Annotated in this window: 52 protein-coding genes and 1 other RNA gene (1 of these 53 only partly in view); 30 read left to right on the forward strand and 23 right to left on the reverse strand. The window is 64.0% G+C overall.

The features are described 5' to 3' along the window. Positions 1-185: 185 nt before the first annotated feature. The 3 genes from EOA13_RS13015 to EOA13_RS13025 form a co-directional block, all read right to left on the reverse strand. Positions 186-2,030 (reverse strand): aminopeptidase P family protein, encoded by a 1,845-nt coding sequence (locus EOA13_RS13015; protein WP_127293025.1) that lies wholly within the window; start codon positions 2,028-2,030, stop codon positions 186-188. Positions 2,031-2,176: 146 nt separating this feature from the next. Then, complete coding sequence (locus tag EOA13_RS13020; RefSeq protein ID WP_127293027.1) at positions 2,177-3,049, reverse strand: 50S ribosomal protein L11 methyltransferase; 873 nt, start codon at positions 3,047-3,049, stop codon at positions 2,177-2,179. Positions 3,050-3,059: 10 nt separating this feature from the next. After that, positions 3,060-3,638 carry an SCO family protein gene (locus EOA13_RS13025; protein WP_027034922.1) on the reverse strand — a complete coding sequence of 193 codons (579 nt, stop codon included), beginning with the start codon at positions 3,636-3,638 and terminating at the stop codon, positions 3,060-3,062. A 229-nt stretch (positions 3,639-3,867) separates the two neighbouring features. Here EOA13_RS13025 and EOA13_RS13030 point away from each other — a divergent pair, with 229 nt between their 5' ends. The 3 genes from EOA13_RS13030 to EOA13_RS13040 all read left to right on the forward strand — a co-directional run bounded on the left by EOA13_RS13030 (position 3,868) and on the right by EOA13_RS13040 (position 5,553). After that, positions 3,868-4,359 (forward strand): CreA family protein, encoded by a 492-nt coding sequence (locus EOA13_RS13030; RefSeq protein ID WP_023813125.1) that lies wholly within the window; start codon positions 3,868-3,870, stop codon positions 4,357-4,359. A 68-nt stretch (positions 4,360-4,427) separates the two neighbouring features. Then, positions 4,428-5,069 carry a DapH/DapD/GlmU-related protein gene (locus tag EOA13_RS13035; RefSeq protein ID WP_127293029.1) on the forward strand — a complete coding sequence of 214 codons (642 nt, stop codon included), beginning with the start codon at positions 4,428-4,430 and terminating at the stop codon, positions 5,067-5,069. A gap of 190 nt (positions 5,070-5,259) precedes the next feature. Then, positions 5,260-5,553 carry a hypothetical protein gene (locus EOA13_RS13040; RefSeq protein ID WP_127293031.1) on the forward strand — a complete coding sequence of 98 codons (294 nt, stop codon included), beginning with the start codon at positions 5,260-5,262 and terminating at the stop codon, positions 5,551-5,553. A 105-nt stretch (positions 5,554-5,658) separates the two neighbouring features. On the opposite strand, the gene EOA13_RS13045 is transcribed toward EOA13_RS13040, so the two are convergent. Further along, positions 5,659-6,816, reverse strand: coding sequence for a hypothetical protein (locus EOA13_RS13045; RefSeq protein WP_245490367.1), 1,158 nt, complete (start codon positions 6,814-6,816; stop codon positions 5,659-5,661). Positions 6,817-7,166: 350 nt separating this feature from the next. Between EOA13_RS13045 and EOA13_RS13050 the strand changes: the two genes are divergently transcribed. Then, a complete protein-coding gene (locus EOA13_RS13050) occupies positions 7,167-7,592 on the forward strand; it encodes a low affinity iron permease family protein (RefSeq protein ID WP_127293035.1) in 426 nt (141 codons plus the stop codon). Positions 7,593-7,595: 3 nt separating this feature from the next. Here EOA13_RS13050 and EOA13_RS13055 read toward each other — a convergent pair whose 3' ends face one another. Next, positions 7,596-8,462, reverse strand: coding sequence for an SDR family NAD(P)-dependent oxidoreductase (locus EOA13_RS13055; RefSeq protein WP_127293037.1), 867 nt, complete (start codon positions 8,460-8,462; stop codon positions 7,596-7,598). 187 nt (positions 8,463-8,649) lie between these two features. Here EOA13_RS13055 and EOA13_RS13060 point away from each other — a divergent pair, with 187 nt between their 5' ends. Then, positions 8,650-8,931, forward strand: coding sequence for a hypothetical protein (locus tag EOA13_RS13060; RefSeq protein WP_127293039.1), 282 nt, complete (start codon positions 8,650-8,652; stop codon positions 8,929-8,931). Positions 8,932-8,984: 53 nt separating this feature from the next. Here the strand turns inward: EOA13_RS13060 and EOA13_RS13065 are convergent, their stop codons facing one another. Then, complete coding sequence (locus EOA13_RS13065) at positions 8,985-9,560, reverse strand: TMEM175 family protein (RefSeq protein WP_127293041.1); 576 nt, start codon at positions 9,558-9,560, stop codon at positions 8,985-8,987. A gap of 239 nt (positions 9,561-9,799) precedes the next feature. Here EOA13_RS13065 and EOA13_RS13070 point away from each other — a divergent pair, with 239 nt between their 5' ends. Continuing rightward, complete coding sequence (locus tag EOA13_RS13070) at positions 9,800-10,201, forward strand: SH3 domain-containing protein (protein ID WP_023813119.1); 402 nt, start codon at positions 9,800-9,802, stop codon at positions 10,199-10,201. Between the two features lie 184 nt (positions 10,202-10,385). Beyond that, positions 10,386-11,597, forward strand: a complete 1,212-nt coding sequence (locus EOA13_RS13075; RefSeq protein WP_127293043.1) for an MFS transporter — start codon at positions 10,386-10,388, stop codon at positions 11,595-11,597. 33 nt (positions 11,598-11,630) lie between these two features. On the opposite strand, the gene EOA13_RS13080 is transcribed toward EOA13_RS13075, so the two are convergent. Together EOA13_RS13080 and EOA13_RS13085 are read right to left on the reverse strand one after the other, a co-directional pair. Next, the gene (locus EOA13_RS13080) at positions 11,631-13,091 is read right to left on the reverse strand and encodes an MATE family efflux transporter (protein WP_245490368.1); all 1,461 of its coding nucleotides are present in this window, start codon (positions 13,089-13,091) and stop codon (positions 11,631-11,633) included. Positions 13,092-13,273: 182 nt separating this feature from the next. Further along, complete coding sequence (locus EOA13_RS13085; RefSeq protein ID WP_127293047.1) at positions 13,274-14,752, reverse strand: esterase-like activity of phytase family protein; 1,479 nt, start codon at positions 14,750-14,752, stop codon at positions 13,274-13,276. Between the two features lie 236 nt (positions 14,753-14,988). Between EOA13_RS13085 and EOA13_RS13090 the strand changes: the two genes are divergently transcribed. From EOA13_RS13090 to EOA13_RS13100, 3 genes are all read left to right on the forward strand, one after another. Next, positions 14,989-17,400, forward strand: coding sequence for an FAD-dependent oxidoreductase (locus EOA13_RS13090; RefSeq protein ID WP_127293049.1), 2,412 nt, complete (start codon positions 14,989-14,991; stop codon positions 17,398-17,400). 12 nt (positions 17,401-17,412) lie between these two features. Further along, entirely contained in the window at positions 17,413-18,966 is a 1,554-nt protein-coding gene (locus tag EOA13_RS13095) for a trimethylamine methyltransferase family protein (protein ID WP_127293051.1), read from the forward strand. A gap of 119 nt (positions 18,967-19,085) precedes the next feature. Continuing rightward, the gene (locus EOA13_RS13100; RefSeq protein WP_127293053.1) at positions 19,086-19,400 is read left to right on the forward strand and encodes a hypothetical protein; all 315 of its coding nucleotides are present in this window, start codon (positions 19,086-19,088) and stop codon (positions 19,398-19,400) included. 47 nt (positions 19,401-19,447) lie between these two features. On the opposite strand, the gene EOA13_RS13105 is transcribed toward EOA13_RS13100, so the two are convergent. Beyond that, a complete protein-coding gene (locus EOA13_RS13105) occupies positions 19,448-20,473 on the reverse strand; it encodes a LacI family DNA-binding transcriptional regulator (protein ID WP_127293055.1) in 1,026 nt (341 codons plus the stop codon). Positions 20,474-20,670: 197 nt separating this feature from the next. Between EOA13_RS13105 and EOA13_RS13110 the strand changes: the two genes are divergently transcribed. The 5 genes from EOA13_RS13110 (at position 20,671) to EOA13_RS13130 (ending at position 25,657) form a co-directional block, all read left to right on the forward strand. Then, entirely contained in the window at positions 20,671-21,702 is a 1,032-nt protein-coding gene (locus EOA13_RS13110) for a Gfo/Idh/MocA family oxidoreductase (RefSeq protein WP_127293057.1), read from the forward strand. Then, positions 21,699-22,607 carry a sugar phosphate isomerase/epimerase gene (locus EOA13_RS13115; RefSeq protein WP_127293059.1) on the forward strand — a complete coding sequence of 303 codons (909 nt, stop codon included), beginning with the start codon at positions 21,699-21,701 and terminating at the stop codon, positions 22,605-22,607. Before EOA13_RS13110 ends, EOA13_RS13115 begins: the two co-directional genes overlap by 4 nt. Positions 22,608-22,710: 103 nt before the next feature. Beyond that, on the forward strand, positions 22,711-23,724 hold the full coding sequence (locus tag EOA13_RS13120) for a substrate-binding domain-containing protein (RefSeq protein ID WP_127293061.1): 1,014 nt from the start codon (positions 22,711-22,713) through the stop codon (positions 23,722-23,724). A gap of 89 nt (positions 23,725-23,813) precedes the next feature. Continuing rightward, entirely contained in the window at positions 23,814-24,611 is a 798-nt protein-coding gene (locus EOA13_RS13125) for an ATP-binding cassette domain-containing protein (RefSeq protein WP_013530993.1), read from the forward strand. Beyond that, a complete protein-coding gene (locus EOA13_RS13130; RefSeq protein ID WP_127293063.1) occupies positions 24,608-25,657 on the forward strand; it encodes an ABC transporter permease in 1,050 nt (349 codons plus the stop codon). Before EOA13_RS13125 ends, EOA13_RS13130 begins: the two co-directional genes overlap by 4 nt. 273 nt (positions 25,658-25,930) lie before the next feature. Here the strand turns inward: EOA13_RS13130 and EOA13_RS13135 are convergent, their stop codons facing one another. Then, on the reverse strand, positions 25,931-28,600 hold the full coding sequence (locus EOA13_RS13135; protein WP_127293065.1) for a UvrD-helicase domain-containing protein: 2,670 nt from the start codon (positions 28,598-28,600) through the stop codon (positions 25,931-25,933). 252 nt (positions 28,601-28,852) lie between these two features. Between EOA13_RS13135 and EOA13_RS13140 the strand changes: the two genes are divergently transcribed. Next, positions 28,853-31,168 carry a glucose/quinate/shikimate family membrane-bound PQQ-dependent dehydrogenase gene (locus EOA13_RS13140; protein ID WP_127293067.1) on the forward strand — a complete coding sequence of 772 codons (2,316 nt, stop codon included), beginning with the start codon at positions 28,853-28,855 and terminating at the stop codon, positions 31,166-31,168. A gap of 138 nt (positions 31,169-31,306) precedes the next feature. Here the strand turns inward: EOA13_RS13140 and EOA13_RS13145 are convergent, their stop codons facing one another. Further along, on the reverse strand, positions 31,307-31,741 hold the full coding sequence (locus EOA13_RS13145; protein WP_127293069.1) for a hypothetical protein: 435 nt from the start codon (positions 31,739-31,741) through the stop codon (positions 31,307-31,309). 453 nt (positions 31,742-32,194) lie between these two features. Here EOA13_RS13145 and EOA13_RS13155 point away from each other — a divergent pair, with 453 nt between their 5' ends. Next, positions 32,195-33,082: a dienelactone hydrolase family protein gene (locus EOA13_RS13155; protein WP_127293071.1), complete on the forward strand. Its 888-nt coding sequence runs from the start codon at positions 32,195-32,197 to the stop codon at positions 33,080-33,082. Between the two features lie 9 nt (positions 33,083-33,091). Here the strand turns inward: EOA13_RS13155 and EOA13_RS13160 are convergent, their stop codons facing one another. Further along, complete coding sequence (locus EOA13_RS13160; protein WP_127293073.1) at positions 33,092-34,000, reverse strand: DMT family transporter; 909 nt, start codon at positions 33,998-34,000, stop codon at positions 33,092-33,094. 89 nt (positions 34,001-34,089) lie between these two features. On the opposite strand from EOA13_RS13160, the gene EOA13_RS13165 reads away from it, so the two are divergent. Beyond that, positions 34,090-34,569, forward strand: a complete 480-nt coding sequence (locus tag EOA13_RS13165; RefSeq protein WP_127293075.1) for an Lrp/AsnC family transcriptional regulator — start codon at positions 34,090-34,092, stop codon at positions 34,567-34,569. Positions 34,570-34,585: 16 nt separating this feature from the next. Here EOA13_RS13165 and EOA13_RS13170 read toward each other — a convergent pair whose 3' ends face one another. Together EOA13_RS13170 and EOA13_RS13175 are read right to left on the reverse strand one after the other, a co-directional pair. Beyond that, positions 34,586-34,783 carry a hypothetical protein gene (locus EOA13_RS13170; RefSeq protein ID WP_013531006.1) on the reverse strand — a complete coding sequence of 66 codons (198 nt, stop codon included), beginning with the start codon at positions 34,781-34,783 and terminating at the stop codon, positions 34,586-34,588. 221 nt (positions 34,784-35,004) lie between these two features. Next, a complete protein-coding gene (locus EOA13_RS13175; protein ID WP_127293077.1) occupies positions 35,005-35,484 on the reverse strand; it encodes a thioesterase family protein in 480 nt (159 codons plus the stop codon). A gap of 102 nt (positions 35,485-35,586) precedes the next feature. Between EOA13_RS13175 and EOA13_RS13180 the strand changes: the two genes are divergently transcribed. Continuing rightward, positions 35,587-37,086: an FAD-linked oxidase C-terminal domain-containing protein gene (locus EOA13_RS13180; RefSeq protein WP_245490369.1), complete on the forward strand. Its 1,500-nt coding sequence runs from the start codon at positions 35,587-35,589 to the stop codon at positions 37,084-37,086. Positions 37,087-37,119: 33 nt separating this feature from the next. Next, a complete protein-coding gene (locus EOA13_RS13185) occupies positions 37,120-37,641 on the forward strand; it encodes a hypothetical protein (protein ID WP_127293079.1) in 522 nt (173 codons plus the stop codon). Positions 37,642-37,671: 30 nt separating this feature from the next. On the opposite strand, the gene EOA13_RS13190 is transcribed toward EOA13_RS13185, so the two are convergent. Further along, positions 37,672-38,658: a Dyp-type peroxidase gene (locus tag EOA13_RS13190; RefSeq protein ID WP_127293080.1), complete on the reverse strand. Its 987-nt coding sequence runs from the start codon at positions 38,656-38,658 to the stop codon at positions 37,672-37,674. 131 nt (positions 38,659-38,789) lie between these two features. Here EOA13_RS13190 and EOA13_RS13195 point away from each other — a divergent pair, with 131 nt between their 5' ends. Further along, entirely contained in the window at positions 38,790-42,722 is a 3,933-nt protein-coding gene (locus EOA13_RS13195) for an AsmA family protein (protein ID WP_127293082.1), read from the forward strand. A gap of 13 nt (positions 42,723-42,735) precedes the next feature. Here EOA13_RS13195 and EOA13_RS13200 read toward each other — a convergent pair whose 3' ends face one another. Beyond that, on the reverse strand, positions 42,736-43,173 hold the full coding sequence (locus tag EOA13_RS13200) for a helix-turn-helix domain-containing protein (RefSeq protein WP_127293084.1): 438 nt from the start codon (positions 43,171-43,173) through the stop codon (positions 42,736-42,738). A 156-nt stretch (positions 43,174-43,329) separates the two neighbouring features. Between EOA13_RS13200 and EOA13_RS13205 the strand changes: the two genes are divergently transcribed. Next, positions 43,330-45,132: a chloride channel protein gene (locus EOA13_RS13205; RefSeq protein ID WP_127293086.1), complete on the forward strand. Its 1,803-nt coding sequence runs from the start codon at positions 43,330-43,332 to the stop codon at positions 45,130-45,132. Here the strand turns inward: EOA13_RS13205 and EOA13_RS13210 are convergent. The 4 genes from EOA13_RS13210 to EOA13_RS13225 all read right to left on the reverse strand — a co-directional run bounded on the left by EOA13_RS13210 (position 45,129) and on the right by EOA13_RS13225 (position 46,910). Continuing rightward, the gene (locus tag EOA13_RS13210) at positions 45,129-45,353 is read right to left on the reverse strand and encodes a ribbon-helix-helix domain-containing protein (protein WP_127293088.1); all 225 of its coding nucleotides are present in this window, start codon (positions 45,351-45,353) and stop codon (positions 45,129-45,131) included. The genes EOA13_RS13205 and EOA13_RS13210 overlap by 4 nt on opposite strands. Then, the gene (locus EOA13_RS13215) at positions 45,350-45,547 is read right to left on the reverse strand and encodes a DUF4169 family protein (RefSeq protein ID WP_127293090.1); all 198 of its coding nucleotides are present in this window, start codon (positions 45,545-45,547) and stop codon (positions 45,350-45,352) included. The genes EOA13_RS13210 and EOA13_RS13215 overlap by 4 nt, the downstream gene beginning before the upstream one ends. 15 nt (positions 45,548-45,562) lie before the next feature. Further along, the gene (locus tag EOA13_RS13220; protein WP_127293092.1) at positions 45,563-46,102 is read right to left on the reverse strand and encodes an SspB family protein; all 540 of its coding nucleotides are present in this window, start codon (positions 46,100-46,102) and stop codon (positions 45,563-45,565) included. Positions 46,103-46,220: 118 nt separating this feature from the next. Beyond that, on the reverse strand, positions 46,221-46,910 hold the full coding sequence (locus tag EOA13_RS13225; protein ID WP_013531017.1) for a TetR/AcrR family transcriptional regulator: 690 nt from the start codon (positions 46,908-46,910) through the stop codon (positions 46,221-46,223). Between the two features lie 187 nt (positions 46,911-47,097). On the opposite strand from EOA13_RS13225, the gene EOA13_RS13230 reads away from it, so the two are divergent. Continuing rightward, positions 47,098-48,303 (forward strand): multidrug effflux MFS transporter, encoded by a 1,206-nt coding sequence (locus tag EOA13_RS13230; protein WP_127293094.1) that lies wholly within the window; start codon positions 47,098-47,100, stop codon positions 48,301-48,303. A 44-nt stretch (positions 48,304-48,347) separates the two neighbouring features. Here EOA13_RS13230 and EOA13_RS13235 read toward each other — a convergent pair whose 3' ends face one another. Both EOA13_RS13235 and ssrA read right to left on the reverse strand, forming a co-directional pair. After that, positions 48,348-48,902 (reverse strand): AAA family ATPase, encoded by a 555-nt coding sequence (locus EOA13_RS13235; protein ID WP_127293096.1) that lies wholly within the window; start codon positions 48,900-48,902, stop codon positions 48,348-48,350. 84 nt (positions 48,903-48,986) lie between these two features. Continuing rightward, positions 48,987-49,346: a transfer-messenger RNA gene (gene ssrA / locus EOA13_RS13240) on the reverse strand. 170 nt (positions 49,347-49,516) lie between these two features. Here ssrA and EOA13_RS13245 point away from each other — a divergent pair. The 6 genes from EOA13_RS13245 (at position 49,517) to EOA13_RS13275 (ending at position 54,182) form a co-directional block, all read left to right on the forward strand. After that, positions 49,517-49,828, forward strand: a complete 312-nt coding sequence (locus EOA13_RS13245) for a DUF2853 family protein (RefSeq protein ID WP_023813086.1) — start codon at positions 49,517-49,519, stop codon at positions 49,826-49,828. A gap of 155 nt (positions 49,829-49,983) precedes the next feature. Continuing rightward, complete coding sequence (locus EOA13_RS13250; RefSeq protein WP_127293098.1) at positions 49,984-50,778, forward strand: thymidylate synthase; 795 nt, start codon at positions 49,984-49,986, stop codon at positions 50,776-50,778. 364 nt (positions 50,779-51,142) lie between these two features. Beyond that, entirely contained in the window at positions 51,143-51,937 is a 795-nt protein-coding gene (gene modA, locus EOA13_RS13260) for a molybdate ABC transporter substrate-binding protein (protein WP_127293100.1), read from the forward strand. Between the two features lie 15 nt (positions 51,938-51,952). Further along, positions 51,953-52,657, forward strand: a complete 705-nt coding sequence (gene modB / locus EOA13_RS13265; RefSeq protein ID WP_127293102.1) for a molybdate ABC transporter permease subunit — start codon at positions 51,953-51,955, stop codon at positions 52,655-52,657. Continuing rightward, complete coding sequence (modC, locus tag EOA13_RS13270) at positions 52,654-53,766, forward strand: molybdenum ABC transporter ATP-binding protein (protein WP_127293104.1); 1,113 nt, start codon at positions 52,654-52,656, stop codon at positions 53,764-53,766. Before modB ends, modC begins: the two co-directional genes overlap by 4 nt. Positions 53,767-53,840: 74 nt before the next feature. Then, entirely contained in the window at positions 53,841-54,182 is a 342-nt protein-coding gene (locus EOA13_RS13275) for a winged helix-turn-helix domain-containing protein (RefSeq protein WP_127293106.1), read from the forward strand. Between the two features lie 36 nt (positions 54,183-54,218). On the opposite strand, the gene cobF is transcribed toward EOA13_RS13275, so the two are convergent. After that, a complete protein-coding gene (gene cobF, locus EOA13_RS13280; RefSeq protein ID WP_127293108.1) occupies positions 54,219-55,019 on the reverse strand; it encodes a precorrin-6A synthase (deacetylating) in 801 nt (266 codons plus the stop codon). A 185-nt stretch (positions 55,020-55,204) separates the two neighbouring features. On the opposite strand from cobF, the gene EOA13_RS13285 reads away from it, so the two are divergent. After that, on the forward strand, positions 55,205-56,172 hold the 5' portion of the coding sequence (locus tag EOA13_RS13285; protein WP_127293110.1) for a DUF4424 domain-containing protein. 34 nt of this gene lie beyond the right edge of the window; 968 of the gene's 1,002 nt are visible here — the first part of the coding sequence; the start codon lies at positions 55,205-55,207; the stop codon falls past the right edge of the window.

Raw genomic sequence — 56,172 nt, forward strand, 5'->3', positions numbered from 1 at the left:
AACGCTGCCGCGTGCCTTTAATTCTTCTTGGCGCCGAAAAGACAGGCGATTCTCCTGGGTCAGCGCCAACGGAAGTCTCCCTCCCCCTTGTGGGGAGGGGTTAGGGGTGGGGGTCCGTGCCGGGCAGCCATCTCAAGAATTCCATACGCGATAGTCCTGCCGTAAACGGGAGAAAGAAGCTCACCTCAAATCTTCGCGTCGTGCGGTAGCGGTGCCGTCGCCTTCTCCAGCCAGGCCAGCGTTTCGCCGTCGAGCATCGGGCCGATCTCGGCCAGCACGCGCGCATGGTACGTGTCCAGCCAGTGCAGCTCGTCGCGCGTCAGGAGGTCCGACTGCACCAGCCTGACGTCGATCGGCGCCAGCGTCAGCGTCTCGAAGCCGTGCATGGCGATATCGCCGCCCTCGATCTCTTGCGCCGGCGTCACCAGGATCAGGTTCTCGATGCGGATGCCGTAGGCACCTTCCTTGTAGTAGCCCGGCTCGTTGGACAGCATCATGCCTTCGAGCAGCTTTTCGGTGCCGGTGCGGGCGATACGCTGCGGCCCTTCATGCACGGCCAGATACGAGCCGACGCCATGGCCGGTGCCGTGGGCGAAGTCGCAACCGTGCTTCCACAGCGCCATGCGCGCGACGGCATCGATTTCCGAACCGCGCGTGCCGGCGGGAAAGCGCAAGGTGGAAATGCCGATCATGCCTTTCAGCACCAGGGTAAAGCGTTCGCGCATCTCCTGCGTCGGCTGGCCGATCGGCACGGTGCGGGTGATGTCGGTGGTGCCGTCCTGATACTGCGCGCCGGAGTCGAGCAGGAACAGCTCGCCGGCCTGCAGCTTGCGGCTGGTGGCGCGAGATACGCGATAATGCATGATGGCGCCGTTCGGGCCGGCGCCCGAAATGGTGTCGAAGGAGACATCGCGCAACGGCATTTGGGTCTCTTCGCCGGTCTGCCGGCGCGACTCCTCCAGCCGGGTGACCACCGATATCTCGTCGAGCGAGCCGGGTTTTTGCCGCTCCAGCCAGCACAGAAGCTTCGCCACGGCCGCACCGTCACGGCGATGCGCGGCGCGCGAGCCGTTGATCTCGGCCTGGTTCTTGGTGGCGCGCGGGATGCGGGCGGGGTCTGCTGCGGCGATCACGGTGCCGCCATTGGCCTCGACCAGCATGCGCAGCCTGTCGGCCGCCAGCACTGGGTCAAGCGCGATTTTCGCGCCACTCTTGGCAAGTGATGTGATCGCCGCTTCGAATTCGCCGGACCCATGCGGCTCGGCGAGCTGGGTGAGGTAGGCCGCGACCTGGCGCGAGAATTTGCGCTTATCCATGAACAGCTGGTGCGACCCGTCGGCGGCGAGGATGGCGAAGCCGAGTGCCAGCGGCGTGTGCGGCACGTCACCGCCACGGATGTTGAAGGCCCACGCAATGGAGGAGGGGTCGGTCAGCACGGCATGGGTGGCGCCGTCCTTGCCGATCGCCGTCGCCAGCCGCGCCAGCTTGTCCTTGGCGAGTTCGCCGGCAAAACCGATCGGGTGGAGTTCGACGGGGGCCACCGGCGCGTCGGGCTGATCCTTCCAGATGATGTCGATCGGGTTCTCGTCGAGCGGCACCAACACGGCGCCCGACTTGTCGGCCGAGGCCTGCAGCGCCTTGATCTCGCTGATCGTGTGCAGCCACGGATCGAAGCCGAGCCGTGCGCCCTTGCCGAGATTGTCTTTCAGCCAGACAGCCGGCGGATTGTCGACCAGGCTTTCGATCGAAAAGACGTCGAGATCGACCTCGCTGCGCACTTGCAGCGTGTAGCGTCCGTCGACAAAGACGAAGGCGCGGTCGCGCAGGACGATGGCGACACCGGCCGAGCCGCTGAATCCGGTCAGCCATTTCAGCCGCGCCGAACGGTCGGCGACATATTCGCCCTGATGCTCGTCGGCACGCGGCACGATGAAGCCGTCCAGCCCGTTGGCTTCAAGCCATTGGCGCAGCAACGCCACACGCGGTTTACCGACGGTCGGGTCGCCGGCGGAATCGAAGGTCTGGAACATTGTGGGCCTCCTGCGGTCAGCGCAACCGTAGCGTACGGTCGCGGAAATCGGAATCGATTTCCGGCTGCGCGCAACCTGCTACAGCATCGCTTGACTGACAATCAGCGGAACTTGGTCCAAGCTCGGTCGTTGCCGGCCCGCATGCCTCAATGCTTCAGGTGGATCGTCACCCAGCCTTCGCGGTGCAAGGTGCGCACGTGGCGAAAATTCTGGCCGACATAGGCCGAGATGACGGCGTCGCGCTGGCGCTCGAGGATGCCTGACAGCACGATAGAGCCGCCAAGTGCGATATGATCGGCCATTTGCGGCGCCAGCCGCATCAGCGGCCGCGCCAATATGTTGGCGACGATCAGATCGAAGGGCGCGCGCTTGCCGAAGATCGGATGGTGAAAGCCTGGTGCTGTTGCTGTTTCCACCAGTGCCTTGACGTGGTTGAGCCGCGCATTGGCGGCAGCCACCCGCACCGCCACCGGATCGATGTCGGTGGCCAGCACAGGAATATGCGCCAGCTTGGCGATGGCGATCGCCAGCACCGCACTGCCGGTGCCGAGGTCGAGCGCATTGCGCGGATGCTCGCGCCGAACCACTCTTTCCAGCATTTCCAGGCAGCCGGCTGTGGTGCCGTGGTGACCGGTGCCGAAGGCGAGGCCGGCCTCGATCTCGATGGCGAGTTCGCCGCTGTGGCGTTTCCTGCGGTCATGCGCGCCGTGGACGAAGAAACGGCCGGCACGCACCGGCTTCAGCTCTTCCAGCGAATGCGCCACCCAGTCGATGTCGGGCAGGGCCTCGCGCTCGACCAGCTTCGACAGGGAAAGGCGAGCAAGGATGTCCTTCAAGCGGGTCTCGACCGCATCGACGTCGCCATCGGCATAGAGCGACACTTCGTGGATGTCCTTGTCCTCGTCGACCTCCAGGACGGCGATCGGCAGCCCTTCTTCCTCGAAGGCTGCCTCGAGCGCCGCGAAAATGCTGACGGACTCGGTCTTTCCGGTGGTGAAGTAAAGGCGCGTCTGGGTCATGAAATGGTAATCAGCCTTTCGCCGCCAGCCGCTTCAGCTTGGCGATGGCCGTATCGGCGCTTTCGCCGTAGGCGATGGTGCCGGCGAAGTCGCCCTTGGCGTTGAGCAGCAGCACCGAGGCGGTGTGGTCCATCGTGTAGTCGCCGTCGCCGGTGTCGACCTTCTTCCAATAGATGCCGAACGACTTGGCCATGGCATGGACCTTGTCCGGAGCGCCCGTGATGCCGACGATACGGTCGGAGAAATTGCTGACATAGGCGTTCATCACTTCCGGCGTGTCGCGCTCGGGATCGACCGAGACGAAATAGGCGTGCAGGTTCTTGCCGTCGTCGCCGAGCGTCTTCAGCCAGCCGGCCAGTTCGAACAGCGTGGTCGGGCAGACCTCGGGGCAATGGGTGAAGCCGAAGAAGACGACGCTGGGCTGCCCCCTGAAGGCGGCCTCGGTGATCGGCGCGCCTTTCTGGTCGACCAGGCTAAAGGCGGCCCCGAACGGCTCGCCGCCATAATGGCCGCGGTACCAGTCGAAAGTCAGCCAGCCGATGCCGGCAGCCATCAGGACGAGAATGCCGACCAGGATAGAACGCATCATCATCAAAAGTCCGTCTGCAGAAATCGCCGCGCCGGCTCAATGCCGCGCCTGTGCGACAGTCTTAGCGGTTCGGCCTCGCACAGGCAAAGTGCCGCGTTGCCGCAACCGCAGTGGTGTTGACCCTATCTGCTTGCAAAGCCGGGCTGCTCGCCCCACCTGTGACCGGCAACTCGAACCGCAGGAGGCTAGTTTGCGACGACTGATTGGGCGACGACTGATTGGGCACGGACTGATTGGGCGGAAACTGATCGGCGGCGCCTTGGCCGCCTGCGTTGTCCTTGGCGCCGGTGCCGCGGTCGCCGAGGAAGTCGGCAAGGTCGGCGTCGACTGGCTTGGCAACGACATCATCGTCGAGGCGATCAAGGATCCGAAAGTGGAGGGCGTGACCTGCCATGTCTCCTATTTCGATCGCGGCATCATCGATCGCCTGCACAAGGGCAACTGGTTCGAGGATCCGTCCGATTCCTCGATCTCATGCCGCCAGACCGGTCCGATCACCATCGGTGACATCGACATGAGCGAGGGCGGCGAGGAAGTGTTCAAGCAAGGCATCAGCCTGATCTGGAAGAAGCAGGTGGTGAACCGCATCTACGACAAGCCCAATGAGACGCTGATCTATCTCTCGCATTCGCGCCAGGTGCAGAACGGCTCGGCCAAAATGTCGGTCACCACCGTGCCGCTCTACGGCCAGAACGTGGTGTGGAGCAAAGGCAAGCCGTAACAGGCTGCCGACCTTCGGACGATTGGTCCCGCTTGCGGGACCAATCGCTCGGGGGTAAAGCCGCCGGCATGGACCGTTCCGAAAATCTCGTCCCGAAAGACCCCGAGCCGCGCATTCATCCGACCGCGGAGTTGAAGGCGTGCAAGCTCGGCCGCTATGCCTCGATCGGCGAGCGAGTGGTGCTGCGCGAGGTGAATGTCGGCGACTTCTCCTATTTCGAACGCCATTGCGAAGCGATCTACACGACGATCGGCAAATTCTGCTCGATCGCTGCCAACAGTCGCATCAATGCGCTGGAGCATCCCATAGAGCGGCTGACCCAGCACAAGCTCAGCTACCGGCCGAACGAGTATTTTCGCTGGCTGGGCGTCGATGCCGCCTTCCGCGAGCGGCGGCAGGCGAAAGCCGTAACCATCGGCCATGACGTCTGGATCGGCCACGGCGCGGTGATCATGCCAGGGGTCACCATCGGCAATGGCGCGGTGGTTGGCGCCAACGCAGTGGTGACGCGTGATGTGCCGCCCTACGCGATCGTCACCGGGGTGCCGGCGAAGGCGCTTCGGCCACGCTTCGCTCCGGATATCGCGGAGCGGATCAAAGCTCTCGCCTGGTGGGACTGGCCGGTCGAAAAGCTGGCCAGAGCGGTTCCCGACATGCAGGCAATGCCGATCGAAGCGTTCCTCGATCGCTGGGAAAACGACGCCGTCTGACCAGCTCAAGACGTCGACGGTAACCAATTTTCTTAACGTAAAATATTAAAGTTAAGAAATGGAAAACGGATTGTATCCGTGAAATGAAACACTCCAAGGTTGCAAGAGTTTCGGCAAAATGCACTACTCGGCTCGGGGGTAAGTCGTAAGAAGTCGAAGAAAACACTACTAGCAACAATGGAGAGAAGTCATGAAGAAGTTCGCACTTGTACTCACGGCTGCTATGGTTTCGTTCTCGACTGTCGGCGCCTATGCCGGCGGCTGGGGAGGTAGCTCGGGTAGCCTGATCAATGTGTCGCCGTCCATCGGTGTCGGCCAGGTGACCGCGCTCAATGGCATCCTGAGTGGCAATAACATCCTGAGCGGCAATGTCGTCCAGGGTATTCTGAACGGCAACAAGACCAACGTCCTTACCGGCGTTCTCAGCGGTATCGGCGTCAATATCCTTGGCGGCAACAGCTACAAGCTCGGCAGCCGTCACTGAGCAGGAAAGTCACGGGCATCCTATGTCACGTGTCGTGGGCAGGAGGGTCTTCAACACCCTCCTGCCTCCGCTTGTGGGTCTGCCCAGTCAAAGCGCGGGAATGAGCTAGATCTTCGCCCGCAGGCCCACAAATGCATCGACCGTGTGTTCGCGCTCATCGATCACGGTCTTGAAGGTCTCGGAAACGTCAACGCGAACGACAATGGCCATCGATTTGGTCGCGTTGTACGTCGCTTCGGCATAGACGCCTTTGCGGCGCTCCTGGTTCTCGTAGAGCAGGTTGTCCTTGAGCTCATAGAAGATGCCGGACGCGATGCCGAGGTTCTCGCGCACCTTCATGCCGAGTTCCAGCTCCGCGCGCTGCAGCCATGACGCTAGCGGATCGTCGGTTTCGGACGTTTCGTAGCGGCCGAAATAGGTGCCGCGCAGCTCGAAGCCATGCGGCAGCGGCTTGCCGAAGGTGACTTGCCAGGTCGGACGCCAGCGCTGGTAGATGTCGTCGGCGCCGCGCAGGAACTGCGCACCCAGCGCCACGCCCAGCGTCGAACCATCAGTGGCCTTGTAGGCCGCCTCGGCGCGCAGCGTATAAGCGTTGAACGACAGGAACAGCGGCGGGTAACCAATTTCCTGGACGCTGGCGAACAGCGCGGACGCGGACGCGCCGAAGGCAAGCTGGCCAACTGTCCGGGTGACCCGAGCCGCCAACTGGAACAGATTGCGGTCGGCATGCAGCTTCGCCGGCAGGATGAGATCTTCCTGGAAATGCGTCGCGCCGAGCTTTTCGTAGCTGTCGGCCGCCTCGAGAATCAGCGAGGTGGCATTGCCGAGGTCGATGCCGAGTTGTGTCTGGGCGCCGAAGACCTGCTTGAACTCGCGCGTACCCAGCGTCAGCGGGCCGATATCCAGATTGTCGCCGGTGCTGGAGACGCGATAGCTCAGCGATCCCCTCAGTTCGAGACCCGGGCCGAGCCGGCGGAAGGCCTCGGCCGATAGCGACAATCCGCGGTCGTCCTCGATCGAAATCTTGTCGAAATGCGTTACCTGGAAGTCCGCGCTGAATTTCGCGTTGGCGTCGTTGTCGCCCCATTGCTGCTGCAGCGAACCGCGCAACAGTGTGTACCAGTCCTTGACCGCATGGTCGCTGTCCAGCGCGTTGTTGGTCCAATGCCGTTCGAGACTGCCGGTGATTGTCGGATCCGTCGCTATTTCGGCAGCCGGTGCTGTTGGTGGTTCTGCCCTGGCGCTCACGGTCGCACAGGCCATCAGCAGGCCTAGGCCGGCGCTGCCAAGCAATCTGCGGGAAAGTGGAGCGGCCGTCCGTCTTTCTGCCGGTCGGCGCTTTCGGGAAACCATGCTCCGCGCTCTCCGGACTGAAACCCCTTCCGCCATGCGGGGGTGGCGCAGCGGAAGGGGCTGGAGGTAAACCGCTGTGAAGCGGAAGGAACAGGCACTCTTGCCTGCAGGGTTACTGTGACATTGAACCCATAAGCTGTGTTTTCTGCCTTGTTCTCCTTATGCGTGCATTCGATTGCACTTACGTATTTGTTTGCGTCGGGAACCCGAAACGGTCGCTGGTTGTTTCTCATCGCGCCGCAGCGTCGAGGATTTGATAGATGGAAAAGCATTTCACTAAGGTCGCCAACTGGGTCGCCCGCATAGCCGGTCTGCCGCCGACATTTGCCGTCTGTTGCCTGATCGTCATCGTCTGGGCGGTGAGCGGTCCGTTCTTCGGCTTTTCGGACACCTGGCAACTCGTCATCAACACGGGCACGACCATCATTACCTTCCTGATGGTCTTCCTGATCCAGAACACTCAGAACCGCGACGGCGCGGCGATCCAGGCCAAGCTCGACGAACTGATCCGGGTCGGCAAGGGCCACAATCACTTCATCGGCATTGAACATCTGACCGAATCCGAAGTCGAGGAAATCCGCGCCAAATGCGAGCGTGCTGCAAAGCGGCATGACGAACAGATCGCCGACATGGCGGCGAAGAAGGTTGTGGCGAGGAAGCGCGGGTCGAAAAAGCAGGCGGCCTGAAAATCAGCCCTTCATGAACGCCGCGAAACTGTCCTTGTGGTCCGGATGCCAGCGCGACAGGGCTGGGCGGTTCTCGATGATGTCGCCGATCGTCCAGGCCATGCGCTTTTCATCCAGCGGGCGGGCCGCCTCATTGTCCGGGCACAGGATGTAGAAATCGCCTCTGGTCAGGGATTCCAGCATGAAATCCACAACCTGTTCGCCGGTCCAGGCGCCGGCGGGTTTTTCCGTCGCGCCCTCGGTCAGGCCGGTAAAGGTGAAGCCGGGGATCAGGAGGTGGGCAGCGACACGGGCGCCGGGTTCGTTGCGTAACGCATGCGCCAGGCCTTCGGTGAAGGTTTTCACCCCTGCCTTGGAGACATTGTAGGCAAGATTGCCGGGCGGCGTGGTGATGCCTTGCTTGGAGCCGGTGTTGACGATCAGACCCGGCCTGGCCGAGGCCAGCATGCGCGGCGCGAAGGCCTCCACGCCATGCACGACGCCCCAGAAATTGATGTCCAGCAGCCGTTTCCAGGCATCGCGGTTTTCCCATGGCTTCCCGGGATTGTCGCCGACGCCGGCATTGTTCATCAGCAGCGACACGCCGTCGAAGGCGCCGAACGCCCTCTCGGCGAGGCGGTCCACCTCATCCGCCTTCGAAACGTCGGCGGCGACGGCAAGCACGGCATCGTCGCCGGCGATCGCGGAAACGGCGCGCGAGGCGTCGTCAAGCCGCGCGCCGCCAATGTCGGCCAGCACGATCTTCATGCCCATCAGTGCAAGCCGCTTGGCGGCCGCCAGACCGATGCCGCTGGCGGCGCCGGTGATCACGGCGGCATTGCCTGGGGCAAGCGCGGGCAGGGCGGTCTGGATCTCGGCGTCGGTGATCATGGGCGATGGGTTCCTTGTTCGATGGCGCCGAACTTAGCGCCGGAACCGGTCGGTGCAAGCCTCTGCTCGCCTTGTCGGGTTGACCAGTTCGGTCGAGGCTGCGCATGTTGCCCTTTGCCTTCGCGAAAGAGATTTTGTCCTGGGGACAAAACAAACTTTGGCCCTGGGACAAACGGAGATTTCCTGATTGACGGACTGGGTTGCAATTCTGAAGGAACAGACCGCCATTGGCGACCAGATGGGCCGTGAGGTGCCGCAGATGCTGGCCAACCCCGACATCAGCGAAACGCAGGTGAAGACGCTCTTTTCCGCCCTGGAGAAACAAGCCGAGTTCGTCGAGAAGCTGCGCATGGCGCTGGAAAAGTTCGGCCATGATTTCTCGATCGTCAAGGCTGCGGAACGGCTGGAGGAGCGCTATGCCGACCTTGCCGCATCGGTGGCGGAAAAACTGAAAGCGATGCGCAAGTAGCGCAACTCTGGGAAAGACGTGCAACGCTTTGCCTTGAAAATGCGTGAAGACAGCTACTTTTCAATCACCCGCGCAAAGCGCGTATCCGGGACGAGCCATATCATCGCGACCAGCACATAGAGCGCGACGCCGATCCACTGGCTGACGAAGGTCAGCACGACGGCTGCGATGTAGACAGCCAGCGAGAGCTTCCCCTTGCGGTCAGTACCCAGCGCCTTGGCAAAGGCGGTATCATTGCCGTGAAGCCGATGCAGCGCGGCGGCGAGTATGGTGTAGGCGATGGCGCATAGCGCGAGGTCGGTGCCATAGACGGCGACCGGCACCGGCGCAAAGTGGTTCTCGCCCATGAAGGCTGTGGTCACCGGCATCAGCGACAGCCAGAACAGCAGATTGAGGTTGGCCCACAGCACGCGCCCGTCGACCCGCTGCACGGCGTGGAACATGTTGTGCAAATTGTTCCAGTAGATGCCGACATTGATGAAGGACAGCACGTAGCAGAAGAAGATCGGCCACAACGGCACCAGGGCGGAGAAATCCTCGCCATGCGGCACTTTCAACTCAAGCACCATGATGGTGATGATGATAGCCACGACGCCGTCGGTGAATGCCTCGACCCTGCCTTTGCCCATGGATCCCACCTTTGCCCACGATGAATTGTCGAAAGAGAGTAAACGCTAGCGGATGTTGGGGAGCCAATAAATGGCAACCGGGGAATTCCTCAACCATGTCCAAGGAAAATCCGGCATCAGTCCCGCTGGTCAGGACGATTACGGCCGCCCACCGTTGACTTTTCTTGGCTTGGCCGCTCCTCTTGCAGGGCAGTCTTGGCCGAAGCAGATGTACGGCGGGATTCGAATGGAGGGGACTGATGAGATTTCGTTTTCTGCTTGTGGTCGCGACCATTCTGGCCGCGGTCTTCGGGACGTCGGCCGCGGCCTTCGCCTACAGCGCCCACACCTCGACCAACCTCAACGTCCGTAGCGGGCCGGGAGCGGGATACGCCAGAGTGGGAACGCTGCCCGCCGGCTTCAGGGTCAATGTCACCGGCTGCCAGCCGGGCTGGTGTAGAATCCACGGCGGCGGCGTGAGCGGCTGGGCCAGCGCCGGTTATCTCGAACGCTCCCAAATCGTTCGCCCGCCGATCATCATCGTGCGCCCGCCGCATCGGCCGCACTGGCAGCACAGGCCGCACCGTCCTCCACACCATCGCCCGCCGCACAAGCCGCGCCCCGGCAAGTGCAAGATCGCGCCCGGCTTCCCCTGCAGGTGAGGCCGACCGGTTGAGCGATAGATGACGGATCGGAGCCGCTGGCCCCGATCCGAGCCTGTTCAGCCGGCGGATATCCCGCTCAAGCAATGTCCACGGTGCTGTCAGGAGCCTCCCTGTCGGCTGGAACGTCGTGGATGAAACCGCGTTAAATCCTCGATCCCCGAAATTGGTGACGAGGTTGGCAATGGCCATTCGCAATTTTGCGCATACGCACGAAGGAGCAGGTGGCGATGCTCTTGCAATCCCCACCGTCGCCGCGATGATTGCGGTGCTGTTTGCCGGCAGCACGGTGCTGACGCCGCTCTATATCGTGTACAAGCAGCAATTCGGCTTTTCACAAATCACCCTGACGCTGATCTACGCCGTGTATGTCGTCGGCAATCTGGCGGCATTGGTGATGTTCGGCGGGGTGTCCGATGTCGTCGGGCGCCGGCCCGCGAGCCTGGCGGCGATGCTTGTCGCCATCGTCAGTGCGCTTGTCTTCCTGTTTGCCGGAAACGTCGTCTCGCTCGACGTCGCCCGCATCCTGAGCGGGCTTGGCATCGGCGTCGGCGCGGGGACCGGAACCGCGTGGATTGCCGAGCTTCTTCCCGGCGCGGACAAGTCGCGTGCCAGTGTGATCGCCACCAGCACCAATTTCCTCGGCCTCGGCTTCGGCGCACTGATTTCGGGACTTCTGGCTGAATATGAGCCATGGCCGTTGCGGCTGATCTTCATCGTCTATCTGGCAGCACTTTTGGTGGTAACGATCCTGGTCTGGCGCACTCGCGAAACGGTGGCGAAGCCGGGCGGCCTGCGGCGGCTTTCCTTGCGGCCGCAACTTTCCGTCCCGGAGGAAATCCGTGCGCGCTTCGTCGCGCCGGCGGTGACCGGCTTCGGCGCGATGGCGCTGGTCGGGTTCTACGCCGCGTTGGCGCCGAGCATCCTGGCGCAGCAGCTGCATGTGACCAACCACGCCGTCGCCGGCGCGCTGTTCTTCGAACTGGCGATCGTCACCGCGATCAGCATTGTCGTTCTGATGCACATGAAGAGCAACAAAGCGATGCTGGCTGCGCTGGCATTGATGATCCCAAGCGTCTCGTTGGTGGTGGCGGCGCAGATACTGGCCTCGATGGCACTGATGGTTGCTGCGACGGCCTGTTGCGGCGTTGCGGCGGCGCTTGGTTACCGTGGTGGCCTGCAGGTGGTGAACGAGATCGCGCCGAAGGCTCGTCGCGCCGAAGTGGTGTCCAGCTTCTTCATCTGCTGCTTTGTCGGCAACGCCTTGCCCGTCATCGGCATTGGCATCGTTTCGACCTATGCCAGTCCCATCGCCGCCAGCCTGGCATTCGCCGGCGTGATCGTGGCGTTTGCGTTGGTGGCACTGGCTTTTGAGCTGAAACAACACGGGCGTTGAGCCCTGGAGCTGTCCAGCGGAACCGGGTTGGCTTCAGCCGTTCGGTGTTTCAGGCGAAAGATGCGCGCGTCCGCGCGGCACGCCAAGACCGGTGTCCGGCGGCTCGCCGGCGGCCGGCCTGTTCTCGATCATGTGCGTGGTGCGCCAGCGGCCGAAACGGTAGTAGGCTGCGGCCAGTATAAGCGAGCTGATTGAACCCGCCGGGAAACTCCACCACAGCGCTTCCTCGCCGATCACGCCACGCATGAAATAGGCGAAGCCGGTGCGCACGACCAGCACCGAAATGACCAGGATGATCAGCGGCGGCATCACGGCACCCGTGGCTCGTACGGTGGCAAACAGCACGATGGTTATGCCGAACAGAATGAACGACCATGAGGCGACATTGTTGATGTGGACGGCGATGTCGATCGCCGCGCTGTCGCTGCTCAGGAACAGGCTCAGCACCGAACGGTCGAAAACCGACAGCACGGCAACCAGCGCGCCGGTCAGGACCAGGTTGAAGCCGACGCCGGAGGCGGCGATGCGGCCGATCCGGTCCCAGCGCCCGGCGCCGACATTTTGTGCCGCCATCGAGGACACCGCAGCGCCGATGGCGAGCGCCGGCATCTGGATGTAGGTCCACAGTTGGGCGGCGATGCCGTAGGCGGCGGCGACCTGTGAGCCGTTGGAGTTGACCATGCCCATCACTGTCAATGCAGCCGCGGAGATGACAATCATCTGCAGACCCATCGGCACGCCCTTGAAGACGACGATGCGAAGCAAGGTGGGATCGGGCCGCAGCAGAGCGAGGTTGGCGCCGGCCAGCCGCAGCGGATGCTTGCGCACATAGAGCACGATCAGGATGGCGATCACGCTTACCGTCTGGCCGATCAGCGTCGACGTGGCGGAGCCTGCGATACCGAGCTCGGGAAACGGCCCGATGCCGCGGATGAGCAATGGGTTGAGCACGATGTCGAGGACGACGGCCAGCGCCATGAAGAAGAAGGGCGTGCGTGAATCGCCGGCACCGCGCAGCACGGTCATGACGAAGGACAGAAGGTTCATCATCGGCACGGCGACGAAGATGATGCGCAGATAGGACCGGGCCAGCGGCAAGGCATCGACCGGTGTGCCGAGCGTGTTGAGAATGGCGTCGACCCAGATCCAGCCGCATACCGCGAAGATAACCGAGACGAGGAAGAAGAACGTCGCGCTGGTGCCGACGATGCGGCGCGCCTCGGGCAGGTCGCGGGCACCGACCGACTGGGCCACCAGAATGGTGGCCGCCATGCCGATGCCAAACACAGTGCCGAGGATCAGGAACAGGACGAGGTTGGCGTTGGAGGTGGCGGTCAGCGCCGATTCGCCGAGGAAACGGCCGACCCAGACGGCGTTGATCGATCCGTTGAGCGACTGCAGCACGTTGGAGCCGAGCACCGGCAAGGCGAACAGCAGAAGCGTGCGCGGGATCGGGCCGCTGGTCAGGTCGCCGGTGCGCCGGCGCGCGGGCATTTTTTCGTCCATGGCGGGCAGCTCGGCAGATGGTGATTTGGGATCCAGTCCACGATGATATCGCAGGCGGGACCGAGATGCACCCTTGCGAACGCGCCGCACGGCTGAAAGCCGCTGCCCCCCGTTCATACCAGCCGCTGCCCCAGCGGACGCGCCAAGCGCGCCCGTCCGTGCAGTGGTCGTTACTTCTTGGCCAGACCCGGCAGCGTGACCTGATAGACCAGGAACATGGTGTCGACATTGGCGCCGTCTTCGGCCTTGTAGGGCGCGCCGACCTGAAAACCGTCCTGGGTGAGGAAGTCGTTGTCGTTGGCGACGAACAGGAAGTAGTCGTCGGGCAGCTTCGGATCCAGAACGCTGACCACTGACATCGCCTCCCACTTCTCGGACAGGTTATCCTGGTCGTTGGGCGCGCCATTGTGCAGGCCGAAGCGGCCGAGCTCGGCACTGTCGTTGATGTCGATGAATGGCGTCAGCTTGGCCGGTGTCACCGATGGGTCGACGACGCCCTTGGGGGCGACCGGCTTGTCAGCGGCGTCGAAGGCGCCGCCGGCGATGTCGGTCGCGGCCGAGACGTCGACGACGAAGATCTGGCGCACAAGCGAGGTGCCGCCCTTCAGCCCCTGGCCGTTGCCGCTGTCGCGCGCCAGCATCAGGAAGGTCTGATCCGACAGTGCCACGATCTCGCTCTGCGCGGCGACCTTGGTCTTGCCCTTGGCATCCTTGAACACCGGCAGCGGCACGACATACTCATGCGCCAGCTTGAGATGGCCGAGGTCGGATGCGTCGTAGACCAGGGCGCGGGTGTTCTGGCGCGTGGCGGGCGAATCGCCGCCGTCCTGCCGGGGCGCCGACTGCAGCACGGCGATCAGGAACTTGCCGTCTGGCGTCATTGCCATGCCTTCGAGGCCTTGGTTGTTCTGGCGGCCGGTTTCGGGGTCCTTCGGATCGGGCTCGGCGGCACCGGGTCCCGGATTGTCCGAGGCGAAGTTCGGCGTGCCCTGGCGCATCGGCACGAGGGCGGCCGGTGGCTGGGTTGCCGACAGCAGATGCCCGTCGGCGGAAAACCGATAGATGTTCGGGCCGTATTCGTCGGAGATGAACATCGAACCATCGGGCAGCCGCACGATCGCCTCGTTGTCGAGCGCCAGCTTGCCATTGTCGGCTTGCGGCAGGATCGGCATGTCGCCGCTTGCCGCGCGCACGCCGTTGAGCGGATCGAGGCCTGTGGCATCAGCCCCCTTGTCGTCGGTGAGAAGCATGGTGTCGGCGAGCGTTGCCTTGACGCCGGTCTGCCGCTGGCCGGCAGCAGGTGCCGCACCCGGTGCCACCGGGGTAAACTCGATGCCGATGGTGTTGAGGCGCGGCCGGTAGTCGGTGGTGCCGACGACATTGTAGCCGCGATCTGGCAGCAGCCAGAGCGAACCTTTGTAGCCGGCGGCCTCATGCGTCCAGCCTGATGTGTCGATCGACATGCCGGAGCCCGATCCAAACGTCTCGCCGAACTTGTCGCGCTGAGCGGCCGGGATGCGGCCGACGCCGACCAGCCCCTTATTGACCGGGCCGGCGACGGCCGTGGTGCTGTCGGCGAGGGCCGGCGTCAAGGCGGTGAACAAGGCCAGCGCGACGCCGAGCGACGCGGTTCGATACAGGTGTTTCATGGATAATCCTCTTTGTGGCGGATGTGCCGGAGCGGACGCGGGACGAAAACTGAAAGAGGTGCGACATCGATGATGCCGCGCCTCCCCGAAACGCGGTCTACGGCGCGAACATGATGCTTGCGTGACAGCACGCAGTACATGCCGGCGGTCGACGAAAAACGATGCGCGCGCGCACTAGACACTTATGTCCAGTGTATATATGCTTCAGCCTTCGGACTAACCGTGGAGGGGAAGCCTTGAAGTCGCACTACCGCGCAGTCGTCATCGGAGGTGGCGTGGTTGGAGCCTCGGTGCTCTATCACCTGACGCGGTTCGGCTGGAGGGATGTGGCGCTGATCGAGCGCGCCGAACTGACGGCCGGTTCGACCTGGCACGCGGCGGCAGGCTTCCATGCGCTTAACGCCGACCCCAACGTGGCGGCGCTGCAGGACTACACCATCAGTCTCTACCGCGAGATCGAGGCCGAATCCGGCCAGGATATCGGCCTGCATATGACCGGCGGCGTCAACATCGCCAGCGATCCCGCGCGGTGGGAGTGGCTGAAATCGGCCTGGGCGGTGTTCCAGTCGGTCGGCATCGAGACCGCTAGGTTGGTAACGCCCGATGAGATCAAGACGATCTGCCCGATCGTCGACGTCACCGGTGTGCTTGGCGGGCTGCATGATTCCAACGAAGGCCATCTCGACCCGTACGGCACGACGCATGCCTATGCGGGTGCTGCGAAGAAGCGCGGCGCCGACATCATCCTGCGCAACCGGGTGGTCGAGTTGAAGCCGCGCGCCGACGGTCGCTGGGATGTCGTCACGGAGCAGGGCACCATCATCGCCGAGCATGTCGTCAATGCCGGCGGGCTGTGGGCAAAGCAGCTCGGCCGCATGGCCGGCGTCGACCTGCCGGTGACGCCGATGGAGCACCATTATTTCATCACGGAGGACATTCCCGAGATCGCGGCGCTGGACAGGGAAATCGGCATCGCCGTCGATCTCGACGGCTTCTCCTACCTGCGGCAAGAGCGCAAGGGTGTGCTGCTTGGCGTCTACGAGCAGAATCCAAAGCACTGGAACATGGATGGTGCGCCATGGGACTACGGCATCGAACTGATCCCGGAAGACATCGACCGCATCAGCCCCGAACTCGCCAAGGCGCATGAGCGCTTTCCTTGCCTGGCGACGGCCGGCATCCGCAAATGGGTCAACGGTGCCTTCACCTTCACCCCGGACGGCAATCCGATTGTCGGGCCGGTGCGCGGGCTGAAGAATTACTGGGTCGCCTGCGGCGTCATGGCCGGTTTCAGCCAGGGCGGCGGCGTCGGCAAGTCGCTGGCCGAATGGATGATTTACGGCGAACCGCAGGCCGACATTTTTGGCATGGACATCGCCCGCTACGGCGCCTTCGCCGCCAACCGGGAATATCTCAAGCAGACGACACGCCAGTTCTATTCGCGCCGCTTCGTCATGACCTTTCCCAATGAGCGGCTGCCCGCCGGCCGGCCGCTGAAACGCCCCGGCGCCTATGACGGCATGACGGCCGCGGGATGCGAATGGACGGCGTCGTGGGGGCTGGAAATCCCGGCCTATTTCGCGCCGATGGGATTTGCCGAGAACACGACGCTGCGGCGCTCCAACGCCTTCGACATCGTCGGCGACGAGGCGCTGCAGGTGCGGCGCGCCGCCGGTCTCGTCGATATCTCGGCCTATTCGCGCTATGCGGTGGCGGGGCCAGGTGCGGAAGCCTGGCTCGACCGGCTGCTCGCCTGCAGGCTGCCGAAGCCGGGGCGGGCCGGCCTGGCGCCGATGCTCGGTCTTGACGGACGGCTGAAGGGCGACCTCACCGTCTTCAACTGGGGCGGCGGCAGCTATTGGCTGATGGGCTCCTACTATCTCCGGGAATTCCACATGCGCTGGTTCGAGAGCCATGCGGCTGAAGGCGTCGCCGTCGCCGACCTCTCCGACACGATGAGCGGCTTTCTGCTGACCGGGCCGAATGCGCGCAAGATCCTGGAGCGCACAACGCATCAGGATGTTTCCGGCGCGGCACTGCCATTTATGGCTTGTGGAGCATTCGACGTCGGCATGGTGCAGGCACGTGTGGCAAGGCTGTCGATCGCGGGCGAACTCGGCTTCGAAATCAGTTGCCCTGTGACCATGCATGCCACTCTGCGCGAAACGCTGCTGGCCGCCGGCGAGGATCTCGGCTTGGCCGAAATCGGCTATTACGCGCTCAATGCGCTGCGGCTGGAGAAGAGCTTTGGCATCTGGTCGCGCGAATTCACGCAAGGCTACACGCCGGGCCAGACCGGTCTCGACCGGTTCATCGCTTTCGGCAAGAGCGACTTCATCGGCCGCGAAGCGGCGTTGAAGGAGCGCGACGCCGGTGCCTCGCAGCGGATCGTGACGCTGGAGATCGACGCTATTGATGCCGATGCCAGCGGTTTCGAGCCAGTCTGGCATGACAGTCGGCGCGTCGGTTTCGTCACCTCGGGCGGATTTGGTTACACGATCGGCAAGAGCGTCGCACTGGCGTTGGTGGACGACGATTTTGCCGAGGAGGGGACGGCGCTTTCGGTGCACATTGTAGGCGTCGAGCGGCCGGCACGCGTCATCGCGGCCTCGCCCTACGATCCCGAGGGCAAGGCGATGCGGCAATGAGGAGAATACACCATGGTCGATGACGCGGCACGGGACAGCAGGCGCGAGCGCCGGCGTGGACGCACGGGCGAGGCCGGCAGCGAAAGCAGCCGCCGGCCCAATTACCATTCGCTGAAGAATCCATTCCTGCCGCAGCCGATCTTTTCGGAGGATCAGGTGGCCGCGATTCACGACACGGCGCTGCGGGTGCTGGAAGAGCTCGGCATCAAGGTGCTGCTGCCGCAGGCGCGTGAGCACTTCGCCAGCGCTGGCGCGCTGGTCGATCCGGACACCGGCATGGTGCGCATCGGTCGCGACATGGTGACGGCGGCACTGGCCTCGGCGCCGAAGTCGATCCACGCTCATGCCGGTTCCCGCGCCCGCGATCTGATGCTGGAGCTCGGCTCGATGACCTTCCTGGCCGGGAGCGGAGCACCGAACGTCACCGATCTCGAGCGCGGCCGGCGGCCGGGAACACTGGCGGATTTCGAGGATCTCATGCGGCTGGTGCAGCATTTCGACGTGCTGCATATGCTGGGGCCCTGCATCGAACCGCAGGATGTCGACAACCGGTTTCGCCACTATGCCGTCAACCGCGCGCAGCTGACGCTGTCGGACAAGTTTCCATTCGTCTTCGCGCGCGGTACGCCGCAGGTCGAGGACGGGTTCGAGATGCTGCGGCTGGCGCGCGGCCTGTCGCAGGACGAGTTTCTGGAAAACGCATATTGCTACACCGTCATCAACACCAACTCGCCGCGCCAGCTCGACATTCCGATGGCGCAAGGCATCATCGATTTCGCCCGCGCGGGCCAAATCTCCGTCATCACGCCGTTCTGCCTGGCGGGCGCCATGGCGCCGATCACGGTCGCCGGTGCGTTGACGCTGCAGCACGCCGAAGCGCTGGCCGGGCTGACGCTGGCGCAGATCGTGCGGCCCGGTGCGCCGGTCGTCTACGGCTCGTTCTCCTCCAATGTCGACATGAAATCCGGCGCGCCTGCCTTCGGCACGCCGGAGCATGTCAAGGCGACGCTGGGCGCCGGCCAGCTGGCGCGCTTCACCGGGCTGCCGTGGCGGTCCGGCGGCGGCAGCGCGGCCAACATCTCCGACGCGCAGGCCGCGCACGAAACGCAGTTCGCGCTGTGGGGCTCGGTGCTGGCGGGGGCGACGATGTGCATCCATGCCGCCGGCTGGCTGGAGGGGGGCTTAAGCGTTTCCTTCGAAAAGCTGGTCACCGACATCGAGGCTTTGCAGACAGTGGCCGAGCTCTGTGCCCCGACACCTGGCGACAGCGATTCCATCGGTTTCGAAGCGATCGCCGAGGTGCAGCCGGGCGGCCATTTCTTCTCGGCCGGCCACACCATGGTGCGCTACCGCACCGCCTTCTATGAACCGCTGGTGGCCGACTGGTCGAATTTCGGCAACTGGACGCAAAGCGGCTCGAAGACGGCAAGCGAGCGCGCCACCGGCGTCTGGAGGCGGGTGCTTGCCGATTTCACGCCACCGGCAACGGCTGCCGCCACCGCCGGCGTGCTGGATGAGTTTATCGCGCGGCGCACGGCAGAGGGCGGAGCGGCGCCGGTATCTTGAGGCTGGCTCCCGCTGATCGCCCTGGTTGTGGCGCGATCCGGAACCTACAGCGCCTCCCGCGCATTCAAGGTTGCGGCCGGTGCACTGCGCACCGATGTGCTGTTTGAGGGGAGGACGACATGGGTTTCGACCAGTATCACGAACCGCCTGAAGAGCTGTCGCAGGAGGTGCGGACCTTTGCCCGCATGATCACCTCGCTGATCGAGGAGGCGGAAGCGATCAGCTGGTACGAACAGCGCATGTCGGTGGAGAAGGACCCGCAGGCGCGCGCCATCATGAAGAACGCGCAGAGCGAAGAGTTCAAGCATTTCGGCATGGATCTCGAATTCCTGCTGCGCCAGAAGAAGGACTGGCGCGCGGAACTGAAGGAAATCCTGTTCACCACGGGCGACATCGTCAAGGCCGGGGAGCGAGGCGAGAAGAAGGTGGACTAAGCTCTACCCGGGCAATCCGCAGCCGATCTGGCTTAACTCACTCCATGTCAATCGCTGTCGCGCGCGACCAGCTCCAGTGGCCAGACCTCGCGGATGATCCGCGGCCCCTCCGGGCCGGCGAAGGCGGGAAGCGACGCCAGCAGCATTTCGGCGAGGCGTTGTCCCATTGGCTCCAGCGCCGGGCGGAAGGCGGTCAGCGCCGGGGAAAAATAGCGGCAGAGCGGCGTGTCGACGATGACGGTCACCGCCATGTCTTGACCCGGCCTGATGCCCATCTCGGCCAGCGCCTTGCAGCCGCCCAGCGCCATTGCATCATTGTTGAAAATGATGGCGGTCGGCGGGTCCTTGGAGCGCATCAGCTGAGGCGTCACCTCGTAGCCGCCGGCCTCGTTGATGAAGCCGGAGGCGATCAGCTCGGGGTCGATCTCGATGCCGTGCCGCTTCAGGGCCTTGCGGTAGCCGGCCAGGAACAAATAGCCGAAGTTGAGGTCGAGCGACGGACGGACGGCGGCGATGCGGCGGTGGCCGCGCGCCACCAGGCGGTCGACGGCGTCGGCGCCGGCCTTCTCGAAATCGAGGTCGAGGGAAGGATAGGACTTGGCCCCGGAGCGACTGCGGCCGAGCGTGGCGAAGGGAAAGCCGGCTTGCGTGAGATAGTCGATGCGCTCGTCCTCGCGCCGCGTCCAGGCCAGCAGCACCGCGTCGGCGCGGCGCGTTTCGACGACACGGCGCAGGCGCTCCTGCTGGTAGTCGCCCGGCGCCCCCATGACCACGGTCAGGTCGAGCCCGCTTTCGGCAAGCCTGGCCTGCAGCCCGATCAGGAATGGAATGAAGAACGGCTCGCCATATTGCTGGTCACCGGGATGCGGCTGCAGCATGAAGGCGATCGAATGGGTGGCGCCTTGCCTCAGGCTGCGGCCGGACTGGTTCGGCGAATAGTTGAGCGTCCTGGCCGCCTCGAGTACGCGCTGGCGTGTGTCGGCATTGACGTCGGCGCGGCCGTTCAGCGCTCGCGACACCGTGCCGATCGAAATGTTCAGGTGACGGGCAAGGTCGTGAATGCTGGATGCCAAGTGACTGTTCTCCCCCTTGCTTGGCTAGCACCGGTAGCCGCTCAGGCCAAGGCGACAGGACGATTTTCGCCAACGGCCAATTGACATTCTACGCCTTCGGGTGTGTTCTCGTAAACGTTTACGGAAAAACGTTTACGGTCCTGCCGTGGATGCCGTGACGATCGGTCTGGAGGGACCGAGCGGAGGAGGAGCGCTGGATGATCGATGTCGTCCTAGTCGGCTGCGGAGCGATGAGCAAGGCCTGGCTCGATGCCATCAGGCAGATCCACGGGCTCACCCTTGTCGGCCTCGTGGATCTCGATGCCGACAGGGCACGGGCGAGGGCGCGCGAATACGACCTCACCAATGCTGTCATCGGCAGCAATCTCGACGCCGTGCTCGATCAGACCAAACCGCAAGCGGTGTTCGACGTGGTGGTTCCAGCCGCCCGGCGCGAAGTCGCTTTTTCCGCTTTTGCCCACAATTGCCATCTGCTGACGGAAAAGCCGCTCGCCGACAGTCCGGAAAATGCGCGCGCCATCGTCGAGGCCGCTCGCCGCGCCGGGCGCATTCACGCCGTCGTGCAGAACCGCCGCTATGTTGCCAATGTCAGGCGCATCCGCAGGTTCCTGGACTCCGGCGCCATTGGTACGCCGACCAGCATCCACGCCGACTTCTTCGTCGCGCCGCATTTCGGCGGCTTTCGCGAGGAGATGGCGCATGTGCTGCTGCTCGACATGGCGATCCACACATTCGACGCCGCCCGCTACATGGTCGCCGGCGAGCCGGCCAATGTCTATTGCCAGGAATGGGAGCCGGCCAATTCCTGGTACCGGCAGGGATCGTCGGCCAGCGCCGTCTTCGATCTCGGCCGCGGCAAGGTCTTCACCTATGCCGGGAGCTGGTGCGCCGCCGGCTTCCGCACCAGTTGGGAAAGTACATGGCGCATCGTCGCCGAGCGCGGCAGCCTCATCTGGGACGATCATGACGACCTGAGGGCAGAAGCAGTGATGCCGGGCCGCGACGGAATGTTCGACAAAACCCAACCGATCGCGGTGCCGCCGCTCGATGCGTCCGATCGCGTCGGAGGCCATCTCGGCATTCTCCAGGATTTCGTTCGCGCCATCGAGACCGGCACCGAGCCGGAAACGCGCGGCGCCGACAACATCAAGAGCCTGGCCATGGTTTTTGGCGCCATCGAAAGCGCCGAGACCGGCCGCCGCGTGACAATCGCAGAGGACGCACAATGACGCCGAACCCGCTTCTCGACATCCGGATCGGCACCATGGTGCGGGCCAATCTCGACGACCCGGCGGCTTACGTCAAACAGATCCTGCCGCTCGGCTTCGAGAGCATCCAACCCTTCTTCTGGCAGACGCTTGGCGGCAAGGACCTGCCGCTTCTCGCCGGTCAGATCCGCGAGGCGATCGGCGATGCCGACGTCACCGTGTCCTCGCTCGGCGTGTTCGGCAATCCGCTGGAAGACGGCGAGGTCGATCGCGACGTGCTCAAGGCCTGGGAGACGGTGATCGACAACGCGCATCTGTTCGGCACCTCGATGGTCAGCGGCTTCACCGGCCGCCTGCGCGGCAAACCTCTGCCGGACAGCCTGCCGCGCTTCAAGGAGGTCTGGGGACCGCTGGCCAAGCGCGCCGCCGACAAGGGCGTGCGCATCGCGTTCGAGAACTGCGCCATGGACGGCAACTGGGCCGCCGGCGACTGGAACATTGCCCACAATCCGGACGCCTGGGAGCTGATGTTCAACGAAGTGCCCGACGACAATCTCGGACTGGAATGGGAGCCCTGCCACCAGCTCGTCTATCTGATCGACCCGATGCCGCAGATCCGCAAATGGGCGCCGCGCATCTTCCACGTCCACGGCAAGGACGCGACGGTGCGTTGGGACGTGATCCGCGAGCATGGCGTGTTCGGCCGGCTGCCCTTCGTGCAGATGCGCACGCCCGGTTTCGGCGACAGCGACTGGACGCGGGTGATCAGCGAATTGCGACTGGCCGGCTACAAGGGGGCCATCGATATCGAAGGCTGGCACGACCCGGTCTATCGCGGCGACCTCGAGATCACCGGCCAGGTGCGGGCGCTGGAATATCTCAAGCAATGCCGGGGAGGGGCCAGCTACCTGCCGAACCCGATGTGAGGATCGGCCGGCGGGAGGAGCCGGCCGGGATGTCTGCAGCGCGCATTGCCGAAGCGAATGTCGAAACCCCTCGCTTGCGAGGACAAAAAGGGAGGATAAGTGCATGAGCATGACGATGAGAAGGACAGTTCTGCGCTCGACCGTCGTGGCCGCCGCCACGGTGCTTGCCGCTGCGATCTCCACCTTGCCCGCGCAGGCGCTCGACGCCAAGTGGTGCAAGGATGTCCACATCCGCTTCTTCGTCGGCGGCGCCGAGGGCGACGCTTTCGGCACCATCGTCTACAATGGCGCCAAGCAGGCAGAGGCCGATCTCGGGCCGAAGGTCGACTACATCTTCTCCCAGTGGGACATCGAAAAGATGGTGCAGCAACTGCGCGAGGCCATTGCGGTCAAGCCCAACGGCATCGCCATGATGGGCCACCCCGGCGACGCGTCGATCATGCCGCTCGCCGAACAGGCGCACAAGGACGGCATCAAGATGATGTATCAGAACGTACCGGTGCCGAAGGTGACGGCGGCGTTCGGCGGCGGCTATGTCGGCGCCCAGCAGGAGCAACAGGGCCGCGCGCTCGGCGCCGAGGCATTCAAGCTGGGCAAGCTGAAGGCCGGCGACAAGGCGATCATGATCGGCCCGTTCGAGAATGAGGCCCGCGGCGCGCGCGAGCGCGGCACGGTGGCAGCGCTCAAGGAAGCCGGCGTCGAGGTCATCCAGCTGTCCTCACCGCCGAGCGGCGAATGGGCGTCCGATCCCAATCTGGCCATTCCGGTGATCACCGCGGCGCTGCTCAACAATCCCGACGTCAAGGCGGTCGGCTATCCCGGCGGGCAGATGCTCGGCAATGTCTCGACCTACATGCAGGCGGCCGGACGCAAGGCGGGCGAGATATTCAATTTCGGTTTCGACACCAGCCCGCAGATCGTCGAGGGTTTTAAGGGCGGCTGGGTGCAATTGACCGCCGACCAGCAGCCGTTCCTGCAGGGCTATCTGCCGATCCTCAGCCTCTGCCAGCAGGTGGTGCTGGGGCTGGCGCCGATGAATGCCGACACCGGCGCCGGCTTCGTCACGCCCGAAAATTACGAGATCGTCGCCGAGCTCGCCAAGCAGGCGCTGCGCTGACCTCCCAAGCCGCCGGCCGGGATCTCAGGCCCCGGCCGGCGGGACCGCTGGCGACGAAGCCGGCAAGTGACACTCAAGGCGAGGATCCGATGGCAGAACGCCTCATCGAACTGCGCGACATCAGCAAATCCTATGGCCAGGTCTATGCGCTGGGCGGGGTCAATCTCAGCGTCGACCGCGGCGAGGTCGTCGGCCTGCTCGGCGACAATGGCGCCGGCAAGTCGACGCTGATCAAGATCCTCTCGGGCGTCGTCAAGCCGACCAGCGGCGAAATCCTCGTGCGCGGCAAGCCGGTGACCGGATGGAGCGCCGCGCGTTCCCGCGAGGCCGGCATCGAGACGGTGTTCCAGGACCGGGCGCTGGCCGTGCAGCAGACCATCGTTCGCAACATCTTCATGGGCCGAGAGCTGACCGGCTTCATGGGCTTTCTCAGGGTCAACAAGGAAATAGAGGAGGCAAGCCGGCTGATGCGCGAGATCGGCTTCACCTCGAAAGTGTTCACGCCGCAGTCGATCGTCGGCCAGCTTTCGGGCGGCGAACGCCAGGGCGTGGCGATCGCCCGCGCCATCTACAAGCAGGCCGAGCTGATCGTCCTCGACGAACCGACGACGGCGCTGTCGCTGACGGAAACCGCCAAGGTGTTCCATTTCGTGCGCCAGGTGCGGGCGAGCGGCCGCTCGATCCTGTTCATCGGCCACAACATCCATCATGTCTTCGACATCGCCGACCGCTTCGTCGTGCTCGACCGTGGCAAGGTCGCACTGACGACCGACCGCAGCGAGGTCAAGTCGGCCGAAGATCTCATCAACTTCATGGAAGAGGTCGCGCATCCCGGCGGATTGGCCGGGCTGCACGATGCCGGCGACGCGGAGCAGAGAGCACGATGAGCAAGACCATGGAGCCCGACCTGCACGAGCCGTCCGCCGGCATTCCCCGCCCCAGTGCCCAGAAAGAGTGGAAACACCCATCCGATCACTGGATGCGCGGCTTCATTCTCGACAACCGTGCCGCGCTCGGCACGCTCGCCGTGTTCATCGTCATGATGGCGGTGTTCATGATCGCCAACCCGACCGTCTTCACCACCTGGTATCTCTACCGCTCGGTGCTGACGACGCTGCCGGTGGCGCTGTTCGTAGTGGTGCCGCTGGTCTTCGTCGTCACCTGCGGCGAGATCGACCTGTCGTTTCCGGCAACAATGGGTTTTGCCTCATGGGTCTTCGCGCTGGTCGTGCAGGCCGGCTACGATCCGTTCCTCGGCATCGCCGCGGCGCTCGTCACCGGCATGCTGCTCGGCTTCCTGGTAGGCTCGCTGGTCGTCTATGGCGGACTGTCGTCGCTGATCGCCACGCTCGGCATGAATTTCCTGCTGCGCGGCCTGATCCAGATCATCAACGAAGGCAAGTCGATGGCGCTGACCAGCCTCAGCGACAGCTGGGCCTACACGATCTTCTCAAGCCAGCTCCTGGGCATTCCGGTGCAGATCTTCTGGGCCATCGGCTTCGTAGTGCTGTCGGCGATGCTCTACAACCGCCATCGCTTCGGTGCGCAGGTGAGGGTGGTGGGCGACAACCCCGACAGCGCCCAGCAGATGGGCATCGACGTCAAGCGCGTGCGGGTGAAAGTGTTCGTCTTCGTCGGCATCGGTGCGGCGCTCGCCGGCACCTTCTCGGTGATGATCAACTTCACCTGGTGGCCGACCGCCGGCGACGGCTATTTGCTGCCGGTGCTGGCCTCGGTGTTCGTCGGCGGCACGCCGACCTGGGGCGGCATCGGCACCGTGGTCGGCGGCGCTATCGGCGCGGTCACCGTGTCCTTCATCCAGACCGGCGTCGTCGCGGCGGGGTTGAGCGGCTTCTACGTGCAGTTCTTCAACGGCCTGATCATCATCCTGTCGCTGCTGGGGCATAAATGGAACCAGGCAAGGTATCGGTGAGGGGATTGTTTCGTTGGCGGACCGCATGCCTTGACGATTGGCGGAGACATCAATCACTTCGTCATCCACGGGCGAAGCAGGAGCGCAGCTCCGTCGCGAAGACCCGAGGATCCATGCCGCGACCTTCGCCCAGGAATGCAGCGGAGCAGAATTCTGCACCGTGGTGACGCGTTTGAGTCCCGGCATGGATCCTCGGGTCTGCGCCGCGTCGCTACGCTCCTTGCTTCGCCCGTGGATGACGAAGGTGGGGCTTCCGCCGGGAAAGCGCCATCTTCACACCGCCGCGACGAACCCGTCCAGCACGCGTTTCTGGCCGGCCTTGTCGAAGTCGATGGTCAGCTTATTGCCTTCGATGGCCGAGATGTTGCCGTTGCCGAATTTCTGGTGGAAGACGCGGTCGCCGACGTTGAAGGCGGAGGGTGTGTCGGAGACGGATTTGGCGACCAGTTCGCCGTCGATGGTGCGGCCTTTGACCGAGGTGCGGCCGGCGCCGTAGCCGGAGTCCGTCTCGCCATAGCCGATGCGCTCGACCTGATGGCCGGAGCGCGAGCCCCAGTTGCGGTCGGTGGCCTCGGTGCGGTTGGCCTGGGCGCGCTGCCAGCCCGGCGTCGCATAGGTGTTGGAGAAGGCGCCGGATTTTTCGGTGTCGGCGCCGACATTGTCGAAGCGCGAGGCGCCATAGGGGTTCTGCCGTCCTGCCCCCTGGCCGCCACGGCCGGAGGCAAAAGAACCGCCGCCGTAGGAATTGCCGTAGCCGCCGTAGCTGTTGCCGCTTTCGGCGACCTCGACATGGGCTTCCGGCAGTTCGTCGAGAAAGCGCGACGGGATGGTCGACTGCCACAGGCCGTGGATGCGGCGGTTGGAGACGAACCACAGATGCAGGTTCTTCTTGGCGCGGGTCAGGCCGACATAGGCGAGCCGGCGCTCTTCCTCCAGTCCGGAGCGGCCGCCTTCGTCCAGCGCGCGCTGATGCGGGAACAGGCCTTCCTCCCAGCCGGGCAGGAAGACAGTCTCGAATTCGAGCCCTTTGGCGGAATGCAGCGTCATGATCGAGACGGCGTCGAGCCCGGCATTCTGCTCGGCGTCCATGACCAGTGCTACATGCTCAAGGAAGGAGCGCAGCGATTCGTACTCCTCCATGGAGCGGATCAGCTCTTTGAGGTTCTCCAGCCGGCCGGGGGCTTCGACCGAGCGGTCGTTCTTCCACATGTCGGTGTAGCCGCTCTCTTCGAGAATGGTCTCGGCGAGTTCGGTATGCGGCGTGGTTTCCAGCGCCTTCTGCCAGCGCTCGAAATTGGCCGCGACCTCGCGCAGTGCCGCGCGCGGCTTCGGCTTCAACTCGTCGCTTTCGGCCAGCTTGGCGGCGGCTTCCAGCATCGGGATGCGCAACGCACGGGCGGTGTCGTGGATCTGGCGGATGGTGGCTTCACCCAGGCCGCGCTTCGGCACATTGACGATGCGCTCAAAAGCGAGGTCGTCGGCGCCTTGCGCGACGACGCGGAAGAAGGCGAGCGCATCGCGGATTTCCATGCGCTCGTAGAAGCGGGGGCCGCCGATGACGCGGTAGTTGAGGCCGAGCGTGACGAAGCGGTCCTCGAACTCGCGCATCTGGAAGGAGGCGCGGACCAGGATCGCCATGTCGTTGAGATTGTGCTTTTGCCGCTGGTAGGTCTCGATCGTCTCGCCGACGGCGCGGGCTTCCTCCTCGGAATCCCAAGCGGCGTGGACATGCACCTTGCCGTCCTCCGGCTCGTTGCGGTCGGTGAACAGCGTCTTGCCGAAGCGACCCTCATTGTGGGCGATGAGGTGGGAGGCCGCGCCAAGGATATGCGCGGTCGAGCGGTAGTTGCGCTCCAGCCGGATGATGGTGGCGCCGGGGAAATCCTTGTCGAAGCGCAGGATGTTGTCGATCTCGGCGCCGCGCCAGCCATAGATGGATTGGTCGTCGTCGCCGACGCAGCAGATGTTGACTTTGTTGTCGCTCACGGCCGCACGCGAGCTTCGCTCGCTGGCCTCCACGGGGGCGGCCTGGCCGGCCGACGCCCGGTCGGGCTTGCGGCCTTCGGCCGATCGCAGGTCCGTCGATGTCGACGCGCGCCCGGCATCGGGCCGCTGCGCCAGGAGCCGCAGCCACATGTACTGGGCGGTGTTGGTGTCCTGGTACTCGTCGACGAGGATGTATTTGAAGCGCTTGTGGTATTCCTTCAGCACGTCCGGATTGGCGCGGAAGATGCGGATCGGGTGGCACAGGAGGTCGCCGAAATCGCAGGCGTTCAGCGTCTTCAGCCGCTCCTGATAGGCCTTGTAGAGTTCGCGGCCCTTGCCGTTGGCGAAGGCGCGGGCGTCGCCCTCGGCGATGTCGGCCGGGCCTTGCCCCTTGTTCTTCCAGCCGTCGATCATCTGGGCGAACTGCTTGGCCGGCCAGCGCTTGTCGTCCAGACCCTCGGCCTGGATCAGCTGCTTGATCAGCCGCACGACGTCGTCGGTGTCGAGGATGGTGAAGTCGGAGCGCAAACCGGCGAGTTCGGCATGGCGGCGAAGCAGCTTCACGCCAATCGAGTGGAAGGTGCCGAGCCATGGCATGCCCTCGACATTGCCTTCGCCGATCAGCACGCCGATGCGGATCTTCATCTCGCGCGCGGCCTTGTTGGTGAAGGTCACCGCGAGGATCTGCGACGGGAACGCCTTGCCGGTGGCGAGGATGTGGGCGATGCGGGTGGTGAGCACGCGGGTCTTGCCGGTGCCGGCTCCGGCCAGCACCAGAACCGGGCCTTCGGTGGTTTCCACCGCCAGCCGCTGCTCGGGGTTCAGCCCCTTCAGATAGTCGGGCGCGTTGTTGTGTCCGCTGCGGGCAGCCATGGCGCGCGCGCCGATGCCCGACGGGGCCGTGGGCCGCGCATTGGGTTCGTCGAAAAAGGGCATGTCTTCGGAAAAGCCGGACATTGCCCCGAATGTAGTGATTCGGTGGGGAAAGACCAGAACTGTCTACGTTTTGTTCCGCTAAAGTGCCCGATTGCTGCCCCGCGCTCCCACTGCGGTCGATGTTATCCCAATTGCGATGGACCATTGCGGCTTGCGCTTGAGGCCCGTGCTTGACAGGCGGGATCGTCAGGAGAAAGTTGTGCTTCGGGCAGCGACGCAATGCCGGGTTGCCATGGCCGCGCCGCGAAGCGCAACAGTCGAAGGAGTATCATCTTGGCTGTCACCATCACCTCCCTCATTCTTTTCCTCATCGGCCTGGCACTCGGCGGCGGCGGCATCCGCCTGGCGATGCTGGGCGGCAGCTGGTACTATGTCGTTGCCGGCCTTGCCTTCCTGATCGCCGCCTGGCTGCTCTACCGGCGCAGGTCCACCGCACTGTGGCTCTACGCGGTGATCGTGCTCGGCACGCTGGCCTGGGCGGTCTGGGAAACCGGCTTCGACTGGTGGGAACTCGGACCGCGCGGCGGCATCATCGTGCTTCTCGCTTTGTGGCTGCTGACCCCGTGGGCGAGGCGGGGTCTTGTCGGCCCTGACGCACGCGCACCGCTGATCCTTGCCGTGCTGGCATCGCTTGCCGTCGCCGGTTATTCGATGACTTCAGATCCGAAGGACATTGCCGGCGAACTCGGCACCGACAAGGTGGTCGCCAACGCCAATCTCGGCAATGATGTGCCGGCCGGCGAATGGCATTATTACGGCCGCACGCAGTTCGGCCAGCGCTATTCGCCGCTCGACCAGATCACACCGGACAATGTCGCCAAGCTGCAGCCTGCCTGGACCTACCGGACTGGCGACGTGAAGGGACCGGACGATGTCGGCGAGACCACCTATCAGGTGACGCCGCTGAAGATCGGCGACACGCTCTACATCTGCACGCCGCATAATTTCGCCATCGCCATCGATGCCGCGAGCGGCAAGGAGAAATGGCGCTTCGATCCCAAGGTCAAGCTCGACAAGGACCGCCAGCACCAGACCTGCCGCGGCGTGGCCTATTATGCCGATGCCGCCGGCGCCGCCGGGCAGCCCTGTGCGACCCGCGTCTACCTGCCGACCTCGGATGCGCGGCTGATCGCGCTCGACGCCGCCAACGGGCAGGTCTGCCCGGCTTTTGCCGAGGGCGGCACGCTGAATCTTCTGGCCAACATGCCCTATCCGAAGTCGGGCTATTATTACTCGACCTCGGCGCCGCTGATATCAGGCGGCAAGATCATCGTCGGCGGCGCGGTCAACGACAATTATTCGACGCAGGAGCCGTCTGGTGTCATCCGCGCCTACGACGCTGCCACCGGCGCGCTGGTGTGGAACTGGGATTCCGGCAATCCGGACCAGACGACGCCGCTGCCGGCCGGCCAGACCTATACCGCCAACTCGCCCAACATGTGGTCGACGCCGAGCGCCGACGAGAAGCTCGGCCTGCTCTACGTGCCGCTCGGCAACCAGACGCCGGACCAGCTCGGCGCCGGGCGCAGCGCCAATGTCGAGAAGTTCTCGTCGTCGATCACCGCGCTCGACCTCAACACCGGGCAGGTGCGCTGGGTGCGGCAGACCGTGCACCACGATCTCTGGGACATGGACGTACCGGCACAGCCGAGCCTGATCGACATCACCAAACCCGACGGCACGGTGGTGCCGGCGCTGGTCGGGCCGACCAAGCAGGGCGACCTCTATGTGCTCGACCGCCGCACCGGCGAGCCGGTCATTGCGGTCAACGAAGTGCCGGCGCCCGGCGGCGCGATCGAAGGCGACCACACATCGCCGACGCAGCCGGTCTCCGATCTTACCTTCATGCCGAAGCCGCTCACCGGCGCCGACATGTGGGGCCTAACCATGTTCGACCAGTTGGCCTGCCGGATCGAATTCCAGGGCCTGCGCTATGAGGGACGCTATACGCCGCCTTCCGTCCAGGGCTCGCTGATCTACCCCGGCAATTTCGGCACCTTCAACTGGGGCGGCGTCGCCGTCGATCCGGTCCGGCAGGTGCTGTTCGGCATGCCGACCTACCTGGCGTTCAAATCGCAGTTGATCCCGCGCGATCAGGTGCCGCCGCCGGACGAGGGGCGCGGCAGCGAGCAGGGGCTGAACCGCAACGAGGGCGCGCCCTATGCGGTGGTGATGGGGCCGTTCCTGTCGCCGCTCGGCATTCCTTGCCAGGCGCCGCCCTGGGGCTATGTCGCCGGCGCCGATCTCAGGACCGGCAAGATCGCCTACAAGCACCGCAACGGCACCGTCTACGATATGACGCCGCTGCCGCTGCCGCTGAAAGTCGGGGTGCCGGGCATTGGCGGGCCGATGATCACGGCTGGCGGCGTCGCCTTCCTGGGGGCCGCGGTCGACGACTATCTGCGCGCCTACGACCTGACGTCGGGCAAGCAGCTGTGGCAGGCGCGGCTGCCGGCCGGCGGGCAATCGACGCCGATGACCTATACGGTGGCCGACGGCCGCCAGTTCGTGGTCATCGTCGCCGGCGGCCACGGTTCAGTCGGCACCAAGCCTGGGGATTATGTGATGGCCTACGCGCTGCCGAAGTAGGGACGACAGGGTAACGCGATCTTTCAGAGGTCGCGCCGCCCCTCATCTGTGCCGGTGTCTTTTCCCCGTATAGTGACGGGGAGAAGTGCCCGACTGGGCGATGAGAGGCAGGAAATCTTCCGATCGGCCCGTTGTCGATCAGCCGATCCCCAGATGGCCCTTCAGGCTGGGCACCGAGCCGAGCACCTTGTTGGTCAGGTCGGGACCGGCGGCGGCTTCGGCCTGCTGGATCAGCGTCGCGCCGGCCTTCTGGATTTGCGCCATATCGAGCCCGGATGCCTTGAGCGCGGCGATGCCGTTGATCAGCGCGCCGGCCTTCTCGCCGAGAATGCCGCCAAGCGCGCCCTGCAACGACGACAGAAAACCGCCACCGCCGGCCGGAGCGGCGGCCATGACGTCATATTGATGGGCGAGGTCGTCGGCGCCGGGGATCTTGGCGAAGAACGCCGAGGCGCTTGTGCCTTCCGCCTCGTGTTCGAGCACCGAGAAAATGGTGCCGACGACTTTCTCCGTCGTCGCCTGGTCGAGGCCCGCCTTCTGCGAAACGGTATTGACGATGTCCTGGACGTTCATGGCGTCACCTCAACCCTGGGTTTTCGTGTTGCGGTTCCGCTCAGTGCGGACCCTGATCAACGATCGTCTGCCTGCATTCACAACCATCGCGCGTAGGTCCAAAGCGGCGGCCGCCGCAAGGACGACCGCGCTGGCGAGGATCGGGGAAGGCATGGTCATGGTCATCGCTTCCTTCTGGGTCTGACGTGTGGGCACGCGGCCAAGATACCGTCGATAGCACCTTCCCTCACTATTGTGGCAGCGCCAGCAGGATTTGTCGCCAATGACCAAAAAGTGATGAGAAGGCCGCGCATGGCACCGGCTTTACTGCCTGGGCGCGGCCAGCGGCCTACGCCCTGAGGCAATCGGCGGCCGTGATGAGTGCTCGACTGGACGATGAGTGGTCGACTGGATCATGCCGGCTTGGTCCCTATGTAGCTGGGGAATTGAAGCCCGAAGCAGAGGAACTCTTCCATGACGAAACCCGACGCCAAACCCGCCATCACCCAGGCGATGATCGATGCCTATGACGAATATACGCATCTGACGCTCGATCGCCGCCGGTTCATGGAGCAGTTGACCCGGCTTGCCGGATCGGGAGCGGCGGCGGCCGCGATCGCGCCGCTTCTGGCGGCAAATTCGGCGCAAGCGGCTGTTGTCGCCGACAACGATCCGCGGGTGAAGGGCGAGGACATCAGCTATCCCGGCGGCAGCGGCGAGATGAAGGGCTATCTGGTCAAGCCGGCGGACAAGACGGGCAAGCTCGGCACGGTGATCGTCGTGCATGAGAACAGGGGGCTCAACCCGCATATCCGCGATGTGACGCGACGCGTGGCGCTGGAGGGGTTCGTGGCGCTGGCGCCGGATTTTCTGTCGCCGCTCGGCGGAACCCCAACCGATGAAGACAAGGCGCGCGACATGTTCGCCAAGCTCGATCCGGCACAGACCATCGCCGACGGTGTCGCGACCGTCGCTTTTCTCAAGAGCGACAAAGACGGCAACGGCAAGGTCGGCGCCATCGGCTTCTGCTGGGGTGGCGGCACGGTCAACATGCTGGCCATCAACGCCCCCGATCTCAGTGCCGGCGTTGCCTATTACGGCATGCAGCCGAAGGCCGCCGATATGTCCAAGATCAAGGCGGCCTTGCTGCTGCACTATGGCGGACTGGACGAGCGCATCAATGCCGGCATCGACGCCTTCAAGAAGGAACTCGACGCGGCGCATGTCGAATACACGGTCTATGTCTATGAAGGCGCCAACCATGCCTTCAACAACGACACGTCGGCAGCGCGCTACGACAAGAAGGCGGCCGACCTGGCCTGGGGCAGAACGATCGCCTTCCTCAAGCAGAAATTGGCGTAGGGCACCCGTCTAATCCGTGTTCGCCGGCTTGTGGAAAGCGACGCCGGCGACCACCAGCGCAATGCCGAGGCAGTCGGCAAAACTTGGAATCTGGCGCAGCACGACGACGCCGATCAGCGTCGCGGTGACGGGCAGCAGCGACAGCATCAGCGCGAAGCTCGCGCGTGGCAGCCGCGACATGGCGAGCTGGTCGCAGATGTAGGGGATAACCGACGAGCAGATGCCGACGCCGATGGCGGCGAGCAGCAGCAATGGTGAGAAAAAGGCGGGCAGCGCATCGGTGAAGCCAATCGGCAGCACGACCACGAAAGCGATCGCCATGGCGGCACCCAGGCCGGCAATGCCGCTGCCTGCGCCCGAAGCGGCGACGCGGTGGCCGAGCACGATGTAGCCGACAAACAGCGCGCCGTTGAGGAAGGCCCAGAACAGCCCGATGGGATCATCGGACCATCTGACGTCGATGAGCAGCAAGGTGCCGGCGACGGCGACGGCAAGGGCGGCAAGATTGCGCGGGCTCCTGAGGCCGACCACCGCGACGCCGATGGTGCCGACGAATTCGATCGCCGCCACCAGCGAGATCGGCAGGCGGTCGAGCGCCAGGTAGAACGAACAGTTCATCACCGCCAGACAGGCGCCGAAGGCCAGCAACAGCAGCCTTGTCGAGCGATCGGCGCGGGCGAACGTTCGCCATGGGCGGGTCAGTGGTGCGAAGATGAGTGCTGCCGTGGCGATGCGCAGCCACGCCATGCCGAGCACGCCGACATGCGGGAAAAGCAGCACGGCGAAAGCCGGCCCGAGATAGTGGAAGACGGCGCTGACGCCGAACCAGACATGCGGCGGCAATTTTTCCGTCAGCCTGCCGAAGGTGGAGTTGGCAGGGGCAGGGTCTGCCGCGAGAGCTTGCGTTTGATCGACCATCGGATCAGTATCGCAGGCATATTTGCCGGTTTATATGAGTGATGATGGGCTCATCTGGCGAGATTTCTCTCGGAAGCAAGGAATTTCCTATGAAGCGCCTTCGAACTGAAAGTGCCGACCTCGATGTCGCGGATATGAAGATCCTGCGTCTGCTGGAGAAGGACGCGCGCACCAGCACGGCGGAGCTGGCACGCTCGGTTGGCCTGTCGGCGCCGAGCGTGGCAGAGCGCATCAAGCGGCTGCAGGAAAGCGGCGTCATCAAGGCCTATTCGGTCAGGATCAACCCGGCGGCACTCGGCCTGCCGCTGTCGGCATGGCTGCGCATCCGGCCGGTGCCGGGGCAACTGGCCGTCGTGGCCGAGATCATCCGCGAACTGCCGGAGATCGTGCAATGCGATCGCGTGACCGGAGAGGATTGTTTCGTCGCGCTGGCGCATGTCGGCTCGGTGGCCGACCTCGAGCGGGTGATCGACCGCATCATCCCTTATGCGATGACCAATACGGCGATCATCCAGTCGTCGCCGGTGGTGGCGCGCTCGGCCCTGGCGGCGTTGAGGCGCCAGGCTTGACGTACAGGGAGAGGACCTATGCGTGGCCGCGCTTCATGCGCGCCTGCTTCAGGATGGCGCGCCAGCGGATCATGTCGAACGGGATCGGCTCGTTGTTGTTGGCGATGTGGAAGATCTCGTTGTTGACGTTCTTGAGCGAGCGCCAGAAATCGTAGTCGGTGATGCGCGGATCGGCGGCCAGCCTGTCCACCTCGACCTTGATGTCGGTTTTCATGCACTTTCCTCGAACCGGCGCCGCGCCGCCCGTGTCGCTACCTCGATGCGGATCGTTTTCGACCGACCCGCTGAGTCGCGCAACGGCTCAAATGGCTTGTTCCCGTTAAAACCTTGGTAAGGTTAACGTGGCCGCCAAGCCGCTTCAAGCACTGGTGTCGGTGGATTTGAAGGTTCCGCGATTTTGGGTCGCCGGTGTGGCTTTGAGGTCCGATCGTCGACCTATTTGCGTTTGATGCCGATCGAGCGGCCGGCCCGTTCCGGCATCGGCAGTGCCGAATGGGCGGCGCGCATGGCTTCGACCCTGGCCAGCACATCGGCGGGGAAGGGCGCCACCTTCGGCCCGGACATGTCGACATGCAGCGACAGCGATTCGGAGGTGGCGGCGAGCCAGCCGTCGACATGGCGGATTTCCTGATAGGCCCGCAGCCGCTTGTCGTCGTGGTCGATGAGCTGGAAGGAGACCGTGACCTGATGCTCGAGGTGCAGCTCCTGCACGTAGCAAACATGGACTTCGGCCGTGTAGATGGTGAGGCGGCGATCCTTGGCATAGTTCGGTCCCATGCCCATTGCCTCGAAGGCGTCGTCCGAGCAGCGGTCGAACAGCACGTTGTAATAGGCCATGTTGAGATGGCCGTTGTAGTCGATCCAGTCCTTCTCGATGTCCATGGGCATGGAGACGAAGGGGGCGGGGATGGGCATCGAAACTTCCTTGTTCTGGCGCTGGACAGAGCGTGGCTCCGGAGACTACGCATCCATAGACGCATAACAAGCGTGGACGCTGGTCCATTCGCGGAGGAATTCATGGCTCTGAGCGACCTCAACCCGGTCGAACGCAACGAGGAGGGCATCGCCGCTGTGCTCGGCATCCTCAAGCAGCAGCTTGGCGAGCGATTCCAGACCGGCCAGGCGACCCGCTCGCAGCATGCCCACACCACCACCTATATTCCGACGCAGGCGCCGGACGGCGTCGCCTTCCCCGAGACGACCGCCGAGGTGCAGGAGATCGTGCGGGCCTGTGCCGCGCACCGCGTGCCGGTGATCGCCTTTGGCGTCGGCTCCTCGCTGGAAGGCCACACCAACGCACCGGGCGGCGGCATATCGGTCGACACCTCGCGCATGAACCGCATCCTTGCGGTCAATCCGCAAGATCTCGACTGCACGGTCGAACCCGGCGTCACCCGCGAGGATTTGAACCGGCACCTGCGCGACACCGGATTGTTCTTTCCGATCGACCCCGGCGCCAATGCCTCGCTCGGCGGCATGGCCGCGACGCGGGCCTCCGGCACCAACGCGGTGCGCTACGGCACGATGCGCGAGAACGTGCTGTCGCTGACCGCCGTCATGGCCGACGGCGAGACGGTGACGACCGGCAAGCGGGCGAAAAAGAGCTCGGCCGGCTATGATCTGACGCGGCTGCTGGTCGGCTCGGAAGGCACGCTCGGCATCATCACCTCGCTGACCTTGAGGCTGCAAGGCATCCCGCAGGCGATCTCCGGCGGCGTCTGCCCGTTTCCGAGCGTCGAGGCGGCCTGCAATGCTGTCATCGCGACGATCCAGATGGGCATTCCGGTGGCGCGCATCGAACTGGTCAACGCGCTGCAGATGCGGGCGATGAAGAACTATTCGAAGCTCGACTATCCCGAAAGCCCGTGCCTGTTCGTCGAGTTCCACGGCAGCGATGCCGGCGTTGCCGAACAGGCCGAGACCTTTGGCATGATCGCGGAAGAGAACGGCGGCGGGCCGTTCCTGTGGACCAGCGTCGCCGAGGAGCGCACCAAACTGTGGAAGGCCAGGCATGACGCCTACTGGTCGTCGCTGACGCTGCGGCCAGGTGCCAAGGGGCTGTCGACCGATGTCTGCGTGCCGATCTCGCGCTTTGCCGAATGCGTCATGGAAACCGAAGCCGACATCGCCGAGATGGGTCTGATCGCGCCGATCGTCGGCCACGCCGGCGACGGCAATTTTCACGTGCTGGTGCTGATGGATGTCAACGATCCCAAGGAGATCGCGCTGTCGGAAAAATTCGTCGCGCGGCTCAACATGCGGGCGATCGCCATGGACGGCACCTGCACCGGCGAGCACGGCATCGGCCAGGGCAAGATCGGCTTCCTGCGCCATGAACTCGGCCACGGCGTCGACATCATGCGCACCATCAAGCAGGCGCTGGATCCGCTCGATATCATGAACCCGGGCAAGATATTGCCGGGGGGACTAGGCGAGTCCTCCAGCGCAAGGCCGCAGGCGGCTCCTCTTGACCATGCCACCATTCGGGCCGAGACTTCGCCGAGCAGCGAGGCCTGAAACCAACAGGCGTGCCAGCGGAGGAAAAGTGTCATGGCGATTTCACGCAAGGACGAGGCGCGTGCGCTGAGCGCCGACGAACAGGAACTGGTGGAGAAGTCGCACCATCCGGCGGTGCAGGAGCTTTCCGACGGCGATCTTGCCGGTCTGGTCAAGCTGTTGCGGGAGCGGCGCGACAAGGCGCAGACCGAAACGCATCGGCGCCGCCGCGAAATGCGGGGCAAGGGAGCGCCGAAAGGTGCTGCGCCCTCAAAGTCCGATGGCGGTTCGCAGGTAAAGCTGGCGGTGCTGGCCATGGCGATGCGGCGGCTGAATGGCGAGGCCGAGCGGCGCCGGCAACTGGCGGCCAGCGTTTCGCTGGTTGGGAATGCGCGCAAGGTGCTGGCCATGAAGCAAAATGCGCCGGCGGACGGTCCCGCGCTCAATTCGCGGACGGCTCACAAGGGCATGCGCGCCGTGGCTAGCAAGCGGGCGCCGAAGCTGGTCCGGCCGGCGGAACTCGGCCGGCAGCGCAAGGCGGGCAAGGTGGCACAAGCGAAGCGCGACGCACGCTGATCTTCGCCGATAGAGGCCGTCAGCCGTTCTTTACCGGGCGGCGGGAAGCTTCTCCTGCGCGCCCTCGACAAGCGCCTGCAGCATGGGGCGGGTTGGCGCGAAGAACGTTGTGCCGGTCTGCGGCGTCGAGAAATCGAGCAGGCGGTCGTAGGCGCCCGGCGGGTCGCCGATATACATGCGCTGCAGCATTTTTTCGATGACCCAAAAATATCTGGAATAGCCGATGAAGTAGGTCCCGAACTCGTTTTGTCCGGGCCTGCCGAACGGCATGTTGTCGCGCAATATGTCGTACTCGTTGCCATCGGCATCCTCGATGGTGGCCAGCGACTTGTGTGATTTGCGCGGCGCGTCGTCATCGTCGATTTCGATGTTGTCGATCTTGGTGCGGCCGATGATCGCTTCCTGCTCGGGCGTCGGAATGCGCGCCCAGGCCTGCATGTCGTGCAGATATTTCTGGACGACGACATAGCTGCCGCCAGCGAAGTCGGCGTCTTCATCGCCGACGAGCGCAGAGGCGGGCAAATCGAGGCCGGTCGGGTTGGCGGTGCCGTCGATGAAGCCGAGCAGGTCGCGCGCATCGAAATAGCGAAAGCCGGAAACCTCGTCGACGACGCTCACGCCGTCGCCGAGATTGTCGAGCAGAATGCGCTCGAACTCGAAGCACATGTCGGGGCGTTCGGAGCGGATGTGGAAGAGGAGATCGCCAGCGGTCGAAGGGGCCGAGTGAACGGCGCCCTTAATCGGCGCGAACGGTTTCAGTTCCAGCGGCCGCCGATCTGGAGAAAGACGGTCCCAGAGATCGCGGCCGATCCCGGCAATGCACGAAAGCCGCCCGGAAAGATCGCGGAACCCGACGGTCTTGACGAGATCGTCGAGCCCGCCAAGCACGGAAGCAACCTTGGCGAGCGCGCTCTGCCCGCCGGCGATGGTGACGACAAGAAAGACCGCCGAAAGCGACAGCGGAGCGTCGACGCTTTGCGCGTCGATCGGCACGCGATCCCAGTTCTTCCCAGACATCCGAATTCTCCGCTTTGCGAGGATTTGTTTCAGATCATTCGGGATCGCGCAACACTGGATGAATTGCCTCTTTATCGACACGCGGATGCGGGTAGAGTGCGGCAGAATTTCAATCAACCCGTTCGGAGCTGATGCTCGCACGCCTGTTCGTGATCTTCGGTGGCCTTTTTGTGCTGGTGCTGTGTGCGGCGCTGGTGGTGCCGTATTTTGTCGACTGGACAGGCTACCGCGCCCAATTCGAGCGCGAGGCGAGCGCCATTCTCGGCCGCAAGGTGACCGTGCAGGGCGACGCCACGGCAAGGCTGTTGCCGTTCCCCTCGGTGACCTTCTCGAATGTCGCTGTCGCCGGCGGCCCCAATGGCCAGCCGGCCATGACCGTCGAGACGTTTTCGATGGATGCGGAACTGGCGCCCTTCCTGCGCGGCGAAGTGCTGATCTTCGACATGCGGCTGGTGCGGCCGAAAGCGACCATCGACATCGCCAATGACGGCACGGTCGATTGGGCGATACGGCCGTCCTCGCCCTTCGACCTCAACCAGATCTCGATCGAGAAGCTGACGGTGACGGAAGGCCAGGTCGAACTGCGCCATGCCGCCGGCGGGCGTAGCCATCTGTTTTCCGAGATCAATTCAACCATCTCGGCCAAGTCGCTGGCCGGGCCATGGCGCATGGACGGCACGATGCGGCTGGACGGGTTGCGCACCGCGGTCACCGCGTCCACCGGCAAGGCCGAAGGCAACGGGCAGATGCGGCTGCGGCTGAAGGCCGATCCCGATGCCTATCCGCTGGTCATCGAGACAGACGGCAATGCCGGCATCGTCAATGGCGCTGCCGTCTATTCCGGCCAATTCAAAATCTCCGGTGCGGACAAGAACAGCGCCGAGCTGCGCGGCACCGATGGCGAGACGGTGAAAGTCTCGGCCGGCAAGCCCGATCCGGGCTTTCGGCTGAACGGCAAGTTTTCGCTCGACCACCAGAAACTCGGCGTCGACGAATTCCGCTTCGAGACCGGGCCGCTCGACAACCCCTACACCGCTGATGGCAAGGCTTCTGTCGATCTCGGGCTGAAACCGAGTTTCGCCATCGAGGCCAATGGCGCGCAGGTGCAGTTCGACGAGGCGGTGGGCGCCGAGGCCGGCGCCGGCCTGACGCTGGACCAGCGCATCGCGGCGTTTGAGCAGGCGCTGCTCGACATGCCGAAGCCGACCATTCCCGGCACCGTCGAGGTCAAGCTGCCGGCGGTGGTGGTCGGCGACACCACGGTGCGCGACGTTCATCTTTCCGCCGAGCCGGTCGATGGCGGCTGGTCGGTGAAATCGCTTGCCGCGACCTTGCCCGGTCGCACCACGCTGGAAGCCGATGGCATGCTGGTGCTCAATTTAGAGGGTCACTTCGGCTTCAACGGTTCGCTGCTGCTGGCCGTGGCGCAACCTTCCGGCTTTGCCGCCTGGCTGTCGAAGGATGTCGACGAGGCGATCCGCCGTTTGCCCGCCGCCGGCTTCAAGGCCAAGGTCGACCTCTCGCAGAAGCGCCAGGCCTTCAGCGATCTTGAACTGATCCTGGGCAAGGCGAGGTTTTCCGGCCGCATCGATTCCAGCCAGCCCGACGATGCCAAGCCCTCAGTGCTGATGCGGCTCGAAGGTGGCGAACTCGATGTCGACGGGCTGGCGGCCTTTGCCTCGATCTTCGTTAGCGACAAGGGCGCCAATCGCTTTGCCGACCGCGACCTCGATTTCCAGATCAAGGCAGGGCCGGTCAACGCTGGCGGGTTGACCGCGGATACCGTCGACACGGCGCTCAGGCTGCGCGACGGGCTGCTCGAAATCGACCGGCTGTCGGTGGGCGGGCTGGCCGGCGCCTCGATCAGCGCCACCGGCAGGATCAAGGATTTCCCGGCGAGCCCGACCGGCAAGCTCGATGCATCGGTGGTTGCCGTCGACCTGAAGCCGCTGATCGACGTCGCCGCCCAGCACTATCCCGACAGTGCCGTGCTGAAAGGGCTGGCGAGCCGCGCCGCTGCCTATCCCGAGCTGTTCCAGGATGCGCGTGTCGACCTGGTGGCGAGTGCGGCCGACAATGGCGACGGCACCACCGGCCTGGCGGTGAGCGGACAAGGCAAGGCCGGCGGCTCGGCCTTTTCCGCATCGCTGTCGGGGAAGGGGGTGGTGGACAAGCTTCTCGAAGCGCCGGTGGCGCTTACCTTCAATGCCAAGAACCCTGACGCCACCACGCTGCTGGCCCTTTACGGCCTGCCGGCGCTGCCGCTCGGCATGCTGGGCGAGGCAAGCACCGACATTCAGGCCAAGGGAACGCTGGGTGGCGGCCTGGCGACGAATTTCAGCCTTGCCGGCAACGACTTCAAGGCTGGTTTCGAAGGCACGATCGCCGATACGCCGCAAGGCTTCGCCGCCAAGGGCAAGCTCAGCCTCGATGCCGCCGACATCGAGCCATGGCTGATGACGACAGGTATCGGCCTGCCGGGCATGGGAGCGGGCATGTCGACGTCGCTCGCCGCGCAGGGCGACTATGGCAACGGCCTGCTGGTGCTGGACGAACTCAGCGGCGCCATCAACGAGGCGGCAGTGTCCGGCGACGTCAATATCGATGTAAAGGAGGGGGTCGACGGCAAGGCCGGCGTGCCGCATCTGGCCGGGGCGCTGGCGCTCGACGAACTCGACCTCGATCCGATGGCGGTGGCGCTGTTCGGCGATTCCGCCTTTCTTGCCGACAAAGACGGGGCCGACAAGGAAGGGGCAGGCAAGGGTGGCGTGTGGCCGGCGACACCGTTCAGCCAGAAATCCAGCCTGCCGTTCACCGCCGACCTAGACCTGACGACGGCAGCGCTCGCCGCCGGTCGGTTCGCCACGGCCTATGACGCCGCTTTTTCGCTCAAGCTCGACCAGGAAGGCATCCGCGTTTCGGATTTGAAGGCGAAATTGCTGGGCGGGGCGCTGACCGGCCTGTTCGAGCTGAAGAACAATGACGGCACGGGGCTGTTCACCGGCCAGATGAAACTGGCGGGCGCCGATCTGGCGACCGTGCTGCCGGATGCCGGCATCAACGGCATCGGCGATTTCTCGACGGCGCTGTCAAGCAGCGGCAAATCGGTCGAAGGGATGGTGGCCGCCTTGTCGGGCTCCGGCACGGCGACGTTGAAGGGCGTGAAAGTTGCTGGCGTCAATCCAGATGCGTTCAGTGCGTTCCTCGCCAAGGCGGACGCGATCGGGCGTGACATCGATGCGGCCAAGACCGCCGGCTTTGCGCCTGACATCGCCGCTGATGGCAGCTTTGCCGCTGGCGATACCGACATAGCCTTCACGGTTGCCGGCGGCACGCTGCGGGCGCCGCCGGTCAGCCTGGAAAATCCGGCAGCGACCTTGTCCGCCGACGTCACGGCGGATCTCAACGCGGCCACGGTGTCGGCCAAGGGCGCGATCACCTATCGGCCTGGCGACGAGGCACTGGTCGGCTCCGAGCCGGTCGTGAATTTCACCGCCGAGGGGCCGTTCGGCGCGGTGAAACGAGCATTCGACAGTGAGCCGCTGGCGCAGTTCCTGACCCAACGCGCGCTGGAAAAGGAACAGCAGCGCGTCGAGGCGATGCAGGCCGCGCTGCTCGAAAAGCAGCGGCTTCGGCGCGAGGTCCGCTACTACGCGGCGCTGCAGGATGCTCGCGACAAGGCGGCCGAAGAACTGCGCAAGCAGCAGGAAGCGGCGCGGCTGAAAGCCGAGGCGGACGCCAAGGCAAAGGCGGAAGCGGATGCCCAGGCCAAGGCTGAGGCGGACGCAAAGGCCAAGGCCGATGCCGATGCGAAGGCGGCTGCCGAAAAGCAGGCCGCCGACGAGGCGGCCAAAGCGCAGGCCGAGCAGGAGCGGCAGAAGGCGGAAGAGGCGGTGCGCATGGCGGCGCAGGAAAAGGCAAGGCTCGAGGCCGAGCGCAAGGCCGCGCAGCAGGCTCCGAAGGTGGAGCGTGCCCCGCTGCCGCAGGCCAACGACAATCCGCCGCCGGCCAAGCCGAAGTCCAATCCGTTCACGATCGACAATCTGCTGAAGTCGCTGCAGTAGTAGTCGACGGCGGTTACCCACGGTCCCGATCGAGCAGCCGCCGCAGCATCGGTTCGATACGCGACAGTTCGTCGAGATGCACCGCCGACAGTTCGGCCAGGCAATCGTCGGCGCGCTCGGTCAGTTGCAGCAGCACGCGACGGTGGTCGTCCTTGTCCTGATCCCTTGTGACCAGCCCCGCCTCGCCGAGGCGGTTGACCAGTTCGACGGCGCTGTGGTGGCGAATGCGCAGGCGTTCCGCAAGGTCGCCAACCGTCGCCGGCCCGCCGCCGGGGAATCCCTTGATCGCCAGCAGCGCCTGATGCTGGCGCGGGGTCAGGCCGGCGTCTTCCGCCTGGACCTGGCTGAATTCGAGGAAGCGGCGGATCAGGTAGCGAAACTCCGATAGCCGCTGGTAATCGGCCTGGCTGATGGCGGGGCGTGGTTTTTGTGGCTGCGACATATCAGACATGTGTTCGTTTTCCGGCGAAAGCTCAAACGGATTTCGGGCGAAACCGGCTTGAATATTTATATCGTGTTACGATACATAGCCACCAACAAGCCCGGCTGGCCGCTTCGACCGTGCCGCATCTCAGACATACGGCGCGCCGCCAGGAAGCAAACTGCCATGAAGACCCCTCACTCGAACCCGGAACATCTGCGCGATTTCACCACGGATGCCAGGGTGCTGTTCGTCGCCGCCATTGCCGTGGTGGTGGCGACAGCCGGGTTGTTTGCCGGCATCGCGCTTTTGAAGCTGATCCGGCTGGCCACCAACATCGCCTATTTTGGCCAGTTCACGCTCGCCGATCTGAAGCTCGAGGACACGCCGCTGGGCTATGCCTCCGTCATCGTCCCGGTGATCGGCGCTCTGATCATCGGCCTGATGGCGCGCTTCGGCAGCGAGAAGATCCGCGGTCATGGCATTCCTGAGGCCATCGAGGCAATCCTGCTCGGGCGTTCCAGGCTCGACGCCAAGGTGGCGATCCTGAAGCCGCTGTCGTCGGCGATCTCGATCGGCTCCGGCGGGCCGTTCGGCGCCGAGGGCCCGATCATCATGACAGGCGGCGCGATCGGCTCGCTGATCGCGCAGATGCTGCCGGTCAGCGACAACGAGCGCAAGACGCTGCTGGTGGCGGGTGCGGCAGCAGGCATGACCACGGTGTTCGGAACACCGATCGCCGCCATCATGCTGGCGGTCGAACTGCTGCTATTCGAATGGACCCCGCGCAGCTTCATTCCTGTGGCGGTCGCGGCCGTTATCGCCGAGGTCGAGCGCACCATGCTGCATCTGCCCGGGCCGATCTTTCCGTTTCAGGGCGGCATGGAGGTGTCCTTTGTCGGCCTTGCCGGCTGGGTGGCGATCGGCGTTTGTGCAGGACTTTTGTCGGGGCTGCTTACGCAGATGGTCTATGCCTGCGAGGACGGTTTTCAGAAGCTGCCGATCCACTGGATGTGGTGGCCGATGCTTGGCGGCCTTGTGGTCGGCATCGGCGGACTGATCGAACCGCACGCGCTCGGTGTCGGCTATGACAACATCACCGACATGCTGGACGGCCGCACGGTCGCGACGGCAGCACTCCTCCTGCTGGTGGTGAAGGCGATCATCTGGTCGGTTGCGCTCGGCTCGGGAACGTCGGGCGGTGTGCTGGCGCCGCTGTTGATCATGGGCGGGGCTATGGGCGCTGTGCTCGCCGGCGTTCTGCCTGCCGCGGATCCGGGTTTCTGGGCGCTGCTGGCGATGGCCGCCACGATGGGCGGCACGATGCGTGCGCCGCTGACCGCCACGTTCTTCGCCGTCGAACTGACCGGCAACACGCATATGCTGGTGCCGCTGATTGCTGCCTGCGCCGCCGCGCACGCCGTCACCGTGCTTCTGATGAAGCGGTCGATCCTGACCGAAAAGATCGCCAGAAGGGGACATCATCTGGTTCGCGAATACCGCGTCGACCCTTTCGCCCTGACCAGGGTGCGCGAGGTGATGACGTCACAGGTCGAAAGCGTGCCGGCGACGATGACGCTGCATGGCGCGGCAGCGTTCCTGACAGCGCCGGAAACACGGCATCCGAGTTTCCCGGCGGTCGATGAGCACGGTCATGTGCTGGGCCTCATCGATCCGCCGGCTATATTGCGATGGAGACGCGCCGGCACGCACCGCACCACCACGCTTGGCGCGTTGCTGGCCGGCAGCAAGGTGACGTTGGCCTATCCGGATGAATATCTCGAAGGCCTCTCCGACAAACTGCTGATGGCCAACGTCTCTCATCTGCCCGTCGTCACCCGTGAGGGCTTGCAACTGGTGGGCTATGTCGGCTGGAAGGATTTGATGCGCGTGCGGTCCAGGAAACAGGCCGAGGAGCGCGAGCGTTCGACCTTGCTCGGCTTCGGCACCAGACGCAGGAAAAAGGAAGACGTGGTCGAAAGCCTCTAGGAACTCGTTCCGCGCTTGGCGCAGTCGAGGACATAGAGCCTCAGCGCCGAGGACAGGTTGGTGTCGCGGGGCCGCGTCTCGTCGACTTCGGCGACAAGAGCGGCGAGCGTCAGTTTCCTGGTCGCCGCGATCGCGACGAGGTCCTCAAAAAAAGGTTCTTCAAGGGAATAGCTGGTGCGGTGGCCGCGAATGGTCACCGAGCGCTTTTCGACCGCGCTCACTGTTCGCCCGATTCGCCATGCTTTTCGCGGCGGTGTCCAGCGACGAAGTTCTCGGCCTTCTCGGCGAGGATGCGGTCGCGTTGCTTCTCTGTCTTGGAGCGGCCGTGCAGGGCGCGGTTCTGGCTGGCGTCGCGTTCCTTCTCCAGCCTTGCCCTCTGCTTGCGGGCCTGGCGGAGATTGACGATGTCGGCCATGGCGCGAAGCTTGGCTTATTTCTTGCGGAAGGCGTCGAGCGAAACCACTTCGGCGCCCTTGGTGGCGGCGTCCGCCGCTGCGGGCTTCTTCTCCGCCTCGGCGGCAGCTGCCTTCTTCTCGGCCTTCGGCTTTTTCTCGGAAACGATGGTCAGCGGCTCGGGCGTTGGCGTGGCCGGTTCCTCGGCAGCCGCGCCATCCGTCTTGACGTCGAATTCGAGTTCGAAATTGACTGAAGGATCATAGAAGCCGCGCACGGCCGAGAACGGGATTTCGAGTTTTTCCGGCACATCGGAAAAGGACAGGCCAACCTCGAAGCCGGTGTCGGTCACCTTCAGGTCCCAATACTGGAACTGAATGACGATGGTCATCTGCTCGGGATAGCGCTCGCGCAGCCGCGAAGACACGCGTACGCCCGGCGCGCCGGTCAGGAAGGTGATGAAGAAGTGGTGGTTGCCGGGGAGGCCGGTGCGCGCGACCTCGGCCAGGACCTTACGCATGACGCCGCGCAACGCCTCCTGGGCCAGAATGTCGTAGCGGATGTGGTCGTCGGCCATGTGGCGGTCGGGTTCCGTTGAATCGTCCGCATAGCTGTAATCAAGCTTGAGGGCGGCGTAAACCGCATATAGATCACCCTCGCGCGGAAGCGAAGACTATTGCCAGCGATTTGATCGCTCAGGCGCTGGCGAGCGCGCTTTGCTTTTCGGACGATGCCGCGGACCGGCGCTTGCCGAAGGCGCGCAGGAAGGTGCGCACGCCATTGGTCGCGGATTGCAGCACCTCGTCCTCGCGCGGCGAGCCGCCAAGCATGAAGGTGGTCTGCAGTTCGGCATTGACGAGGCCAAGGAACTGGCGCGCCGCCACGTCCGGGTCCTCGATCGTGAGGTAGCCGCCATAAGCGAGGCGGGCGAAGCGGGCGGCGATTGCCGGCCATGTCCTGCCCGGTCCCTGTTCGCGCCATTCAGCAAACAGTTCGGGATAGCGCTCGCCTTCGGTCTGGATCAGCTTGCGCAGGAATTTTCCGTCGCGGTTGCAGATGCAGTTCTGGTTCAGGCGCACGGCAAAGCCGATCAGGTCGGCTTCGAGATCCCCCGGCTGGTCGGGGAAGGTGGCAATGGTGGCGAAGATGCCGGCATTGCAGCGTTCGGTGAGGTCGCGGACCACGGCGACGAACAGCTTCTCCTTGTCGCCATGATGGTTGTAGATCGTCTGGCGCGAAACGCCGGCTTCAGCCGCGATCAGATCGATGTTGGCGCCGGCGAAACCTTCGCGGCAAAACACGGTGGCTGCGGAGTCGACGATCGACAGGCGCTTGGCCTCATGGCCGCGTGGCGGGAAAATGTCAGGAGAAACGTGCAGCTTCATAAAAACCATATAGAGGTGATTGACGATTTAGACAAGAGTGTCTAAATTTGTGGACACAAGATAAAGAGATTTCGCGTGAGAGAGACGAATGGAATTCGCTCTTGAGGTGTCGGAATCTCACGGGATGGAACGTCCTAGGTTAGACGTCGCCTGGCGGCGGCAACCAGATTTGAAAGAAGCCTTTATCATGAGTCCCAAATTCCTCCGCATCGCGGTCGTGCTCGGCTTGTTGTCCGCCATCGGCCCGTTCGCCATCGACATGTATCTGCCCGCGCTGCCGTCGATCGGCGCGGATCTGCATGCCGGCACCGCTGCCGTGCAAATGAGCCTGTTGATCTTCTTCCTGTCGATGGGGTTTGGCCAGATCGTCGTCGGGCCGATCTCCGACATGGTCGGCCGCAAGCTGCCGCTCTATGGCGGCCTTGCGCTGTTCATGGTCGGCGGCATCGGTTCGGCAATGGCGCCGACCATCGAATGGCTGATCGCTTTCCGTTTCCTGCAAGGGCTTGGCGCCAGCGCCGGCATGGCCGTTCCGCGCGCCATCGTGCGCGACCTGCACACCGGTAATGAGGCCGCCAAGCTGATGTCCTTGCTGATGCTGGTGTTTTCGGTGTCGCCGATCCTGGCGCCGCTGACCGGCAGCGTGATCATCGAGAATTTCGGCTGGCGCGCCGTGTTCTGGACGGTGACGGGCGCGGCTCTGCTGGCCACCATCCTTCTGGCGACTTCGCTCAAGGAGACGCGGCCGGTGGAAGATCGCGCCGGGTCCTCCTTCGGCACAGCGCTGTCGGCCTACCGCTTCCTGATGGGTGATCGCAACTTCCTCGGTCTGACGGCGATCGCCGGCTTCGGCATTGCCAGCTTCTTCGTCTATCTGTCGAGTTCGTCGTTCATCCTGATCGACCATTACGGGCTGTCGCCTTCGGTCTACAGCGTGTTTTTCTCGATCAACGCGGTCGCCTTCATCGGCATGTCGCAGATGACGGGGCTGCTGGCCGAGCGCTTCGGCCTGAGGCGCGTGGTGCGCGTCGCGGTGACCGGCTATGCGACGACGATGGTGGTGCTGTTCGCGGTGATGGCGACGGGTATCGACCGGCTCGACGTGATGGCGGCGCTGCTGTTCGTCGGCTACGGCTTCCTCGGCCTGGTCATTCCGACCACCTCGGTGCTGGCCATGGAAGAACATGGCGAGATTGCCGGCACCGCTTCAGCGCTGATGGGCACGCTGCATTTCGCCATCGGCGCACTCGCCATGGGTGTTGCCGGCGTGTTCTTCGACGGTACGCCGCTGCCGATGGTGGCCGGCATCACGCTCTGCGCGGTGATTTCCTTCACGCTGGCCAAGTTCACGCTCGGCCGCTCGCGCGAAGCCGTCGAGGCGCCGGCGGAATAAGCAACCAAAACAAATGAAAAAGGCCGGGTTCATCCCGGCCTTTTTCATGCCAATCCTGCCTCGATCAGTACGAAGCGCAGCCGCTCCTCGACCGTCGCCAAAGGCAGCGGGACGAGTTCATAGCCCAACTCCGTGTAGACGCCGACCAGCGCATGGTGGGTACGCTCGGCCTCGTCGAGCGTCTGCTTGCGCTCTTCATCCTGCGCGAAGATCTCCGGCCATAGCGGGGCGACGAAGACACGCTGATGATAGCGGAAGCGCTCGGCGGCAGCGGTGGCGTGTTCGGATAGCGGCAGGCCGCTCAGCCTGAGATAGCCGAGCGTGTCCGGAACGCCACGATCGAAAAAAACAGGACGCCCGGTCTGTTCTTGCGCAATTTGATACGAGCGCATCTCCCATGACAGCATCAACTCGGCGAACAGGGCGCGATCACGCCAGGGCAAAGCGGGTCCGCCAATGGCGGACTGGTCGCGGATGATGCCGCGCCCGGCTTCCACCGAGGTGGCAAAGCCTGCGTGGCGCAGGGCTTCGATCAAGGTGGTCTTGCCGGAACCGGGACCGCCGGTCAGCACAAAGAAGCGATCGGAATCGTTTTGCATGTTTTGTCCATGGAGGGAGCACGCGGCCGGGCGCCTTCGCGGCGAAGCTGCCACTGCGCATGCTGCATATCGGAGGAGGGGAGAAGTGGAGGTTTCTGTTGCCAGGTACCTCCGAACCCCGCCTAGAAGTGCGAACCTCTAGGGCTTGATTTGAAGCTATCGCACCGCTTACGCGGCGAGACGTGCTTCCGCATAGTTGTCATTTGCAACTACAGGTTTAGCCCGATGACGGTGGTACCATGCCGGGCAAAAGTACGATCTTTACACCTTCGTCGATCCTATTTCGCCCCCAGCAAAAACCGCTCTGTCATCAACAGCGGCTTTTGGTGGAGGCGCCGGGTACCGCCCCCGGGTCCGAACGGCTTATTTCATCGCCCATTTATCGCCATAGTCGGTCAAGCCGACAAACTGAATATAGGGGGCCATCGCAGGAAATGGAAGGCCGCAATGGCACTTTGTCCCCCTGACAAAACCGCAAGTCCAAAGGGTTGACTTGGGCGCGGTCTCAACCGAAGCTTTACCCCGGTGAGGAGTTACCGACCTAGCGCACATGTTGCAGCAGCGCGCCACAGCCCTCATCGATCGGATCCGTGGCGCCGACGAGGGGAATTTTGATGGCCGACTATCTTGCAGACGTGAAGAAATACGATGCCGGCGCCAGTGCTGATGCGGTTGAAAAGATCGTCAAGCACCTGGGCATCGCGCTCAGGAACCGGGATTCCTCGCTGGTATCCTGCACCGACCCGAAGGAACTCGGGCGTGTCAGGGACAACTGGGTCGCCAAGAAGCTCGGCATCAGCGATGCAGCGAAGGCCGATGCATCCATCGAGAAGACCTGCAAGGCAATGGCTGCCGACAACACCAAGAGCCGGGTGACTTTCTACTACCTCGTCGCGAAGGACCTGGGCAAGCTCGGCTCCCTCTGACGACCGCGCTTCAATTCGCAGGGCTGGCGCGGTCCATGCCAGCCCTGACGTTGTTGGGGACTGGCTGGCTTCGGGCAGGGCTTGCGCTGCTTTGTGGTGTTCGATTGCCTGTCCGTAAGCTATGATGGCTGGACAACCGAATCGAGCCGGAACCGATGCGCCAGTATCTCGACCTCCTGCAGCACGTGCTGGACAACGGCGCCGATCGCGGCGACCGCACCGGCACCGGAACCCGCTCCGTCTTCGGCTACCAGATGCGTTTCGACCTGGCGCGCGGCTTTCCCGTCACCACGACCAAGAAGCTGCATCTCAAGTCCATCATCCATGAGCTTCTGTGGTTCCTGGCCGGCGACACCAACATCAAATACCTCGCCGACCATGGTGTTTCGATCTGGGACGAATGGGCCGACGAGAATGGCGATCTCGGCCCGGTCTACGGCAAGCAATGGCGCTCCTGGCCGGATGGCCATGGCGGCTCGATCGACCAGATCGCGAATCTCCTCAAGGAGATACGCAAAAACCCTCAATCGCGGCGGCTGATCGTTTCGGCATGGAATCCAGCCGAGGTGGAAGCGATGGCGCTGCCACCCTGCCACTGCCTTTTCCAGTTCTATGTTTCGGAAGGGCGGCTCTCCTGTCAGCTTTACCAGCGGTCGGCCGATATCTTTCTCGGCGTGCCGTTCAACATCGCGTCCTATGCCCTGCTGACCCTGATGGTGGCGCAGGTCACCGGGCTGAAACCCGGCGATTTCGTCCACACACTTGGCGATGCGCATCTCTACTCGAACCATTTCGAGCAAGCACGCGAACAACTGCGGCGCACGCCGAAGGCGCTGCCGACGATGTGGATCAATCCGGAGGTGAAGGACCTGTTCGCCTTCCGCTTCGAGGATTTCCGACTGGAAAACTACGTCGCAGACGCGTCGATCAAAGCGCCGATCGCGGTCTAAGGCCGCAAATTTCAGTCGATGCCGACCATCACGTCCGAGACCTTGACCACGGCATAGGCCTGCTTGCCCTTTTGAGCTTGAGATCGGCGACGGCCTCGTTGGTGAGCGAGGCGGTGACGATGGCGCCGCCACCGATGTCGATCGTGACATGCGAGGTGGTGGCTCCTTGACGATCTCGGCGATCGTTCCCCGGAGGGGATGTTGCGGGCACTGATCTTTCCAGGGTTTCTTTGCCGGTCTTTCGAGGACAATTGGTGTCGTACGGACGCTTTCATGGGGCGCCGGGCCTTCCCTTGTTATATTCATGCGGATATATCGGTCGGAGACTTAGGGCTGACTAGCTTTCAAACCGAGGAGAGTTTCCATGCTGCGCAAAGGTTTTGGATCGAGGGCGATCGCCATTGGCGGTTTCGCTGCGGCGCTGATGGCAGTCGTGCCGGCAGCACATGCGGAAGACAAGGTGGTGGTGTTTGCCGCGGCCAGCCTCAAGGACGCGCTCGACGCCGTGAACAAGGCCTGCGAGGCCGATGTCGGCGAGGCGGCGACTGTCTCTTATGCCGCGAGCTCGGCGCTGGCCAAACAGATCGAGGGCGGGGCGCCTGCCGACGTCTTCATCTCGGCCGACCTCGACTGGATGAAATATCTCTCCGACAAGAAGCTGACCAAGCCGGACACCGAAGTGAAGCTGCTCGGCAATGAGATCGTGCTGGTGGCGCCGAAGGACTCGGCGGTCGACACCAGGATCGAGAAGGGTTTTGACCTCGCCAAGCTGATCGGCGACGGCAAGCTCGCCATGGGCGACTTCAAAGCGGTGCCGGCCGGCAAATACGGCAAGGCCGCACTTGAATCGCTCGGCGTCTGGTCCTCGGTCGAAGGCAAGGTGGCGCAGGCCGAAAACGTGCGCGCGGCGCTGAAGCTGGTTTCGACGGGCGAAGCCGCCCTTGGCATTGTCTATGCCACCGACGCGCATGCTGAAAGGGGCGTCAAGGTGGTCGGCACCTTCCCGGAGGATTCGCATCCGCCGATCATCTATCCAGTTGCCCAGACCGCCGATTCGAAGGACAAGGATACGCCGGCTTTCCTGAAATGCCTGCAGTCGGCCAAGGCGGCCGCGCTGTTCAAGGATCAGGGATTTACTGTGCTCGCGCCGAGCAACTGAGTTCCAAGGGGCACTATGAACTGGCTGCTGGATCTCACTCCCGACGAATGGAATGCGGTTCGGCTGTCCATCAAGGTGGCAACGGTGGCGATGCTCGCCAGCCTGCCACCAGGCATCTTGATTGCGCTGCTGCTTGCCCGGGGACAGTTCTGGGGCAAGACCGTTCTCAACGGGCTGGTGCATCTGCCGCTGATCCTGCCGCCCGTGGTGACCGGCTATCTGCTGCTGCTCACCTTCGGCCGGCGCGGCCCGGCCGGCGCTTTCCTGGCAGAGCATTTCGGCATTGTCTTCTCCTTCCGCTGGACAGGTGCGGCGCTGGCCTGCGGCGTCATGGGCTTTCCGCTGATGGTGCGGGCGATCCGATTGTCGATCGAGGCGGTGGACCGCAAGATGGAAGCGGCGGCGGGAACGCTCGGCGCCAATCCGCTGTGGGTGTTTGCCACCATCACGCTGCCGTTGATTCTGCCCGGGCTGATCGCCGGCGCCATCCTGGCCTTCGCCAAGGCGATGGGCGAGTTCGGCGCCACCATCACCTTCGTCTCCAACATTCCCAATGAGACGCAGACATTGCCGTCGGCGATCTACACCTTCACGCAGGTGCCGGGGGGCGATGAAGGGGCGCTCCGCCTGACGCTGATCTCCATCGTCATCTCCATGGCAGCACTTGTGGCCTCGGAGGTGCTGGCGCGGCGTGTCGGCCGGCGACTGGACATCGAATGAGCGTTCTCGTCGACATCAGTCATCGGCTCGGCGGTTTCGCCATCGACGCCCGCTTCGAAAGCGCTGGGCGGCTGACGGCGCTGTTCGGAGCGTCTGGGTCGGGCAAGACGACGCTGATCGACATGATTGCCGGGCTGATCCGGCCCGACAAGGGACGCATCGAGGTCGACGGCCGTGTGCTGGTCGATACCGGTGCCGGCATTTTCGTGCCGAAGCACAAGCGCCGCATCGGCATGGTGTTCCAGGACGCACGGCTGTTTCCGCATATGAGCGTTGCCGGCAATCTGCGCTACGGCCGCTGGTTCACGCCGCCGGCGGAGCGCTACGCCGATATCGATGCCGTCGTCGACCTGCTCGGCATCGGGCCGCTCATGAACAGGCGGCCGGCAAAGCTCTCGGGCGGCGAGAAACAGCGCGTGGCGATCGGCCGGGCATTGCTTGCCAGCCCCAGACTGCTGCTCATGGACGAACCGCTGGCCTCGCTCGACGAAGCGCGCAAGGCCGAAATCCTGCCCTATGTCGAAAGGCTGCGCGACGAGACGAAAATCCCGATCGTCTATGTCAGTCATTCAGTCGCCGAAGTGGCGAGGCTGGCCAGCGACGTGGTGATGCTGGCGCAGGGCAATGTCGTTGCCAGCGGGCCGACCGAGGCGGTGATGCAAAGGCTCGACCTGTTGCCGGCGGAGGAGCGCGGCGAGGGCGGCGCCGTGCTGGACACCAGGGTGCTGCATCACGACGAGACTTTCGGCATGACCGTGCTCGGCTCGGCCGCGGGCGAGTTCCGGGTGCCACAGCTGGCGATGAAGACAGGTACGCCGGTGCGCATCCGTATCCGCGCCCGCGATGTGATGATCGCCACCGAAAAGCCGAGGGGTCTCAGCGCGCTCAACATCCTGCCGGGGACCATTACCGCGATGAGCCCCGGCGAAGGGCCCGCGGTCGAGGTCGGTATCGACTGCAATGGTGCAACCGTGCTTGCCCGCATCACCGAACAGTCGCGGCAGGCGCTGAAGCTCCATCTTGGCGGCAAGGTTTTCGCGGTGATCAAGACGGTGAGCTTCGATCGGGCGAACACCGGCGCCGGCCTGCCCGCCGAGGTGGATGGGTGATCCCGCTATATCTTTTTGGAATAGCGGTTTCGCCAGGGAGCTTCTAGTATGAGGTTGGACCGCGGAGAATAATGATGCCGTCGCTGAGCTTGCGGATAAATCTCGACCCCGACGGGCGCGTCGGGCCGGGCAAGATCGAACTCCTGGAACAGATCGCCGCCTTCGGCTCCATTTCGGCCGCCGCGCGCGGCATGGAGATGTCCTACAAGCACGCCTGGGACCTGGTCGAGGACATGAACCGGGTGTTCGGCAAGCCGCTGGTGGCGGCACAGACCGGTGGCCGCAAGGGCGGCGGCGCGCAACTGACGGCTGTGGGGCTGGCGGTGGTCAGCCGTTTTCGCGCCATCGAGCGTGCGGCGGCTGCGGCGGCGGCGACGCATATGGAGGCGCTGCAGGCGGAGATTGATGCGGGATAGGGTAGGCAGTAGGCAGTAGGCAGTAGGCAGTAGGGCCTATTCCTCTTCCCTGGGCTTTCGGAGCAGGTACGTATCCATGATCCAGCCTTTCATTCGGCGGGCGTAGTCGCGAACCTTTTCGATCTCCGCACCGACATCGCCGAGACGGCCCGAAATGAGGAGCTCGTCTGGTGTGCCGAGATAGGCGCCCCAGTGGATGATCAGATCCTTGTCGTCCAGCGTGTTGAAGGCGCATTTGCCGTCGAGCAGGACGACCGCGCTTCCGGCATTGTCCGGCATGCCTTCCTCGGTCAGGCGGCGGCCGGTGGTGATGAGGACGGAATCGCCGATGCGGTTCAGTGCCATCTTGTGGCTGGCGGCCAGCGCCTGGACAGCGGTGATGCCGGGGATCACCTCAAGCTCGAACGCTACATTTCCTCGCAGGCGCACGCGCTCGAGGATGCGCAACGCGCTGTCATAGAGCGAAGGGTCGCCCCAGATCAGGAAGGCGCCGCAGCCGTCGTCTGCAATCTCGTCGCGGATCAGGCCTTCGTAAATGGCGGCGATGGCTTCGTGCCAGTCGTCGACGGTCGCGCGGTAGGAGGGGGCCGGCCCATCTTCTACTGGCCCATCTTCCATTGGCAGGTCGCGCGCCGGCACGTCGAATTCGACGCGGCGGGACTTCGGATTGGTGACGAAGCGGTCGCATATCCGGCGGCGCAGTTCGGCCAGCTCATTTTTTTTCGCGCCCTTATCGGGAATGAACAGCACATCCGCCCGGTTCAGGCCTGATATGGCCTGAACGGTCATGTGGTCGGGATTGCCGGCGCCGATGCCGATGACGAGAAGCTTGCGCATGGGCGAATTCCTGCCCGATCGGAACCCGTTAGTCCAGACCGCGCTGGCGCGTGTCCAGACCGCTGCTGGGTGTCCAGACCGCTTGCTCCAGACCCTTTTTGGTGCGCTAGCGGATGCGGAAGGGCTTTGAAACGCTACATTGAAACGGCTAGGGTCCTGCAGGCATTCTAGCCGAGGGGGCTTCCATGTTGCGATATGTTCTGACCGCCGTGCTGGCCCTTTCGCCCGCGCCCGCCTTCGCCAATGATTCGGTTGCCGAACTTGGCACTGGCGGCCTGATCCTGTCGCGCAGCGATGCCGTGGCGATGCAAAGCGAGGACCTTTTCATCTCGCCGGAAAAGGTCACGGTCGACTATGTCTTCCATAACAACACCGATCGGGATGTCGAGGCCATCGTCGCTTTCCCGATGCCCGAAATATCGGGCAATCCCGAAGAAATCCCGGCGATTCCCGAAAACCAGAGCGACAATTTCCTCGGCTTCGAGGTGACGATCGACGGTGCCGCCGTCAAGCCTCAGCTGGAGCAGAAGGTGTTGGCGCTAGGCATCGAAATCAGCGCAGAGCTGAAGGCGCAAAACGTGCCGTTCTATCCTTTCGGCGATGCGGCGAAGGCGGCGCTGGCCAAGCTGCCGCAAGCGGTTGTCGATGACTGGGTGAACCGCGGCATCATCATCGAGGACACCGGCAGCGACGGCACGGAGACGACCAAGGTCTACACGCCGTTCTGGCAACTGCGTTCGACCTACTGGTGGCGTTCGACCTTTCCGGCCAACAAGGACGTCCATGTTTCCCACCACTACAGACCGAGCGTCGGCGGCACGTCTTCAGTCAGCTTCTTCTACGACGGCAAATTCCAGGGTCAGTATGCGGCCTACAAGGCCCGCTATTGCATGGATGATACATTCGAAAATGCGGTGCGCAAGGCGGCCAAGAGCGACCCTGACGGCTACCCCAAATATGTCGAGAACCGCATCGCCTATATCCTGACCACCGGCGGCAACTGGGCCACCGGCACGATCGGCAAGTTCAAGCTGACGATCGACAAGGGCAATCCGAAAGCCCTGGTCTCGTTCTGCGGCGACAATGTCAGAAAGACCGGACCGACGACATTCGAGATGACGGCGGATAATTTCTACCCCGAGCGCGACATCGA

It is taken from the genome of Mesorhizobium sp. M7A.F.Ca.US.011.01.1.1 (assembly GCF_003998295.1).
Taxonomy (GTDB): domain Bacteria; phylum Pseudomonadota; class Alphaproteobacteria; order Rhizobiales; family Rhizobiaceae; genus Mesorhizobium.

Bases quoted from the DNA above. Each gene is read 5' to 3' on its own strand.
- EOA13_RS13015 (WP_127293025.1), bottom strand. From the start codon at position 2,030: ATGTTCCAGACCTTCGATTCCGCCGGCGACCCGACCGTCGGTAAACCG.
- EOA13_RS13020 (WP_127293027.1), bottom strand. From the start codon at position 3,049: ATGACCCAGACGCGCCTTTACTTCACCACCGGAAAGACCGAGTCCGTC.
- EOA13_RS13025 (WP_027034922.1), bottom strand. From the start codon at position 3,638: ATGATGCGTTCTATCCTGGTCGGCATTCTCGTCCTGATGGCTGCCGGC.
- EOA13_RS13035 (WP_127293029.1), top strand. From the start codon at position 4,428: ATGGACCGTTCCGAAAATCTCGTCCCGAAAGACCCCGAGCCGCGCATT.
- EOA13_RS13040 (WP_127293031.1), top strand. From the start codon at position 5,260: ATGAAGAAGTTCGCACTTGTACTCACGGCTGCTATGGTTTCGTTCTCG.
- EOA13_RS13045 (WP_245490367.1), bottom strand. From the start codon at position 6,816: ATGGCCTGTGCGACCGTGAGCGCCAGGGCAGAACCACCAACAGCACCG.
- EOA13_RS13050 (WP_127293035.1), top strand. From the start codon at position 7,167: ATGGAAAAGCATTTCACTAAGGTCGCCAACTGGGTCGCCCGCATAGCC.
- EOA13_RS13055 (WP_127293037.1), bottom strand. From the start codon at position 8,462: ATGATCACCGACGCCGAGATCCAGACCGCCCTGCCCGCGCTTGCCCCA.
- EOA13_RS13065 (WP_127293041.1), bottom strand. From the start codon at position 9,560: ATGGGCAAAGGCAGGGTCGAGGCATTCACCGACGGCGTCGTGGCTATC.
- EOA13_RS13070 (WP_023813119.1), top strand. From the start codon at position 9,800: ATGAGATTTCGTTTTCTGCTTGTGGTCGCGACCATTCTGGCCGCGGTC.
- EOA13_RS13075 (WP_127293043.1), top strand. From the start codon at position 10,386: ATGGCCATTCGCAATTTTGCGCATACGCACGAAGGAGCAGGTGGCGAT.
- EOA13_RS13080 (WP_245490368.1), bottom strand. From the start codon at position 13,091: ATGCCCGCGCGCCGGCGCACCGGCGACCTGACCAGCGGCCCGATCCCG.
- EOA13_RS13085 (WP_127293047.1), bottom strand. From the start codon at position 14,752: ATGAAACACCTGTATCGAACCGCGTCGCTCGGCGTCGCGCTGGCCTTG.
- EOA13_RS13095 (WP_127293051.1), top strand. From the start codon at position 17,413: ATGGTCGATGACGCGGCACGGGACAGCAGGCGCGAGCGCCGGCGTGGA.
- EOA13_RS13100 (WP_127293053.1), top strand. From the start codon at position 19,086: ATGGGTTTCGACCAGTATCACGAACCGCCTGAAGAGCTGTCGCAGGAG.
- EOA13_RS13110 (WP_127293057.1), top strand. From the start codon at position 20,671: ATGATCGATGTCGTCCTAGTCGGCTGCGGAGCGATGAGCAAGGCCTGG.
- EOA13_RS13115 (WP_127293059.1), top strand. From the start codon at position 21,699: ATGACGCCGAACCCGCTTCTCGACATCCGGATCGGCACCATGGTGCGG.
- EOA13_RS13120 (WP_127293061.1), top strand. From the start codon at position 22,711: ATGAGCATGACGATGAGAAGGACAGTTCTGCGCTCGACCGTCGTGGCC.
- EOA13_RS13125 (WP_013530993.1), top strand. From the start codon at position 23,814: ATGGCAGAACGCCTCATCGAACTGCGCGACATCAGCAAATCCTATGGC.
- EOA13_RS13130 (WP_127293063.1), top strand. From the start codon at position 24,608: ATGAGCAAGACCATGGAGCCCGACCTGCACGAGCCGTCCGCCGGCATT.
- EOA13_RS13135 (WP_127293065.1), bottom strand. From the start codon at position 28,600: ATGTCCGGCTTTTCCGAAGACATGCCCTTTTTCGACGAACCCAATGCG.
- EOA13_RS13145 (WP_127293069.1), bottom strand. From the start codon at position 31,741: ATGAACGTCCAGGACATCGTCAATACCGTTTCGCAGAAGGCGGGCCTC.
- EOA13_RS13155 (WP_127293071.1), top strand. From the start codon at position 32,195: ATGACGAAACCCGACGCCAAACCCGCCATCACCCAGGCGATGATCGAT.
- EOA13_RS13160 (WP_127293073.1), bottom strand. From the start codon at position 34,000: ATGGTCGATCAAACGCAAGCTCTCGCGGCAGACCCTGCCCCTGCCAAC.
- EOA13_RS13165 (WP_127293075.1), top strand. From the start codon at position 34,090: ATGAAGCGCCTTCGAACTGAAAGTGCCGACCTCGATGTCGCGGATATG.
- EOA13_RS13170 (WP_013531006.1), bottom strand. From the start codon at position 34,783: ATGAAAACCGACATCAAGGTCGAGGTGGACAGGCTGGCCGCCGATCCG.
- EOA13_RS13175 (WP_127293077.1), bottom strand. From the start codon at position 35,484: ATGCCCATCCCCGCCCCCTTCGTCTCCATGCCCATGGACATCGAGAAG.
- EOA13_RS13180 (WP_245490369.1), top strand. From the start codon at position 35,587: ATGGCTCTGAGCGACCTCAACCCGGTCGAACGCAACGAGGAGGGCATC.
- EOA13_RS13185 (WP_127293079.1), top strand. From the start codon at position 37,120: ATGGCGATTTCACGCAAGGACGAGGCGCGTGCGCTGAGCGCCGACGAA.
- EOA13_RS13190 (WP_127293080.1), bottom strand. From the start codon at position 38,658: ATGTCTGGGAAGAACTGGGATCGCGTGCCGATCGACGCGCAAAGCGTC.
- EOA13_RS13195 (WP_127293082.1), top strand. From the start codon at position 38,790: ATGCTCGCACGCCTGTTCGTGATCTTCGGTGGCCTTTTTGTGCTGGTG.
- EOA13_RS13200 (WP_127293084.1), bottom strand. From the start codon at position 43,173: ATGTCTGATATGTCGCAGCCACAAAAACCACGCCCCGCCATCAGCCAG.
- EOA13_RS13205 (WP_127293086.1), top strand. From the start codon at position 43,330: ATGAAGACCCCTCACTCGAACCCGGAACATCTGCGCGATTTCACCACG.
- EOA13_RS13215 (WP_127293090.1), bottom strand. From the start codon at position 45,547: ATGGCCGACATCGTCAATCTCCGCCAGGCCCGCAAGCAGAGGGCAAGG.
- EOA13_RS13220 (WP_127293092.1), bottom strand. From the start codon at position 46,102: ATGGCCGACGACCACATCCGCTACGACATTCTGGCCCAGGAGGCGTTG.
- EOA13_RS13225 (WP_013531017.1), bottom strand. From the start codon at position 46,910: ATGAAGCTGCACGTTTCTCCTGACATTTTCCCGCCACGCGGCCATGAG.
- EOA13_RS13230 (WP_127293094.1), top strand. From the start codon at position 47,098: ATGAGTCCCAAATTCCTCCGCATCGCGGTCGTGCTCGGCTTGTTGTCC.
- EOA13_RS13235 (WP_127293096.1), bottom strand. From the start codon at position 48,902: ATGCAAAACGATTCCGATCGCTTCTTTGTGCTGACCGGCGGTCCCGGT.
- EOA13_RS13245 (WP_023813086.1), top strand. From the start codon at position 49,517: ATGGCCGACTATCTTGCAGACGTGAAGAAATACGATGCCGGCGCCAGT.
- EOA13_RS13250 (WP_127293098.1), top strand. From the start codon at position 49,984: ATGCGCCAGTATCTCGACCTCCTGCAGCACGTGCTGGACAACGGCGCC.
- modA (WP_127293100.1), top strand. From the start codon at position 51,143: ATGCTGCGCAAAGGTTTTGGATCGAGGGCGATCGCCATTGGCGGTTTC.
- modB (WP_127293102.1), top strand. From the start codon at position 51,953: ATGAACTGGCTGCTGGATCTCACTCCCGACGAATGGAATGCGGTTCGG.
- modC (WP_127293104.1), top strand. From the start codon at position 52,654: ATGAGCGTTCTCGTCGACATCAGTCATCGGCTCGGCGGTTTCGCCATC.
- EOA13_RS13275 (WP_127293106.1), top strand. From the start codon at position 53,841: ATGCCGTCGCTGAGCTTGCGGATAAATCTCGACCCCGACGGGCGCGTC.
- cobF (WP_127293108.1), bottom strand. From the start codon at position 55,019: ATGCGCAAGCTTCTCGTCATCGGCATCGGCGCCGGCAATCCCGACCAC.